The organism is Nakamurella sp. GG22 (assembly GCF_052976845.2).
In genome coordinates, this window is sequence record NZ_JBRIIO020000003.1 from 288358 (window position 1) to 346028 (window position 57671).

At 67.4% G+C, this 57671-nt stretch carries 54 protein-coding genes and 1 tRNA gene (2 of these 55 only partly in view); 31 read left to right on the plus strand and 24 right to left on the minus strand.

Annotated elements, in window-relative coordinates; translation table 11 throughout:
• Both ACVBEQ_RS05540 and ACVBEQ_RS05545 read right to left on the minus strand, forming a co-directional pair.
• Positions 1-2871: the 5' portion of an NACHT domain-containing protein gene (locus ACVBEQ_RS05540; protein ID WP_447152412.1), read on the minus strand. The gene continues 267 nt to the left of window position 1, outside the view; only the first 2871 of its 3138 coding nucleotides appear in the window; the start codon lies at positions 2869-2871; the stop codon falls past the left edge of the window.
• Complete coding sequence (locus tag ACVBEQ_RS05545; protein ID WP_447152413.1) at positions 2868-3176, minus strand: CU044_2847 family protein; 309 nt, start codon at positions 3174-3176, stop codon at positions 2868-2870. Before ACVBEQ_RS05545 ends, ACVBEQ_RS05540 begins: the two co-directional genes overlap by 4 nt.
• 553 nt (positions 3177-3729) lie before the next feature.
• On the opposite strand from ACVBEQ_RS05545, the gene ACVBEQ_RS05550 reads away from it, so the two are divergent.
• The 3 genes from ACVBEQ_RS05550 (at position 3730) to ACVBEQ_RS05560 (ending at position 5648) form a co-directional block, all read left to right on the plus strand.
• Positions 3730-4341, plus strand: a complete 612-nt coding sequence (locus ACVBEQ_RS05550; RefSeq protein ID WP_447152414.1) for a DUF4352 domain-containing protein — start codon at positions 3730-3732, stop codon at positions 4339-4341.
• 288 nt (positions 4342-4629) lie between these two features.
• On the plus strand, positions 4630-4989 hold the full coding sequence (locus ACVBEQ_RS05555) for a hypothetical protein (protein WP_447152415.1): 360 nt from the start codon (positions 4630-4632) through the stop codon (positions 4987-4989).
• Between the two features lie 152 nt (positions 4990-5141).
• The gene (locus tag ACVBEQ_RS05560) at positions 5142-5648 is read left to right on the plus strand and encodes an HD domain-containing protein (RefSeq protein WP_447152495.1); all 507 of its coding nucleotides are present in this window, start codon (positions 5142-5144) and stop codon (positions 5646-5648) included.
• Here the strand turns inward: ACVBEQ_RS05560 and ACVBEQ_RS05565 are convergent.
• Positions 5612-6094 (minus strand): NUDIX hydrolase, encoded by a 483-nt coding sequence (locus tag ACVBEQ_RS05565; RefSeq protein ID WP_447152416.1) that lies wholly within the window; start codon positions 6092-6094, stop codon positions 5612-5614. The two genes, ACVBEQ_RS05560 and ACVBEQ_RS05565, sit on opposite strands and share 37 nt — an antisense overlap.
• Before the next feature lie 9 nt (positions 6095-6103).
• Entirely contained in the window at positions 6104-6844 is a 741-nt protein-coding gene (locus tag ACVBEQ_RS05570; RefSeq protein WP_447152417.1) for a helix-turn-helix domain-containing protein, read from the minus strand.
• 161 nt (positions 6845-7005) lie between these two features.
• Here ACVBEQ_RS05570 and ACVBEQ_RS05575 point away from each other — a divergent pair, with 161 nt between their 5' ends.
• The 12 genes from ACVBEQ_RS05575 to ACVBEQ_RS05630 all read left to right on the plus strand — a co-directional run bounded on the left by ACVBEQ_RS05575 (position 7006) and on the right by ACVBEQ_RS05630 (position 20278).
• On the plus strand, positions 7006-7344 hold the full coding sequence (locus ACVBEQ_RS05575) for a hypothetical protein (protein WP_447152418.1): 339 nt from the start codon (positions 7006-7008) through the stop codon (positions 7342-7344).
• 2 nt (positions 7345-7346) lie between these two features.
• Positions 7347-8720 (plus strand): hypothetical protein, encoded by a 1374-nt coding sequence (locus ACVBEQ_RS05580; RefSeq protein ID WP_447152419.1) that lies wholly within the window; start codon positions 7347-7349, stop codon positions 8718-8720.
• Positions 8720-10306, plus strand: coding sequence for a replication initiator (locus tag ACVBEQ_RS05585; protein WP_447152420.1), 1587 nt, complete (start codon positions 8720-8722; stop codon positions 10304-10306). The genes ACVBEQ_RS05580 and ACVBEQ_RS05585 overlap by 1 nt, the downstream gene beginning before the upstream one ends.
• Positions 10303-10656 (plus strand): hypothetical protein, encoded by a 354-nt coding sequence (locus ACVBEQ_RS05590; protein WP_447152421.1) that lies wholly within the window; start codon positions 10303-10305, stop codon positions 10654-10656. Before ACVBEQ_RS05585 ends, ACVBEQ_RS05590 begins: the two co-directional genes overlap by 4 nt.
• Positions 10657-11087: 431 nt before the next feature.
• Entirely contained in the window at positions 11088-11396 is a 309-nt protein-coding gene (locus ACVBEQ_RS05595) for a hypothetical protein (protein ID WP_447152422.1), read from the plus strand.
• Between the two features lie 6 nt (positions 11397-11402).
• The gene (locus tag ACVBEQ_RS05600; RefSeq protein ID WP_447152423.1) at positions 11403-11891 is read left to right on the plus strand and encodes a hypothetical protein; all 489 of its coding nucleotides are present in this window, start codon (positions 11403-11405) and stop codon (positions 11889-11891) included.
• Positions 11881-14634 carry an ATP-binding protein gene (locus ACVBEQ_RS05605; protein ID WP_447152424.1) on the plus strand — a complete coding sequence of 918 codons (2754 nt, stop codon included), beginning with the start codon at positions 11881-11883 and terminating at the stop codon, positions 14632-14634. Before ACVBEQ_RS05600 ends, ACVBEQ_RS05605 begins: the two co-directional genes overlap by 11 nt.
• Entirely contained in the window at positions 14631-16913 is a 2283-nt protein-coding gene (locus ACVBEQ_RS05610) for a hypothetical protein (RefSeq protein WP_447152425.1), read from the plus strand. The genes ACVBEQ_RS05605 and ACVBEQ_RS05610 overlap by 4 nt, the downstream gene beginning before the upstream one ends.
• Positions 16900-17604 (plus strand): hypothetical protein, encoded by a 705-nt coding sequence (locus tag ACVBEQ_RS05615; RefSeq protein ID WP_447152426.1) that lies wholly within the window; start codon positions 16900-16902, stop codon positions 17602-17604. The genes ACVBEQ_RS05610 and ACVBEQ_RS05615 overlap by 14 nt, the downstream gene beginning before the upstream one ends.
• Complete coding sequence (locus tag ACVBEQ_RS05620) at positions 17601-18773, plus strand: M15 family metallopeptidase (RefSeq protein ID WP_447152427.1); 1173 nt, start codon at positions 17601-17603, stop codon at positions 18771-18773. Before ACVBEQ_RS05615 ends, ACVBEQ_RS05620 begins: the two co-directional genes overlap by 4 nt.
• Before the next feature lie 56 nt (positions 18774-18829).
• The gene (locus tag ACVBEQ_RS05625) at positions 18830-19087 is read left to right on the plus strand and encodes a helix-turn-helix transcriptional regulator (protein ID WP_447152428.1); all 258 of its coding nucleotides are present in this window, start codon (positions 18830-18832) and stop codon (positions 19085-19087) included.
• Positions 19088-19210: 123 nt separating this feature from the next.
• Positions 19211-20278 (plus strand): site-specific integrase, encoded by a 1068-nt coding sequence (locus ACVBEQ_RS05630; protein ID WP_447152429.1) that lies wholly within the window; start codon positions 19211-19213, stop codon positions 20276-20278.
• A 410-nt stretch (positions 20279-20688) separates the two neighbouring features.
• Here ACVBEQ_RS05630 and ACVBEQ_RS05635 read toward each other — a convergent pair whose 3' ends face one another.
• Complete coding sequence (locus tag ACVBEQ_RS05635; protein ID WP_447152430.1) at positions 20689-21705, minus strand: helix-turn-helix transcriptional regulator; 1017 nt, start codon at positions 21703-21705, stop codon at positions 20689-20691.
• Positions 21706-21900: 195 nt separating this feature from the next.
• Between ACVBEQ_RS05635 and ACVBEQ_RS05640 the strand changes: the two genes are divergently transcribed.
• Positions 21901-22821 carry a LysR family transcriptional regulator gene (locus ACVBEQ_RS05640; protein ID WP_447152431.1) on the plus strand — a complete coding sequence of 307 codons (921 nt, stop codon included), beginning with the start codon at positions 21901-21903 and terminating at the stop codon, positions 22819-22821.
• 19 nt (positions 22822-22840) lie between these two features.
• On the opposite strand, the gene ACVBEQ_RS05645 is transcribed toward ACVBEQ_RS05640, so the two are convergent.
• From ACVBEQ_RS05645 to ACVBEQ_RS05655, 3 genes are all read right to left on the minus strand, one after another.
• Entirely contained in the window at positions 22841-24016 is a 1176-nt protein-coding gene (locus ACVBEQ_RS05645) for a zinc-dependent alcohol dehydrogenase (RefSeq protein ID WP_447152432.1), read from the minus strand.
• Positions 24013-24552, minus strand: a complete 540-nt coding sequence (locus ACVBEQ_RS05650) for an SRPBCC family protein (protein ID WP_447152433.1) — start codon at positions 24550-24552, stop codon at positions 24013-24015. The genes ACVBEQ_RS05645 and ACVBEQ_RS05650 overlap by 4 nt, the downstream gene beginning before the upstream one ends.
• Positions 24553-24719: 167 nt before the next feature.
• Entirely contained in the window at positions 24720-25745 is a 1026-nt protein-coding gene (locus tag ACVBEQ_RS05655) for a hypothetical protein (RefSeq protein WP_447152434.1), read from the minus strand.
• 258 nt (positions 25746-26003) lie between these two features.
• Between ACVBEQ_RS05655 and ACVBEQ_RS05660 the strand changes: the two genes are divergently transcribed.
• Genes ACVBEQ_RS05660 through ACVBEQ_RS05680 form a run of 5 tightly spaced genes read left to right on the plus strand, consistent with a single transcriptional unit; the run spans position 26004 to position 30128 of the window.
• Positions 26004-27164, plus strand: coding sequence for a glutathione-independent formaldehyde dehydrogenase (locus ACVBEQ_RS05660; RefSeq protein ID WP_447152435.1), 1161 nt, complete (start codon positions 26004-26006; stop codon positions 27162-27164).
• A gap of 1 nt (position 27165) precedes the next feature.
• Positions 27166-27741 carry a type 1 glutamine amidotransferase domain-containing protein gene (locus tag ACVBEQ_RS05665; RefSeq protein WP_447152436.1) on the plus strand — a complete coding sequence of 192 codons (576 nt, stop codon included), beginning with the start codon at positions 27166-27168 and terminating at the stop codon, positions 27739-27741.
• Entirely contained in the window at positions 27738-28226 is a 489-nt protein-coding gene (locus ACVBEQ_RS05670) for a hypothetical protein (RefSeq protein ID WP_447152437.1), read from the plus strand. Before ACVBEQ_RS05665 ends, ACVBEQ_RS05670 begins: the two co-directional genes overlap by 4 nt.
• On the plus strand, positions 28223-29398 hold the full coding sequence (locus ACVBEQ_RS05675) for a zinc-dependent alcohol dehydrogenase (RefSeq protein ID WP_447152438.1): 1176 nt from the start codon (positions 28223-28225) through the stop codon (positions 29396-29398). Before ACVBEQ_RS05670 ends, ACVBEQ_RS05675 begins: the two co-directional genes overlap by 4 nt.
• 55 nt (positions 29399-29453) lie before the next feature.
• Positions 29454-30128 carry a DUF1345 domain-containing protein gene (locus tag ACVBEQ_RS05680; protein WP_447152439.1) on the plus strand — a complete coding sequence of 225 codons (675 nt, stop codon included), beginning with the start codon at positions 29454-29456 and terminating at the stop codon, positions 30126-30128.
• An 89-nt stretch (positions 30129-30217) separates the two neighbouring features.
• On the opposite strand, the gene ACVBEQ_RS05685 is transcribed toward ACVBEQ_RS05680, so the two are convergent.
• From ACVBEQ_RS05685 to ACVBEQ_RS05705, 5 genes are all read right to left on the minus strand, one after another.
• Positions 30218-31216, minus strand: a complete 999-nt coding sequence (locus ACVBEQ_RS05685) for a hypothetical protein (protein WP_447152440.1) — start codon at positions 31214-31216, stop codon at positions 30218-30220.
• Between the two features lie 302 nt (positions 31217-31518).
• Positions 31519-31592, minus strand: a tRNA-Pro gene (locus ACVBEQ_RS05690).
• Positions 31593-31672: 80 nt separating this feature from the next.
• Positions 31673-32428: a class I SAM-dependent methyltransferase gene (locus tag ACVBEQ_RS05695; RefSeq protein WP_447152441.1), complete on the minus strand. Its 756-nt coding sequence runs from the start codon at positions 32426-32428 to the stop codon at positions 31673-31675.
• An 85-nt stretch (positions 32429-32513) separates the two neighbouring features.
• A complete protein-coding gene (locus ACVBEQ_RS05700; protein WP_447152442.1) occupies positions 32514-34049 on the minus strand; it encodes a putative bifunctional diguanylate cyclase/phosphodiesterase in 1536 nt (511 codons plus the stop codon).
• Positions 34042-34419: a DUF7793 family protein gene (locus ACVBEQ_RS05705; RefSeq protein ID WP_447152443.1), complete on the minus strand. Its 378-nt coding sequence runs from the start codon at positions 34417-34419 to the stop codon at positions 34042-34044. Before ACVBEQ_RS05705 ends, ACVBEQ_RS05700 begins: the two co-directional genes overlap by 8 nt.
• Before the next feature lie 285 nt (positions 34420-34704).
• Here ACVBEQ_RS05705 and ACVBEQ_RS05710 point away from each other — a divergent pair, with 285 nt between their 5' ends.
• The 7 genes from ACVBEQ_RS05710 (at position 34705) to ACVBEQ_RS05740 (ending at position 43112) form a co-directional block, all read left to right on the plus strand.
• Positions 34705-34986, plus strand: a complete 282-nt coding sequence (locus ACVBEQ_RS05710) for a hypothetical protein (protein WP_447152444.1) — start codon at positions 34705-34707, stop codon at positions 34984-34986.
• Positions 34987-35048: 62 nt separating this feature from the next.
• Positions 35049-36620 carry a gamma-glutamyltransferase family protein gene (locus tag ACVBEQ_RS05715; RefSeq protein WP_447152445.1) on the plus strand — a complete coding sequence of 524 codons (1572 nt, stop codon included), beginning with the start codon at positions 35049-35051 and terminating at the stop codon, positions 36618-36620.
• A gap of 55 nt (positions 36621-36675) precedes the next feature.
• Positions 36676-37107, plus strand: a complete 432-nt coding sequence (locus tag ACVBEQ_RS05720) for a VOC family protein (RefSeq protein WP_447152446.1) — start codon at positions 36676-36678, stop codon at positions 37105-37107.
• Between the two features lie 132 nt (positions 37108-37239).
• Positions 37240-38676 (plus strand): ethanolamine permease, encoded by a 1437-nt coding sequence (gene eat / locus ACVBEQ_RS05725; protein WP_447152447.1) that lies wholly within the window; start codon positions 37240-37242, stop codon positions 38674-38676.
• Positions 38673-40139 carry an ethanolamine ammonia-lyase subunit EutB gene (locus ACVBEQ_RS05730; protein ID WP_447152448.1) on the plus strand — a complete coding sequence of 489 codons (1467 nt, stop codon included), beginning with the start codon at positions 38673-38675 and terminating at the stop codon, positions 40137-40139. The genes eat and ACVBEQ_RS05730 overlap by 4 nt, the downstream gene beginning before the upstream one ends.
• Positions 40136-40972 (plus strand): ethanolamine ammonia-lyase subunit EutC, encoded by an 837-nt coding sequence (gene eutC, locus ACVBEQ_RS05735; RefSeq protein ID WP_447152449.1) that lies wholly within the window; start codon positions 40136-40138, stop codon positions 40970-40972. Before ACVBEQ_RS05730 ends, eutC begins: the two co-directional genes overlap by 4 nt.
• A 442-nt stretch (positions 40973-41414) precedes the next feature.
• Positions 41415-43112, plus strand: coding sequence for a PHA/PHB synthase family protein (locus ACVBEQ_RS05740; RefSeq protein ID WP_447152450.1), 1698 nt, complete (start codon positions 41415-41417; stop codon positions 43110-43112).
• 28 nt (positions 43113-43140) lie between these two features.
• Here the strand turns inward: ACVBEQ_RS05740 and der are convergent, their stop codons facing one another.
• From der to ACVBEQ_RS05785, 9 genes are all read right to left on the minus strand, one after another.
• The gene (der, locus tag ACVBEQ_RS05745) at positions 43141-44589 is read right to left on the minus strand and encodes a ribosome biogenesis GTPase Der (protein WP_447152496.1); all 1449 of its coding nucleotides are present in this window, start codon (positions 44587-44589) and stop codon (positions 43141-43143) included.
• 26 nt (positions 44590-44615) lie between these two features.
• Complete coding sequence (locus tag ACVBEQ_RS05750) at positions 44616-45311, minus strand: lysophospholipid acyltransferase family protein (protein WP_447152451.1); 696 nt, start codon at positions 45309-45311, stop codon at positions 44616-44618.
• On the minus strand, positions 45308-46012 hold the full coding sequence (gene cmk / locus ACVBEQ_RS05755) for a (d)CMP kinase (protein WP_447152497.1): 705 nt from the start codon (positions 46010-46012) through the stop codon (positions 45308-45310). The genes ACVBEQ_RS05750 and cmk overlap by 4 nt, the downstream gene beginning before the upstream one ends.
• Before the next feature lie 59 nt (positions 46013-46071).
• Positions 46072-46947 carry a pseudouridine synthase gene (locus ACVBEQ_RS05760; protein ID WP_447152452.1) on the minus strand — a complete coding sequence of 292 codons (876 nt, stop codon included), beginning with the start codon at positions 46945-46947 and terminating at the stop codon, positions 46072-46074.
• Entirely contained in the window at positions 46940-47677 is a 738-nt protein-coding gene (gene scpB / locus ACVBEQ_RS05765) for an SMC-Scp complex subunit ScpB (RefSeq protein ID WP_447152453.1), read from the minus strand. The genes ACVBEQ_RS05760 and scpB overlap by 8 nt, the downstream gene beginning before the upstream one ends.
• The gene (locus ACVBEQ_RS05770; protein ID WP_447152454.1) at positions 47674-48636 is read right to left on the minus strand and encodes a segregation and condensation protein A; all 963 of its coding nucleotides are present in this window, start codon (positions 48634-48636) and stop codon (positions 47674-47676) included. Before ACVBEQ_RS05770 ends, scpB begins: the two co-directional genes overlap by 4 nt.
• Positions 48633-49439 carry a ParA family protein gene (locus ACVBEQ_RS05775; RefSeq protein WP_447152498.1) on the minus strand — a complete coding sequence of 269 codons (807 nt, stop codon included), beginning with the start codon at positions 49437-49439 and terminating at the stop codon, positions 48633-48635. Before ACVBEQ_RS05775 ends, ACVBEQ_RS05770 begins: the two co-directional genes overlap by 4 nt.
• Positions 49440-49896: 457 nt before the next feature.
• The gene (locus tag ACVBEQ_RS05780) at positions 49897-50577 is read right to left on the minus strand and encodes a response regulator (RefSeq protein WP_447152455.1); all 681 of its coding nucleotides are present in this window, start codon (positions 50575-50577) and stop codon (positions 49897-49899) included.
• 31 nt (positions 50578-50608) lie between these two features.
• A complete protein-coding gene (locus ACVBEQ_RS05785; protein ID WP_447152456.1) occupies positions 50609-51985 on the minus strand; it encodes a sensor histidine kinase in 1377 nt (458 codons plus the stop codon).
• Between the two features lie 188 nt (positions 51986-52173).
• On the opposite strand from ACVBEQ_RS05785, the gene ACVBEQ_RS05790 reads away from it, so the two are divergent.
• Together ACVBEQ_RS05790 and ACVBEQ_RS05795 are read left to right on the plus strand one after the other, a co-directional pair.
• Complete coding sequence (locus ACVBEQ_RS05790) at positions 52174-52614, plus strand: hypothetical protein (RefSeq protein ID WP_447152457.1); 441 nt, start codon at positions 52174-52176, stop codon at positions 52612-52614.
• On the plus strand, positions 52611-54218 hold the full coding sequence (locus tag ACVBEQ_RS05795; protein ID WP_447152458.1) for a multicopper oxidase family protein: 1608 nt from the start codon (positions 52611-52613) through the stop codon (positions 54216-54218). The genes ACVBEQ_RS05790 and ACVBEQ_RS05795 overlap by 4 nt, the downstream gene beginning before the upstream one ends.
• Here ACVBEQ_RS05795 and ACVBEQ_RS05800 read toward each other — a convergent pair.
• Positions 54215-55480: a hypothetical protein gene (locus ACVBEQ_RS05800; RefSeq protein ID WP_447152459.1), complete on the minus strand. Its 1266-nt coding sequence runs from the start codon at positions 55478-55480 to the stop codon at positions 54215-54217. The genes ACVBEQ_RS05795 and ACVBEQ_RS05800 overlap by 4 nt on opposite strands.
• A gap of 403 nt (positions 55481-55883) precedes the next feature.
• Here ACVBEQ_RS05800 and ACVBEQ_RS05805 point away from each other — a divergent pair, with 403 nt between their 5' ends.
• Positions 55884-57152 carry an AI-2E family transporter gene (locus ACVBEQ_RS05805; protein WP_447152460.1) on the plus strand — a complete coding sequence of 423 codons (1269 nt, stop codon included), beginning with the start codon at positions 55884-55886 and terminating at the stop codon, positions 57150-57152.
• Positions 57153-57216: 64 nt separating this feature from the next.
• Here ACVBEQ_RS05805 and ACVBEQ_RS05810 read toward each other — a convergent pair whose 3' ends face one another.
• Positions 57217-57671, minus strand: the 3' portion of a protein-coding gene (locus ACVBEQ_RS05810; RefSeq protein WP_447152461.1) for a hemerythrin domain-containing protein. It continues 289 nt past the right edge of the window; 455 of the gene's 744 nt are visible here — the last part of the coding sequence; its start codon lies beyond the right edge, outside the window — the gene reads right to left on this strand; its stop codon occupies positions 57217-57219.

Sequence of the window (57671 nt, forward strand, 5' to 3'; positions counted from 1 at the left end):
AATTATCCAATACCTCTTTCCAAAATATCCGGAGCGCGAGATCGCCCATCGGTCCTGCTTAACCAATTCCAACCCCAATTCGCGACACCGTTCACCAGCTATGCGTCCGAGTTCCTCAACACGGACAGGAGAAACATAACGATTATACGAAATGAGGTCACTCGACCCTAGCGCAAGGCTTATCAGCTCGTCGCGCGCTGCGGTCCGTATCCTCAGGGATCGTCCGATCGCGACCCGAAGCTTGCAATGCTCGGCAAGTATGTCGACACAAGCCGGATCACCTAATAGAAGAAGGGCTCGCCCCAACGAAAGCCGCCGACCGCCTCGCCTCCTCGACCGGCTAAGGCGCTCATGAATCGCACTACGAAGCATCTTCCGCATCCCCGGCAAGCGTGGACCGGTTGCAAATCTTGTTACCTCATCCGTTACGGCGGTGATCAAGCGCACCCTGGGTGCGCCATTGGAAAGAAGCTCACCCACCAGATCGCGGAAATCCTTTTTTCGGAATTTCGCCGGCGCGTCTACCTCCGTGAGACGGAGAAGAGATGATAACGCAAATGTTCGCGTACCCACTAGGTACCGTCGCATAACCACATATCGTCTTAGCAGCTCCAAATAACGCTTGGCGTCGTATCTGTCGGCGGAGGCTTCGGCCAGGACCGTCACCACGGCCACATGGGCTTGGGGACGCAGCCACCACCTTCCGAGTGCGGCCTTAAGTTCGGTCAAACCAGCTTCGCGGCGGGCGAAGGGGGACAACGGTGGGCTGCTGAACCGCCACCGTGTCTGCTTCTTAATCGCTATACGAGTCAACTTCTGGACATCATGATCAGAAATCAATTTACCGTAACTAAGTAGCGCAGGAAAGACCAAGTCATTAACCCTATCGGAAGCCTTCAGAAGCGATCCAAGAATTTCAACCGCGCTCTTCCTTTTCTTGAGGTCCATGGCCAGCGCCATTCGGGCGATATTTGCGGTAGAGTCGTTCTGGGCCAGCCATGCCCACTCTGTAACCGGGAGTGTTTTGACAAGCGCGCGTGCAACCAGGTATTCGGCAAAGCTCAAATGGATCCATTGCAACTCATGCCCTTGTTCTATCAGTATGCCAGTCTCCGCCAAGTACTGCCGCAAGAACATCGGCCACTGTGGAACATCGTAGATCTCTGCAGGATAGTTGACGCGCAGCCAACTGTCGGCGATATCGTCTATTGGGCGCGAAGAATCGAAATACCATATGTGGGCGATATGGTCCAAAAGCTCCTCGACTACCTCGAAGAGAACGGCAACCATCTTACGATCTTCTCCGGCAACGACCATTAACCTATCCCGCAGAACGGCGTGGCTGTCCAAGCGATAGCGCCGTTCACTTAGCAACAATCGCATGAAGCGATCGTAGAGACCCAAGGTGTCCGTCGGTAATGCACGCTCGGGAGAGGCCTCAAAGACAATAGCTGCTATCGTCGCAAAAAGTGGCACTTGCACCACTTCAGCGATCTCTCCGACCGAGGCCTGCGCCAGGAAGCGATCGGTCATTTCCTGAGCCGTACTTGGCGACCTCACGTCGAACCAATTTCGCGCAAATTCTGCGAGCCCGTCTGGGTCGAACTGAAGCAAGTAACACGATTGCGCGCCGGCCGCTAAAATTTCTTTTAGTTCGACACTCTGCATTGGCCGGGTCGTTATAAGATAGCGCCAGCTGGAATTCTCCGAGCTGATGTGCTGAGCAAGCATTCGTGTGACGCCGCGACGTTCTTCTGGCAGTAGAATCTCATCGAGGCCGTCCACAAGAATTAGCCAGTCTATTCCGGGCGCGGGGCGGCGACTGAAATAGGAAGGTTCGACGGGGATCGTAAGGTGTGCGCCCAATTGATGATTGATGCTGTCAGAAACTGCCTCGGGTAACGCTCTCCCGGCCGCCAACGCTGCTGCGGCGACGCGGACGGCGAGAAACATCCCGTAAGGTGCAGGGCCCCGTCCGTTCTGCCACCAAGTCGCCGTCTCGGCGCAGATGTGCTGGACTGTGGCCGATTTTCCAGCTCCGGGAGCGCCGACCAATATTATGTCCCGTGATTGAGCCAAAATGTCCTGCATCACGTCCCGGCCACTGCTCCACGACGCATTCTGCCTGACATAGACTTGGCTAAGCGGGGGTACTGGGCCCTCCAACAGCCTGTAAGGGAGTGACTGTAAACCTAATTGTTGAGCACGAAGCAGCGATTTGAATTTGAGGAGCAGGGCTTGCAGCCACTCATCGTTGATGCGCCTGGGGGCCAGGATTTGGGTCAAAATTTCCTGTGGTAACTCCTGGAGTAATATTGGTGCTGGGATGATCCAGCCCCCCACTGCAAGGGCTTGTCCTTTGCTCGCTTTAACGATGCCAGCTACTAGGCCGGTGCGTTGGTTGACCACGTGGCATCCCGAGAGGCCAGCCACGACTTGGTCGTCTTTTATCCGAAGATACTGGCCTCCGGAACCGGCAGCCTCGACGCGGAGGCTATCAACGTGAGCCCCTGGCGAGGGCGTTTTTGTGCTGAATCCGTACGCGTCTAGGACGTCACCAGCGGTAGCTGGGTCCGTGTCGAACCAACAGACCGGATGACTTGGGGGCTCACTTAGGGCAATTACTGCAATGTCTGGATATGCCCAATACTCGCCGTCACCCCGGATGTCGGGCAGCCTAACCACGACGGTTCCTGCGATCGTGTGTCCCTGCCAGGTGATCGTAACCGAACTGGCTTGTCCCACGACGTGGGCACAGGTCATTACAAACTCGGGTGCAACGAAGAAACCGCTCCCCAGAAAGCGCTTGTCCCGGTGGATCTGCACGGCACAATTTCGCGCAACCACCTGAACGGCGGCCCCTCGACTCATTGGGCCTTATGGTTCCATTCCACCCGGACGATAATCGAGGCTTCTCCTGAAGCTTCCGCTAGGACGCTGACCAATTCACCAGTTTGTACTGCGAACTTCATTCCGAATTCGATTTCGACACGATCGGGCGGCTCGGGCAAATCTTGCAGCAGCTTTTCTTTTGTCCAGCGTGCGATTCGTCCGATGGCTGACTTAACAGCACTCAAGGTGAAGCGGTCCCACGCGCCGACATCGCCGCCTGCGACGGCCACCTCGGCCAATAAGCTGGTGCCGTCTCCCAAGTCGATCTCAACGATTTCGTTCACGCGACCCCACCCCAGATCTTGTGTCTCCCGACGCCAGTTGGCTGCTTGAGCCTAGTGTTGGCCGCCTACTGGCGCCACCGGTACTTGAATGAGTAGAGAAAGTCCTCACGGATCGACGCCCGTGGAACCTCGGGTGAGACAGGGGGTGGAAGCGCCGGCCAAGCGGTTCGCACCCGGGCAACACTGACCGCCTGCCTGCATCGGCGCGGCGCTAGCCTTAGCGATGCTGAACAGAAGGTTGACGCCGAGTGACCGAAGTTTGGCTACATCACTCATCGAACCGGACGAACTAGACGAACCCGTTCCCTTGGGAGCCGCGCGCTGCGCCGGGGGCGAAGAGCTGTTACTGGCCGTGCTCAACTGGTTCACTCGATCGGGTGCCATCGAGCCTGGTGCCCGGATAGGGAGGATGATGACGTTGTGGAGAGGTATGTCGGGATGCTGGCCCGCCCGCTGACGGGGCATTAGAGGAACACGTCTAGCGCAGCAGCCGGACTCAGCCGAGGACGTCCCACGTACAGCCTCCACCAACGTTCTGGGAAGAAGTCAACTGATGTCCAACGTCGCGCCTCCACAGCCCCCATTCGCACCGCCGGTGCCGCCGATGCCGGTCGGCAAGGTCAAGAAGCCGATCTACAAGCGCAAGTTCATTTGGTTCCTCGGCATCGTTGCTCTAATCCTCATCATCGTCGCTGTTAACAGCTCGAAGAGTTCCACAACGACGCCGGCAACTACCGATCCCAGTTCGTCAGATCCCGGAGCCGCTGCGAGCGAGCCTGGTATTGGCACATCTGTTCGCGACGGCAAGTTCGAGTTCGTCGTTAAGAGCGTGGAGAAGGGAACTCCTGAAATCGGGACAGCTCCACTGTCGACGAAGGCTCAAGGGCAGTTCGTGATCGTTAACGTGAGCGTCGCCAACATCGGCGACGAGCCGCAGTCGTTCTCCGGCAGCAACGCCAAGGCATTCGACAGCCAAGGTCGCGAGTTCACTGCTGATTCGTCCGCCGCCATCTACATGAAGGACAGCAACTCGCTCTACGTGCCGATCAATCCTGGCAACAAGGTAGACGGCAAGATCGTCTTCGACATTCCTGCTGGTGCAAAGCTGACATCTATCGAGCTGAAGGACAGCCCGTTTAGCGATGGTGTAACAGTCAAGCTCTGACCGATCCACATGGCCCAAGAGACCGCCCCGGGTTAGTTCAGACCGGGGCGGTCTCTTCTTTATCGCTCACGTGGAGCCGGGTCAATCGTCCGGTCTGCGAGGCAAGCCATCGCACTGGGGTACGCGCATGGAGTTATCAGTCACTGTCTGCCATCGAGCAATCTCTAACAGGTGTCTTGGTGGACTTGGATGCTAAACGCCAGGAATGATCGAGTGAACCATGCGGGCCTTACGGGTCCACGTGCCTCATCAGGAGGCAACATTGATCATCGTCTCAGGTGTTTTCCGGTGACGCCACTACCGAAATACCGCATGTCGCCGAAATGCAGACGCGCATGGTTCCTCGGTGGTCTTGGGTTATTTCTCGGGATCGTCGGTTTGTACGTGATCGTCCCGATCATGGAGCCTGGGTCCCTACCCCGAGACTTCGCCGCGTTCGACATGGCAGTCGCCGCTGGCCTCTGGTGGCTCATATACCTCGGCGTCTACGGCTGCGTGACGTTGGTCCTGGCGGCGAGGTTCAAACGACAATGGCCAAACGAGTCGGTCCAGCACTCACCGCAGCCCCAGCCCGAGGATTCACCGTGGCCTGCGCTCGACCCGCACCCCTACGTGATTCCCCTGCCGCCAAAGACCCCGCAGCAGTGATACCAGCCACACATAGCGTCACCTGCGCGGGCGTCAACAACTTGTGTCAGTCCCGCAATTTTTCCTTGGACAGTCGACGGTAGAATCGGATCGTGGCAGCCGACTCGTCCCAGGCGTTTGGGGAGTTGCTGTCGAGCCTGGAGCCAGACCGTATGCATCACTCCATCGCCGTGGGACGGAAGGTTAGTTCGATCGCGCACCTCGCGCCCGCCCGCCTGCGACCAGACCTAATTGTGGCAGGAACATTGCACGACATCGGCTACGGACACCCGACGTCAGGATTCCATCCAATCGACGGTGCTCGGTACCTTGCTGGATTAGGGTTCTCCAGCCTCGTTTGCCATCTGGTTGCTCATCACTCCGCCAGCTCGGATGAGGCGGAAGAGCGAGGCATTAGCGCTGCAGTGTTTGAGCAGTTTGCGGTCGATGATCCTAGACTCGGCGGCATGGAAAGCGTGGGTCGCGCTCACGCTGCGCTATGGTGGGCGGACTTGACGACAGGCCCCCAAGGCCAAGACATGGTAGTTGAAGATCGACTAGACGAGATTTGCGGTCGGTATGGCCCCGATGACACGGTCACCCGCTTCATTAATCGTGTCCGGCAAAAATTGATCAATGCAGGTCAATCGCCGATCGGATCGATCCAAGTTCCCGGTTGATCTATCGCCCACCGAATCCGGATTCTTTGGCTGCGGTCCATTGTCAGGCCGTCGATTTCCGCTAATGGAACCCATTGAACAATGCTAGTTTCTGAACTAGTGGTCGGCTCACCAGAGACATACTCTGCTCTATACACAATTGTGAATTCTTGACGTACCTCATCATTGCTCGTGTAGTGAATGACGTGTCGAGGGTCGGTATATATCCCAGCAACTCCAGTTAGTCTGACGTTGATTCCGGTTTCTTCGATTGTTTCTCGAACGGCCGTCATCGAGAGTGATTCACCCGGGTCGTGGGCTCCGCCGGGCATGGACCAGTTGCCGTTGTCGGATCGGCACGTGAGCAGCACTGCCCCGTCGCGGAGAACGAAGGCTGTTGCACTGGGTTTGACGCTGTTGGCCGGCGGCGCCGAGGGGTCATCGAAGTAGTCGATCCGCTTGCCCATCGGGTCAGGCTACCGGCTGATGACCGCCTCGCCAGTGGCCCAGACTCGTTCGTAGGCGCGGTCGTAGTAGTCGAAGAGCTGGCCGCCTGGTACGCGTCGGAGGTGCAGGACGGGTGAGCGGGCAGCGTAGGCGCCGTAGGTGTGGCTGTTGACCATCATGGAGTCGTCGAACCGGAACAGGCTCGCGTAGAGCACGGTGCGGTGGGTGCGGATCTGCACACCTGGAAGGTTGGCGACTTCGCTGAGGTATTCCAAGGTTGAACGGCAGCGCTCGGGGAGGGTCGGCAGGCCTTCTTCCTTGCCGCGTTGTCGGACGGCTTCGCATCGACTGTCACCGAGCAGTATGCGGAAGGAGGCGCCGGCCGCTGCTTTGGACCGGATGACCTCGATCAGGTCGTATGCCTCGACCAGGAACCCGCCCGAGTAGACCAAGACGTCGATATCGGAGCTGGCCTGGGTGAACAGTGCTTGCCATACGTCACCAGGGACGGAACTTCGGGTCGGCCACATGTGGACGAGTTCGGCCTCGGTTGTGTTCCTCGCCTGGTCCGTGCCGAGAAGCTTTGGCCAAAAGTAGGTCTCGTCCTGTCCCAGCACAGCGACGATTCGGGCTCGGGTGTTGGGATGTGGAACTCGGTCCTTGGTTATCCAGCGCTCGACCGTCTTTTCATCGACGTCCACGTGCTCGGCCAAGGCGGAGTACGTCAACCCGACAGCGAGCAGACCGTTTCGGAGCCGCTGGTTCGCCACGGACACTATGGTACATCAAAATGTCCCTAAAGATCCGCAGATTGCGGTTGAAGCGTCCTTAGGTGTCCATGATTCTTGGGATCCAAGCGCTTGTACAAGGTGAGCGCAATCCAGGGACCGCCGGTCGGCCCTCAAGCCGATCGCCGCACATGGGAGGAAACATGCAGTTCCGGGTGGACACGGACGGGATGACTTTCATTGTGGGTGGTATTCGGGGGGTGATGGATTTTGAGACGAAAGTTCCGGTGTTGGACAAGGCTTCGGGTGTGCCGCTGTTCGACGTGGATGTGATGGCGGTAGTGGCCGGCGAGCGGCCTGAGCAGTTGACAGTGCGGGTGATCGGTCAGCCGTCGGGGATTGAGATCGGCAGCCGGGTGCAGTTCCGGGACTTGTCGGCCCGGACGTGGGAGATGGGTGATCGGCACGGGGTGGCGTTCAAGGCGAGCCGGGTGGAACAGTTCGCGGCGGGCCGGTCGTCGGGTGAGGGCAAGGCGGCGTAGTCATGTCGTCCGAGCCGACCCTCGTTGACGAGCTATGGGAATCCATCGTTGCGGCAGTGATTGCGGCGGCGGTTGGCCTGTGGTGGCTACTGCGCCGGCCCTGGCCCCTGGGTGGCGCGCTGATTGCGATCGGCGTATTCGCTGCCCGTGCCTGGCTGGCCGGCGCCGTGGTCTTTACCGCGGTTCTCCTCGCACTGGCCGGCCTGCGGGTGCTACGGCCAACCCTGTTCGCCCGCTTGGTGTCTGGACCGTTGCGAAGTGCTCAGAACGGGTCACGGTATCGACGGGACTGGGGCCGGGTGATGGACCTGTGCGGCTTGACGAAGGATTTCGACGGGTCGATCCTGCGGCCGGCGCTGCAGCGCGTAGAGGTCGGATCGGTGTCGGACCGGCTGCAGGTGCGGATGGTGACCGGGCAGTCGATCGCCGACTACGAACGGGCCTGCCCCGAGCTCGCGGCCTCCTTGGGCGGGCATCTGGCGCGCGTGTGGGCCGACGAACCGGGCCGGCTCTGGTTGGAAGTGATCCGCGACGACGCGCTCGCTGATGTTGTCCCTGCTTCACTGGTCGCAGACACCGAGGACGTGGAACAGGTCACAGTGGGGGTGCGGGAAGACGGTCAACCGTGGCGGCTGCGCCTGCTCGGCACGCACGTGTTCGTCGCCGGCGTGCAGAGCGCCGGCAAGGGGTCAGTGATCTGGTCTGTGCTTCGTGGGTTGGCTCGCCCGATACGCACCGGGATGGTCCAGGTGTGGGCGGTGGATCCCAAGGGCGGCATGGAATTGGCCTTCGGGCGGCCGCTGTTCACCCGGTTCGCCTGCGAGTCGACCGCGGCAATGGTGGAGCTGCTGGAGGACGCGGTGACGGTCATGGATGCCCGCTGCTCACGGTTGGCCGGCCACACCCGCATGCACCAACCAACCTCGGTTGAACCCCTGGTCGTGGTGATCGTCGACGAGCTGTCCACGCTGACCGCGTACGAACCTGACACGAAGCTACGGAACCGGGCCACCGCTGCGATCTCGGCGCTGCTGGCCCGCGGCCGGGCAGCCGCCGTGGTCGTGCTGGCCGCAGCGCAGGACCCCCGCAAGGAGGTCGTGTCCTTCCGCTCCCTGTTCCCCACCAAGATCGCGCTCCGGTTGGACACGCCAAGCCAGGTGGACATGGTCCTCGGAGACGGGATGCACTCGATGGGCGCACACGCCGACCGCATCCCGGCCGGCCGGCCAGGGGTCGGTTACGTGACCGTGGAAGGGATCCGGGAACCGGTCCGGGTTCGGGCCAGCTATGTCACCGACGACGAGATCCACGCCCAAACCCTGGACTTCCCCGCCCCGACCGCATCGGCTTTGGCTGTTGATGGTGGTGATCGGTGATGACCGGCCTTGTCGGGACGACGTCCGCGGTGGTGGTGTCGACGGCGCGGGTGATGGTGCAGGACGGGCAGGTGGACGAGCCGACCGCGCGGGAGGTGATGCGCCGGTTGGTGTCTGCGAAGTATCGGCGGTGGCGACGTCAGGTCCGCGGCGCGGGGTTCTGTCACCGTCCGGTGCGGGTCACCGGGCAGCGCTATCGGGAGTCTGCGGGTGGCCGAGACGTGCTGTTCTCCACGGCCAGCGAACCGGACCATGCGTTGCTGATCCGCTGCGGGAACCGACGAGGCTCGGTGTGCCCGCCGTGCAGCCGCGAATACAAGGGCGACGTGTGGCACCTCCTACATGCCGGAACCGCCGGCGGCACCAAAGGAGTCCCGGCACACGTTGCCACCCATCCGATGTGGTTCATCACGCTCACCGGTCCTGGGTTCGGTGCGGTGCATGGTGCCGGGTGCGGGCGCGGGAGGGCAGGCCGAAGCGCCAGCGGAGGCCGGACCGGACGCGCTGGTGACCTGTGTGACCACGGCCGGGAACGGACCTGCGACCGGACCCACTCCAACGAAGACCCGGAACTAGGTGAACCGGTGTGCCCGGACTGCTACGACTATCCCGCGGCGGTGGCGTTCAACTGGCGCGCCCCGGAACTGTGGCGGCGCTTCACGATCGCCCTGCGCCGCCGGCTCGCCGCCGGGCTGGGAATGAGCGAGGCCGCGCTGGGTCGAACGCTGCGGGTCAGCTACGCCAAGGTCGCGGAATTCCAGCGCCGCGGCGTCGTGCACTTCCACGGAATCGTCCGCATCGACGGGGCCGGCGAGGATTACCCACCAACAACAGTTCCGGTTCCCGACGACGTGTTTGCGGCGGCGGTCCGGACAGCGGCCGGCGACGCGACGGTCGGGGCCAGCCTGAGCAAAACCCGCGTGACGTGGTTGGGCTTCGGCGAGCAGATCGACATCCGCCCCCTCCGCCAGCCCGCGGGGCTGCCCGACGACCCGGCGGCCGATCTCGACGAGTCGGATGGTCCGGTGACGTCGGGGATGGTCGCTGCGTACATCGCGAAGTACGCCACGAAGGCGGCGGAGGACTTCGGCCTGGACTCCACGGTCCGCACGGCGGCGATCGCGGAGCGGGCAGGTTTGCGGCCGCATGTGGCGGCGATGATCATGGCTGCCGAACGCCTGGCGGAGCTGCCGGAGTATGTGGGTCTGCTGCGGTGGGTGCACATGCTGGGTTTTCGCGGTCACTTCACGACGAAGTCGCATCGGTTCTCGGTGACCCTAGGTTCACTGCGTCAGGCACGTAGGGACTTTCGCGCCGCACACAGTGACAAGCATGAGCCAGAAGCGACTGACGCGGCAGCGATCCCCACCGATTGGCCGCATCCGGGGCCGGATCCGCAACCGGGCCTGTGGGACGACGAGACAGTCGGTCCATCGTTCGACGAGCACGAAGTGGTTCCGGTGGTGGGTGAGTGGCGGTTCCTCGGTCTGGGCTACACGACGCCGGGCGATGCGCTGCTGGCCGCCTACGAGCACGCAGACCACGTTGCCGCCCTTGAGTTCCTACGACAGGAGGCACGGACATGACCAGGGCGAAGACAACCCCGGACCAGAAAGGGGTCGGGTCAGCGGCGGTGCAGGCGGTGAACGAGGCGATCACGGCGGCCATGCAGGAGTTCGGCGACCGACACGGATGCCGGCCGATGCACTGGCACTTATCAGAGGTCAATAGCTTCTACCGGGGCGACGTGATCGGGTTCCCGGGTTTGAGCGAGGGTGACCCGCAGGACGGGGTGCGGATAGCCCAGCAGTGGGCGTCCCTGCTGGGCCTGGATGAATGGGTCAACGAGATGCCCGGCTACCGCTCATGGCTCGGTCTCGTGGGCACCAGCCGGGTCGAGATCTGGTGCAAAGCAACCACAGCCGGTGCGTCATGAGCAGCCGGCCCGAGCAGCAACTCGCCCTGTTCGGCTTGGCCAGGCCGACCACCGGCAAACGGCCGGCTCCCAAGTCCATCACCGAGGATCAATCGAACGAACCAGCTGAACAGGCTGCATCGACGCTGAGTTCCTCGACATCTGCTGCTGCCCCGACTGCGGCGCCGAATCGGTCGGGGCGTAGCGGGTCAAGGGTGCCCGCCAGGGCATCGCGGAGCGACGCGGCAGCGCCCTTGACGCGCGTAGCACCGACTGAACAATTCGCGCCCTCCGGGGCAGCACCGATCACAGGACGACAACCGAAGCGCTCCAACAGGAGATAGTCGCCCGCCATTTCGGCGAACCACATTCGAATCAATCAAGACCTGCGGGTTCGCGGGTGTATTCGGCGACGGCTCAACCGGGTCGCTGTCGAGGAAGGAGACACGGAGATGCACGTGTGGGACGGGGATCTGCGGATGCAGATCGTTCAGGTGGCGGCCCCGGTCGCGGTTGACACGTCGGGAGTCGGGAATTGGTTGCGGGACAATGCCGTCAAGATTCTGCTGATTGTCATCGGCCTGGTGGTCCTGATGGCGTCCCGGCGGGGCGATCATTCCCGGGTCGTGTCCACGGTCGGGTTGTCGCTGATCGGGCTGATGGTGCTAGGGATCGCGTTCTCGGGGTCCGCTTTGGATGTCGGGTACTGGCTCGCGAGGTTGCTGATCCCGAACCTGCAAGCACCGGCCTCGGGCGGGTGACCGGCAATGCAGATCCGAACGGATGACGAGCTGCGCCGGGTGGACGCGAGGTGGTTGGGGCCGCCCCGGGTGTCGTTCCCGTGGCCGGCGACGCGGTATGTCGCCTACGGCGTGGGGTTCGTGGTGTTCGTGCTGGTCGGGTGGTTGTTCGCCCGGTTCGTCGAGGTGACGTTCTGGACGATGCTGAACACGCTGCTGATCACCATCGGTGTCACCGGCTGGATCTGCCGGCGGATTGATGACGAACGGCCGCTGTCCACGCTGCCGGCCGTGCTGTGGGCCGAACTCGGCACCCCCCGCCGCTCCCCCAACGAACAGCCAGTCACTACGACGGTGTCGTGGGTCGGGTTGACGTTCGTGCTGACCGCGGCGACAGGACCGCAGGACCGGCGGCACCCACCCGGGCTGCTTAGCATCCCGCCGGCCTTACCGCGACCGACGGTCGGCCGCGAGCTGCGACTGACAACTGCGGAGGTGGTCGGCGATGCGGCGTAACCGAAAGACGAGGGAGGACAGCACCTCTGGCAGTGCAGCTTGGGCCGGTTGGGCGCGGACGGCGGCGCCCGGTGAGGCGCGGTTGCCGATGCGGACCCGGCAGGTCGTCGGGCACGTCACCCTGACCGGGAACACCGGGACGGCCTGGTACCGGTTGGATCCGGTGCCATGGTCGTTCCGCCCGGACCGGGACCGGGAGCAACACATCCTGAACCAGGCGTCGGTGTTGGCGGGCTTGTCGGGGCAGTTGGTGCGGCTACGGGGCACGCAGGTGCCGTTCCCGGTGCGGGAATGGGCGCAGGCGCACCACCGCCTCGTGACCGAACGGCAGGCCGCGTTCGGCGCCGTCCCGTTGCCGTGCTGGCCGGATCTACTGGCCGGCGAGCAACGCCAATTCCTCGGCGAACACCTCGCCGAGAAACAGGTCTACCTCGGCGTCGACTACCTGCACCGCTCCCCCCTCGCGCAACTGGCCGCCGGGGTGCTTCCCCGGTCGTGGCAGCCACTGGCCCGGGAACTGAACACCCAACACGGCAAGCTGACCGCGCTGGACACGTTGATGGCCCGGCCCGGGATGCGCGGGAAGCCGGTGACGGCGGCGCAAATGGCGTGGCTGCTGCACCGCTCCACCCACCTCGGGTTCCCCGCACCCCGACTCCGCTCGGAGCTGGATGTCGACGAGTGGGGACCCGGCGATCTCGCCGGCCTCCTCGGTCAGGTGTCCTGGGCCGCGGAACCCTTCGCCACCACCCTGAAGATCACCGGCATGGGGGACGGGCGCACCGTGTCCCGGCATGTCGCGATCCTGACCGTCGGGCGCATGCAACCGATGAGCATCCCGCAGGCAGATCTGCCGTGGATGGCGATCCCGGACCAGCTCGGCATCCCCTTGGAGTGGTCCGCCCACGTGTACGTCCGACGCGACCACGAGGTGCGAGAACACTTGCGGCGGGTGATGTCCCGGATCACCTCACAGACCAAGCACTACCAGGTCGAGCACGACCAGGACCCACCCACGGCGCTGCGGGATCAGCACGACCTGGCCCTGCAGGTGGAAGCGGAACTGGCCGACGCCCAGGATCTTTCGGCCACCCGGGCACGGGGGTGGTGGCGCCTCGCGGTCTCTGGCACCACCGAGACCGAGTGCCTGCAGAACGTGGAACAGGTGATCACCGCCTACGCCCGGCGGGTCCAGGTCGAACACACCTACGGCCAGCACGACCTCGCGCGCGAGTTCCTGCCCGGGGAGCCGGTCCGGATCCGCGCCCACCGGCGGGATCTCCCGGTCCGCACCGTCGCCGCGGGCGGGGCAGCGATCACCAGTACCGCCGGGGACCGGCGGGGATGGAACATCGCCCGCGCCGTGCTGGATGGGCGAACCCCGGTGATGTACAACCTGTGGGCCAACATGGAACGCTTCGACGTCGCCGGCTACTACCCGATCGTCGCCGGCCTCGGCGGCGGCAAGTCCACCCTCATCGGGGTGATCATCGGGAAGACCGGTGCCGCGGGGATCCCGTGGACCTGCGTCGACCCCGCCGGCCGCCTCGGCCGGCTGGCGCGCACCGCGCCACTGCGGGCGCATGCGCGGGCGTTGGACTTGGTGAACGGGCACCCCGGGTCGCTGAACACCTACCGGCTGGTCGCCGACCCCCACCCGGACGACTTCACCATCCACGACCTGGCCGACCTCGAGGACACCGACCTCGCCGCGCTCGGGGTCACCGCCGGGGACCTCGGCACCATCACCCTCGACGATCTCGATACGGACCGAATCGACCAGCTCCGCGGACGCTGGCTGCAACGGGCCACCGTGCGGGCACGGGCCGCCCGCCGCCGGTTGACGGTGGACTCGCTCACCCAGGTACTTCCTGCGTCGCTGGTCGTTCGCGGTGATCAAGCGCCGCACGTCACCACCGAGCTGCTGCTCGCGGCGACCCTGGTCGACGCCCCGGACGGGCCGTTCGCCGGCCGGCCGAAACACCCCGGCCTGGTCATCGAAGCGCTGCGGCAGTCCACGACCGAGCACCGGCAGGTCGCGTTGACGACGGCGGAGCTGCTGGACTCGATCCGGCACGAACCCTTGCCCTCCTTGCTGTTCCCGGAGCGGGACGAGCATGACGCGGTCGCGTTCGACCGGCAGCTGATGTTCTTCTCCACCAAGGGCATCGCCCTGCCCGACCAACACGTCGGGCAGGAGTATTGGGGCGACGAAGCCCGCCAGGGTGTGGCGATCCTGAACCTGGCGTCCTGGCTCTGTATGCGCTGGGTGTACGGCCTGCCCGCCGGGCAACGCAAGGGTGTCGCCCTCGACGAAGTTCACTTCCTCGAGCAACTGCCCTCCGGTCGGCTAATGCTCACCGAGTTCGCCCGCAACACACGCAAACAGAACCTCGCCGTCCTCGCCGCGAAACAGGAAGAGGCAGTCGGGTCGGACAACGACACCCTGCGGAACTTCGTCGGCGGCGCGTTCCTTGGCCGGATGGACGACGAACAGGCCGCGGCAAGGGCTCTCGGACTGGTGCAGATCCCCACCGGCGTCGGCTACGAACAGGCGCTGCTCGACCTGCCCCGCCCCACCGACGACCAGGAAGACGTACCCCGGCAGTTCCTGTTCTACTCCCGCGGCGGCACCGGGTTCAAAGAACTTATCGAGATCGCCCGCGCCGGTGACCACCTCGACTGGTTGTGGGCCGCACTGGAATCCGCCCCCGGCCGGGCCTTCCACCGGGCCGCATCATGACCGGCCCCGGTCGGCTATGGTCGGTCGCCTTAGTTGTCGGGCTGTTGCTCGTCATCGCGACGCCGCCAGCGGGTGCCGCCGCTCCGGTGGATCCGGTGGGCGGCGGGGTGCCGGATGCCACCGACTACTGCCGCCTCGCACCGCCCGCGGAGACACCGGGTGCGGGGGTGGCCGGGTTCCTGGACCCGCAGCAGGACTTGCCATTCGACGGCACCGCCCACGGCGACCACGGGTATGCCGGGTTCTTCTGGTGGTCCTATGACCCCGGGTGCCTGAACTCGGTCACCCAGCTGGTCGGGATCCAGTCCCCGTGGGATGCGTCCGGTGCCTCCCAGTCGACGCAGCTCGGGAACTGGCTCCTCGGCGGGGCCGTCCTGCTGGATGCGTGGGCCACCGGCATGCGGGCCCGCGCCCTAGACCCGGACACCTTCAGCAGCCTGGACACCTTCATGTCCACCGTGACCTCCGCGGGGTACGCGGTGCTGATCCAGCCGTGGGTGTGGCTGCCCTTGGCCATGCTCGGCCTGATCGTCCTGGCGTTGGCGATCCGCGGGAACCTGCCCGAGGTGCTCCGCCGGCTGGCCGCGGCGCTCGCCGGGCTGACCATCCTGACCATCGCCGCGGCATCGCCGATGGACCTCGTCCGATCCGCCGACCAGGCCCTGGTCGACGCCCAGCAACGCATCGACACCGAAGTGCTCAGCCGGCTCCCGGCAGATGTGCTGCCGCCGATCCAGCACTGCCAATTCGACCAAACAGCCCTGTTCGCGCCCTATTTCGACGACGACGGATTCCTCAAAGTCGCCGGCACCGCCTGTACCACGAAATACACTCCCGACCCGAAAGACCCGGTCAACGCCGAGTACGTGCGGCGGTGGCTGTACCCGGAAGTGTTGGTGCGCAACACCATCCAACGCTACTGGCAACAGGGCATGATCGGGTCGCAGAACCTGACAGGCCCGGACGCCGACCTGGGTGACCGGTTCCTCAACGGGCAGGCCGTCAACCTCAAACTGCCGGACCTGACGAAGATCGAGCAGAACGCGCCGGCCGGTGCCGTGTGGTGCACCTACCAGGACAACAAACAGGTCTGCGGCCGCAGCGAGAAACCCGGCCCACCCGGCAACGTCGTCGACGCCACCGAAGCCGCATACCGCTCCGCCATCGAGGACGCCGGCGACGAGATCTACCCCTACATCCAAGGCCGCGCCGGTAACCGCACCGCCGCCGGGTTCAGCGCGCTCGCCGCATCGGCCGCGGCTGCGCCGTTCCCGGCCGCCGCCTACACCGCCGTCCTCGCCGCCCGGCTGATCCTCCGCCTCGGCCTGGTCGCCGGCCTGTTCGTCGGCGTCGGCATGATGGTCCGCCCGCACCTGGCCCGGCGAGTGCTGAATGTGATGGCCGGCAGCCTGCTAGTCGTTTTGATGTTCAGCGCGGCAGGCGCCCTCATGACCTACCTGTCCATGGTCATGCTCAGCCCCACCAGCCTTGCCGGCTACCAGCTCGACCCGACCGCCGGGGTGATCATCCTCGCCCTCGCGTCCCTGCTGGCGTGGCTGCTGACCCGACCGATCAAACGCATCACCGGCATGTTGTCCTACGCCGCTACCGGCAACCCGCACCAGCTGTCCGAGCAGCGGCGCCGGGCGATGGTCGGCCTGGGGCGGCTCACTCCACTGCCCCGCTGGCGCCGCGGCCGCAGTCACCGGGTCAGCGACCCGCAGGAGAACCCGACCGGTCCGGTCACGCCGACCGAACCGGCCCGGCCGAGCCGCCCCGAACAGGTCACCGTCGTCCGACGCCGCAACAGCACGCTGCCGGCAGGCCCGCCCGGACGAGCGAAATCGGCACCCGCACCGGCACCCGTTGGGCCGGCGACCACGCCCATCCCCCGGATCAAACCAGCTTTCGCCAGCGACTCGACACGGACGGTCGGCCGACCGTCAGCATCCGAACCGACACGCGGCATCCCGGTGATCGCTACCGCGAACGGGCACCGAAACCCGGTCGCGGCCAAGCCCGGACCCGACGACCAGCCAGCCGTGGGCGACATCCACCGGCAGGTCTGGAACGGCCGCGGCTGGGTGCTCGCCGACGACGACCGCATCTTCCGACCCGCAGACCCCGAAAACCGGCCGGCCGGGCCCGCTCCGGACCAGCCAGCGGTGTTCCGCCCACCGGACCCGCCGCCATGGGCCGACCACGGCCGCCCCGAAACCCGCACCACCCGCTGGCCCAGCACCGTCGACGACCGAGGGGGACCCCATGAACACACGTAACGCCTGGCGCTGGCCCCTCCGGTCCCGAGGCCGACTCATCGCCCTGATCCTTGCCGGCCTCGCCCTGGCCTTGATCACCAAAACCATCCTCGACACCGGCGCCAGCACCGCCGCACCCGTAACCGGCTCAACCGGCGCACCCGCCGCGGAAGCCAGCACGACGGCGAAGGCGACACCGACCGCGATGCCGACTAAGGCGGAACAGTGCGCGGCGCAATGGGCGAAAGGACCCGACCGGGACGCCTGCCTCTATCGGGTCTACGGGTACACCCCCGCGCCCCAGCCGACCCGGAACCGGATCGACGGATCAACGACTACGCCGACCGTCGTTGGCGTTCCGATCCCTACGACCGTCGACGGCGCCGGGTCGGGGTACCTGCCGGAAGCAGACCAGGCCGCCGCCCTGGAAGTCACTTCGCGGTTCGTCGATGCCTGGTACGCCGGTGGATCCGACCAGGCCTGGCGTGACCAAGTCAGCCGCTGGGCCGACCCCACCCTCGCCCGCGAGCTGCCGGGCACCGACCGCAAGGCGCTGCCTGGCAGCCGGCGCATCACCGAGCCCGTGATGCGTGCGTTCCAACCTGGCCTGGTCAGAACCGGCGTCGGCACCGACGCCGGTTCCCTGGCACTGACCGTGATCTACACCGACGCAGGCTGGCGCGTCGTCACCGCGACCGCGGAACCACGATGAACAGCCACCGGTCCACCCGGTGCGGGCTGCTCCTCGGCCTGGCCGGGGTTCTGCTCACTGGCTGCACCATGACCGGCGCCCGCGGCGCCACCATCAGCACCATCGCCCGAGACAGCAACAACGGCGACTGCCCACCTGCTGCCGTCACCGGCATGGCACCGGGGCTCGACCGGGCGCAGGAGGCCAACGCCAAGACGGTGGTCGGGGTCGCACTTGGTCGTGGTCTCGGGCCGACGGGGGCGGCCATCGCGGTCGCTGCCGCCCTAGCCGAATCCAGCCTGTACAACTACGCCAACGACGGAACCAGCACCCTCGTCGGTTCTGCGGAAGGACGGCAACTCAACGACGCAGAACGCGCCGTTGCACGCCAGTCGCTGACATACCCGCACGACAAGGTCGGCAACAACCTCGACAGCATCGGACTATTCCAGCAACGCCCGATGACCGGCTGGGGCACCCCGGTCGAGCTGATCAACCCCGCCACCGCGGCCGGCAAATTCCTCGACCAGATGGTGCAAGTAGCTACTTGGCAAACACTCTCACCGTGGACCGTTGCCCAGAAGGTGCAGGGATCACCGTCCAGCGACGGCGGGATCTACCGCGACTCCTACCAGCGGGCCAGCGATATCGTCGCGTCGCTGGACACGGCGCCGACAGCGGCCAGCAGTCGAGCGGTCGCCGTGGTCCAGGCCGTGACCAGCGCGAACTGCGGCCAACCGGTCCAGGCGGCGTCCGCTGGTGGCGGATCAGCGGCCTGGGGTGGACACCAGAACGGGCGAATCCCGGGCAGCGCGCTCTGCCCCGTCGCATCGGCGCCAACCCTGCAGCTCGAATGCGGCGCCGCGAAGGCGTTTGGCCAGCTCAACACCGCCTTCAAAGCAGCCATCGGACAGAGCATCGGCATCACCGACGGCTATCGCTCCTACGACGAACAGGTCCAATGCCGCCTGGAGAAGGGCAGCCTGTGCGCCAACCCCGGCACGTCGAACCACGGCTGGGGCAAAGCCGTCGACATCGGCGGCTGCTGCGGCGTCAACACTGGCGTCGGCGCCGCCTTCGACTGGCTCACCACCAACGCCGGCCGCTATGGCTGGCACCACCCCGCCTGGGCTCAAGCCGGCGGCTCCAAACCCGAACCCTGGCACTGGGAGTACGGGAGCATTTCATGATCGGGCCAGCGGCCGCGGAACGGTCCGGGGCCGCCACACAGAATGGAAGGACTGTCATGACCACCACGGAAACCGTTGCGACGTCCGGAGAACGCTCATCGACGGCCGACCAGTCACCGCGTTTGCTGACTGTCGCCGAAGTCGCCGGGCGTCTTCGGGTCCACCGATCGACGCTGGTGCGTTGGGCCGATGCCGGCGTCGGTCCGACACCGATCCGGCTCGGCCGCCCGGGCCTCAAGTCCACAACGGTCAGGTTCGACGCCGATGACGTCGAACGGTGGCTCGGTACGCGCGGGCTGCCCTCCCATCGGTGATTGATCATGCGCACACCCCCGCCGGGCGTTGCCTTGACGGCGGATGTCATGCGCCGCAATTCGGGATACGTAGCGCGCGTCCGATGGTTCGAGCCTGGGACACGGATCCGGCGGTCGCGGTCGTTGACCTGCCAGACCGAGGACCAGGCCGCCGCGTTCTTCGAGCGAATGCAGGCGGCCGTCGCCACCGGCATGGACCCAGGGATCACCCTCGGCGACTTTGTCGCCTCGCTCGGCGAGCGGTGGATGCGCGGCATCGATGGGACGAGCACAGCCGACCCGTACCGGGCCGGCCTGAGCAAGAGGATCGTGCCGGCTCTGGGTCACCTACCGGTGCGGCTGATTACCGCCGGCCTGATAGACCGCACCATCGACAGCTGGGAGTTGGAGTGCGGCTCGTCGACACTCAAGAACACAGTCGCCGCCTTGGTGAGAGTGCTCGACGAGGCCGTCCGCGACGGGTTGATCCCGACCAATCCTGCCCGCAGTCGATCGCGTCGAGCGTGGAACAAGGTCAACGACCGAACGGCGAGTCCTCGGTCGCAGGCGCTCGCCGACTTGCCCACGCTCATGAGGTTGGTTGCGGCGGTGAGCGAGGTCGAGCCGGTCTACGGGACATGGGTCATGCTGTGCGCTCTGCTGTCCGCGCGCGGCTCCGAGGTCAACGGGCTGTTGGTCGGTGATGTCGACCTGATCGCCGGGCTCGTTCACATCCGCCGGCAGGTCTATCCGGGTTCGGGGGGCCTGGTCACCAAGCAGACCAAGGGCCGGGCGGCCCGCACTGTCCCGGTCCTGGAGCCGCTTCGGCCGGTTCTCCACTTTTGCGTGGACGGTCGGCCGGCCAACGCGGCACTGGTCCGTGGGCCGAAGGGCGGCGTGATCACCACCGCTTCCCTTCGCCGCGCGACGAACTGGAATGTGCTGGTCACCGGGCTCGGGCTGGCCGGACTTCGCCGCCACGACCTGCGGCACACCGGCGCGACCTGGATGGCTGACGCCGGGGTCCCGCTGCACGTGCTGCGGGAGATCCTCGGGCACCGCTCGTTGGAGACTACGAGGGGCTATCTGCACGCGGACACCCGGCATTTGACCGACGCCGCAACAGCCGTCAACGCGTTCCTGAGCGCGTCCGGGTCACTAACTGGTCACACGGACGGTCCGGCGCTTCGGTTCATCGACGGTCGGCGCTAGATCGAAAAAGGCTCCCCACCTGCGGTATGAGGTGAGGGAGCCCATGCGTCGGGATGGCAGGATTTGAACCTGCGACCCCTTGGCCCCCGGGTGATGGGTAGATGCAGATGCACTGGGTTGCAACATAATTGGCAAGTGCGAGGCGGTGTCAGGTGTGCGTCGTGAGCTTCAGACGGATTGTGTTTGGTCACTGCCGTGGTCACTCATTGACCAGGTGCCGAGTGGGTCTGGGGGCCACGCGTTGCCGCGGTGCCCGGCGGATTCCAGCTCCCCTGTCACAATTCTGGTCGCACGCGCTCCGGGGCCAGGCCTGATGGCGAAGACGCTTTCGAGGTCTGGGTGCAGGTGTCCAGTGGGGGTCGGCGCCTCCATAAGTCACCGGGAACCGCCCGTCCGATGACCTGCGGGTCCTATCCGCGCCGCTGCAACGGCGCGGGCACGTACAGACCGTCCCGTTCTGCGCGGACGGCTGCGAGTGTCCTGGTCGGTGCGTCGAGTTTGCCCAGGATGTGCTCCAGGTGGGCGGCCACGGTCCGCGGCGCCACGACGAGGGTGCGAGCGATTTCTTGGTTGGAATACCCCTCGACAAGCAGGCCGAGTACTTCCATCTCCCGCGGGGTGAGCCCGTGCAAGTCGCTCGCCGGTGACAGCAGGATCAGGCCAGTGAGGCCGGGCGGCGCATCCTCCGGCGTCCGGAGGACGGTGACGCGAACGTGCCCCTCCAAGGCATGAGGATCGCCTCTGGGCCACAAATAGGACGAATAGACGTGTCCGTCAGCGATGCTCTCGGCGGCCACGGCAAGGAGTGGGGACCCGGGGCAGAGAAGCGCATCACCACGCATACCCGGCAGCAACCCGCAGCTGCCGTCCGCCTGTAATACCGCGCCCGCCATGGCATCTCGGACCAGGCGGGCAGCCGTGACCAGCGAACGCATCGGGTCGATACCGTGCGCGAGGACCGGCGCCAGCCGCCCGAGTCGGTGGCGCGCGGTCGGCGACGGAGGCTGTCGACCCCCGGACAGCAGCGCAAGGAAACCGACGTGCCGCCCGGAGGGTACGAACAGCCCGACGGCCAGGGCCTCGTAGATTCCCGTTGGGTGAAGGCAGTCGGCCCAAGTCGGCAGTTCCTCGGCCGGATAGGGCAGATCGGATGGGCTCAACGGCGGACGCTCGCGATCCGTCCCGGTGACCTCGATGTCGTGAGCCATCAACGGGCCGGACAAGAAGTCGACGGTTGGGTCATCCAGATCGACGCTCGCCAGGCTGTGGTATCCGTCGCCCAGCGGGTCGGCCAGCGCCAGCCATGCGCCATCGAACGGGACGAGCCGGCGGAGGACCGCCAGCAGCGCCTGCGCACGCTGGGCGGAAGTGCCGGCCGAGTCGGCGCTCTCGGTCAACAACAATTCCCCAGCCTGATCCGAGCGCATGAACGACCTCCGGCGAACTCCACCTGTGCGCCCGGCCATGACCGAGGCTGGTGGACTGAGCGGAACGGACACCGACCAGGTACTGGTACCCAGGAATCACTGGCCCACCGCGCGCGCCGTGACGTAGAACCAACGGCCCCTGAGGCCTGGCCTACGACCGGACGGCCCCCCTTGCCCAGGGCGATAACGTGACGTGTGGACCTGCGCCAGCTCAGGTACTTCCTCGCCGTCGCAGAGGAGCGGCGCTTTTCTGCTGCCGCCCGCCGGCTGCACATCGCCGCTCCGTCCCTGTCTCAGCAGATCCGTGTGCTGGAGCGCGATCTGCGGGTGACACTCTTTGACCGCACTCCACGCGGAGTGGAGCTCACACCCGGTGGGCGAGTTCTGGCGGAGCGGGCGCGGGTGATTCTCGCGGAGGTCGAACGCGCCCGCGAGGACGTGCGATCGGCCGGCCCGTCGGGGCGAACGCAGGTGACCTTACGTGTGTGCACCATGGCCGAGCGGGTCCTCGACGGCCCGCTACGAGCGGTGGGTGCCGCGATTGCCAATGTCGACGTCTTCGTGACGTCCAGCCCGGGCGACGACGCCGTGGAGGCGGTCCGGCAGGCCCGAGCCGATGCGGCGGTGGTGTGGAGCAGGCCTCGGGAGCATCGGGATCTCGACGGCATCGTCCTCGGCTCGGTGCTCTTCGGCGTCGTCCTACCGCGGGGTCACCGGCTCGCCGAGCAGACGGAGATCCCCGTTGCGGAGCTGGCCCAGGAAGCCCTGGTGATGTTCCCGTGGTCTCCGTTCGCCGGTATCTGGCAGCCCATCGTGGATCACCTGCTACCGGCGGGTGCACAGCCGGGGCAGGTGGTCGTCGAGCCGGACCTCATCAACAGCCCGGAGGCGATGCTCCGGGCCGTGGCGGCGGGGGCCGTCATTGCCCCGGGCATTCTCGGGGTGGCAGAACACATGGACGTCAGCGGAGTTGTCGTGCGCCCCCTTGATCCTGCGTTGTTCCTAAACTTGGAGGCAGTGTGGCGGCGGCCCGCCCGCCCCGCCGTCCGCCGCCTCGTCGAGGCACTCGCAGAGGCGGCGGACAGCCCGGACGCCCTCGTCTCGGCCCGCCGTTGACCCTCGGACGGGCCGGTGGTCAGGGCTTCAGGACGATCTTCTCGCAGTTGTCCTTCTTGTTTTTGAAGATGTCGTAACCGCGGGGTGCGTCGGCCAGTGGCAGGCGGTGGGTGATGACCCGGGTCGGGTCGAGTTCGCCCCGCTCGATTCGCTCCAGAAGTGGGCGCATGTACCTCTGCACGTGACACTGTCCCGTGCGCAGGGTGATCGAGCGGTTCATCCATGCCCCGGCCGGGAATTTGTCGATGAACCCGCCGTACACACCGATGACGGAGACGATTCCGCCGCTGCGGCAGGACAGGATCGCCTGGCGCAGGGCGTGCGGCCGGTCGGTTTCAGAACGGACCGCCTGTTTGACCCGGTCATAGAACTGCACATGCGCGGCGCCGTGCGTGGCTTCCATGCCGACCGCGTCGATGCACTTGTCCGGGCCGCGGCCGCCGGTCAGCTCCAACAGCGCGGACCGCACGTCGGTGTCGGAGTAGTCGATGGTCTGGTAGCCCTGAGAGGCCGCCATGGCCAGTCGGTACGGGACGTCGTCGATGGCGATCACCCGGGCGGCCCCGAGAACGCGCGCACTGTCCATCGCGAACTGGCCCACGGGTCCCGCGCCCCAGACCGCCACGACGTCGCCGTCCTGGATGTCGCACAGCTCGGCACCCATGTAGCCGGTGGGCAGGATGTCGGACAGGAAGAGCACCTGCTCGTCGGCCAGGTCGCCGTCGATCTTGAGCGGATTGACATCGGCGAACGGCACCCGCGCGTACTCCGCCTGGCCGCCGGCGAATCCGCCGGTCAGATGGGAGTACCCGTAGATGCCGGCGACCGGGTGACCGAACATCTTCTCCGCCATCCCTGCGTTCGGGTTGGTGTTCTCGCAGCAGGAGTACAGCTCGGCTTGGCAGGCCAGGCAGGCGCCGCAGGCGATCGGGAACGGGACGACGACACGGTCGCCGACCCGTAGCTTCGAACCGTCGACACCAGGCCCGACCTCCACGACCTCGCCCATGAACTCGTGACCCATCACGTCGCCCTCCTGCATCGTCGGCACGTAGCCGTCGAGCAGATGCAGGTCCGAGCCGCAGATGGCGGTAGAAGTGATCCGCACGATCGCGTCGCGGCGGTTGAGAATCTTCGGATCAGGCACATCCTGCACCTCGACCTTGTTCGGTCCGATCCAGCAATTGGCTTTCACGTCAAGACCTCCTTGCGCTCCTCATCGGTCAACGGCCGGGCGGGGTGCTGCGGGAATTCACGGCGGGCCCGCTTTCCCCAAGGGGCGCCGTCGGAGCGGACGACCTCGCCGGTTTCCAGAACCTGCTTGAACCAGCGCAGATCGTCGTCGAGCTGCTGGGACGGGTCCTCGCCGAAGTAGCGGGCGACTGCGCGCCCGAGACCGCCTCCGGGCGGGTCGAAGGTGAGCATGACGTGCACCTCAGTGCCGCGCGCACCTGGGGCGGGAAGGAATCGGACGACGCCGGAGTTCGGCACGTCGGCGCCATCGATCGAGCGCCAGGCGATGCTCTGCCCCGGTATGTCCTCGGTGGTTTCGGCGTCCCACTGGACGTCGTCACCGAACGGTGCGCTGGCCTTCCAATGAGTCGTCCGGTCACCCGTGATGCGCACATCCTCGACGTGCGCCATGAACGAGGGAAGCCGATCGAACCGGCGCCAGAAGTCGTACACCTCCTCTGCGGGCCTTGTCACGGTGGTGGTCGAGTGCAGTTCCATGCCTCTGGCGTCCCTTCTCTTGAACAGGGTGACTGGTGCGTCACAGCACATCGCTGCAGTGCCGTCCGCGCCATCGGCAGAACGACCGATTGCTTGTCGGGCAGTCGGCACGGCCGGACTCGACGGATCAGGGCGCAAACAGCGTGCGCCGCAGCTCATCGGACGGCTCAGCCCGCCGAGACACCCGGCGGGATGCGGAGCCCGCTGCGCAGCCCACGCAACGTCGCGCTGGTGAGGTCGTCGCTACCGAGAGCAGCCATGCTCCGGTCCAGAGAATCACTCACCGCCCGCCCGGCCACGTGCAGCGCCTGTCCCATGGTCGGGATGTCGGTGATCCCGTCGACCAGCAGACCCAGGACTCGGAGGTCCAGAACTCTGAGGCCGTGCAGGTCGCCCGCCGGGCACAGAAGCACCGCGGCAGTGAGGTTGTCGAGTTCCGGGCGAGTGAAGTCCAACGCAGTGACCCGTATCAACTGCACTTCGTCGTTGGATGGCGCAGGGACGAGGAATGAGGCGTGCGGGCCGCCTCTGGCCAGCTCGTCCGCGGCGACCAGGAGGATCGGTGAGCCCGGAGCGAGCATGCCATCGTCGGGAAGACCCGGCAGCGGAAGGACGTCACCACCCCTGGTCAGCACGACACCGGCGACGGCACTTTGGATGGCGCGGGCCGTCTCGGCGATTTCCCTGGTGCGGTCGAGGCCGTCGGCGATCACGGTCGTGCACACGGCCACGACGTTTCGCTCAGCGTGGCTGGGGTGCGCTCGATCAGCGGAGAGCAGACCCAGGAAGCCGATGTGCCGGCCGCCGGATGTGAAGAGCCCCACCGCGAGGCCTTGGCGGAGGCCTGCGGGGAGCAGGTGTTCTCCCCATGCGCGGACCTCCGACAGCGGGCCTGGGATCTCGCTGGCGAGAATCGGCGGTCGAAGTCGGTTGAGCCCCAGAGCTTCCACCTCAGCGTCCGCCTCGGGCCGCCCGAAGTAATCCCGGAGCGGCGCGGCATCGCCCGTGGTGGCCAGCGGCACGTGCCTGCGCAGTTCGGGATCGCGCACGGCCAGCCAGCCGACGTCGAAGGCGACGATCCGCCCCAGCTGCGCGAGGATCTCGCCGGCCCGTTCATGGATGGTTGCGGAGGAGGCGGCGACCTCCGCAAGCTCGCGCCGCAAGCGCTCGGAGGTCTGCCGTGTGCTGCTCATCGTCCCTCCAGGATGCCCTCGACCTCGAGATGACGGCGCCGGTGCCCATGACTTACGCCGATCGGCGTCCATGGTGCGAGTGCTGTTCCGCGTCCGGAATCGGCAGAGCGACCGATTCGTGCTCCGCAACGATCTGGAAATAGGCAGGTCTGCCGATAGCCCGGCGTGGCGTCCTGCCGTCGGATGGAGGGGCGCTCGGGCGTCGCCGCCGTCGACGCCCGGGCAGCTCCCCATGACCGTCAGGAACGAGGAGGCAGCATGAAGGCAGTCGTCTACGAAGGACCGCGTCAGGTGAGCGTCAAGGAGGTTCCGGACGCCCGCATCGAGCGACCAACGGACGTGCTGGTGCAGATCACGTCCGCCAACATCTGCGGTTCCGACCTGCACATGTACGAGGGCCGCACCGATTTCGAACCGGGCCGATGGTTCGGGCACGAGAACATGGGCCGGGTCATCGAGGTCGGCGACGGGGTCGACAAGATCCGGGTGGGCGACTGGGTCGTCCTGCCCTTCAACATCGCCTGCGGGCACTGCAAGAACTGCGAGCGCCAGCTCACCAATTATTGTTTGACGGCGCAGCCGGAGCCGAAGATGGCCGGTGCTGCATATGGTTTCGCCGATATGGGCCCGTACGGCGGCGGGCAGGCGGAGCTGCTGCGGGTGCCGTGGGGTGATTTCAACTGCCTGCGGCTCGGGGAAGACGCCGAGCAGCGGCAAACCGACTACGTGATGCTCGCCGATATCTTCCCGACCGGCTACCACGCCACCGAATTGGCCGGCGTGCAGCCCGGCGACCAGACGGTCATCTACGGGGCCGGCCCGGTCGGGCTGATGGCCGCGCTCTCGGCCACCATCCGCGGGGCGAGCAAGGTGATGGTCGTCGACCGGCATCAGGACCGGCTGCGGCTGGCCGAGTCGATCGGCGCAATCACCATCGACGATTCCAAGGTCGATCCGGTGCAGGCCGTTCTCGATGAGACGCTGGGATTGGGCGCGGACAACGGCTGCGAGTGCGTCGGCTACCAGGCCCACGAACCCGACGGCGAGGAGCGGGCCAATCTGACGATGAACCGGTTGGTCGCCTCGGTGCGCTTCACCGGGAAGATCGGCAACGTCGGCGTCTTCGTCCCGCAGGACCCCGGAGCCAGCGACGAACTGGCCAAGCAGGGCAAACTCGCCTTCGACTACGGCCTGTTCTGGTTCAAGGGCCAGCACATCGGCAGCGGCCAGGCGCCGGTCAAGAAGTACAACCGGCAGCTCCGCGACCTGATCGCCGCAGGCAAGGCAGAGCCGTCGTTCATCGTGAGCCACGAGCTGCCCCTGGACCGCGCGCCGGAGGCCTACGAGCACTTCGACAAGCGCGACGACGGCTGGACGAAGGTCGTCCTGCACCCGGCCATGGCATCGGCGGGTGCCTGACATGGCCGGGACACTGAACGGACGCCGCATCGCCATCCTCGCCGCCGATGGAGTGGAACGGGTAGAGCTGGAACGGCCCCGGCAAGCGTTGCAGGACGCCGACGCCCGGACCGAGGTCGTCTCCATCAAGAGCGGCGACATCCAAGCCCGTGAACAGGATCTCGCGGACGCCGGCACCTTCACCGTCGACCGGCTGGTCACCGAGGTGACCGTCGACGACTACGACGCGCTGCTGCTGCCGGGTGGGACGGTGAACCCGGACAAGCTGCGGATGGAACCTGCCGCGGTGCAGTTCGTCCGCAGCTTCGTCCAATCGGGAAAGCCCGTCGCCTCGATCTGCCACGGCCCCTGGAACTTCGTCGAGGCCGACGTCGCGAGGGGACGCACGCTGACGTCGTGGCCGAGTGTGCGCACCGACCTGCGCAACGCCGGGGCTGACGTGGTCGACGAGCCGGTCGTCACCGACGGCAACATCACCACGAGCCGGTCGCCCGACGACCTCCCCGTGTTTTGCGCGCGCATCGTGCAGGAGTTCGCCAGAACCCCACAGTCCGCCGGCGTAGGAGGTCGCTTGTGACCTCCGCGATGGGTCACGCTGCCGCCGCCGTCGGCCACGCAGGCGGAACACTCGTGCACAAGCTGCGGTCGCTCTTCGGCTCCGCCTCGGGCCGTCCCGCCGGCGAAGCCGAACCGGCGTCCGGGTGGCTGGTGGTGACGGTGGTGTGCGAGCCCCCCGAGATCAACACGGCCGATTTGCCCGCACCCTTGGCGGAGTTCGGTGACCGGATCGAGGTGCGGGTCCGCCCTGCGGCGGACAGTAAGGGCACCGAGCTGGCAGCGCATTTACGTGACCGGGTGTCATCCGGTACCGAGGTCAGCCGGCTGAGCGGCGCCGACCCGCAGGCCGACCTGCGGTCCGCGCTGCGCAAGGCCAAGCAGCTCATCGAGGTGAACGAGGTGTTGGTGGTGGACCCGGCACCGCACGGCAAGCGGCCGGACACCCCGGGCGGCGTGCTCCTGGAGTCCTTCACGAAAGCGGCCCCGAAGGCAGGTGGGCGATGAAAGCAGTGACCTGGCGAGGGGTCAACGAGATCGGCGTCGAGGACGTCCCCGAACCCACCATCCTCAATGACCACGACATCATCCTGAAAGTGGGACTGAGCGCCACCTGCGGGTCCGACCTGCATCTGATGGGTGGCTACATGCCTGCCATGCGGGCCGGTGACGTCCTCGGGCACGAGTTCATGGGCACCGTCGCCGATGTCGGACCCGCGGTGACGAAACACCGGGTGGGCGACCGGGTGGTCGTGGTGTCCTTCACCAGCTGCGGGAAGTGCTGGTACTGCCGGCAGGGGCTGTGGTCGCTGTGCGACAACGGCAATCCCAACCCGGGCATCACCGAGGCGCTATGGGGCCAATCCATCGGGGGCTGCTACGGCTACTCACACGCGTTGGGTGGCTGGGCGGGCAGCCACGCCCCTTACATCCGGGTGCCTTACGCCGACCAAGGGGCGTTCACCATTCCCGGCGACGTCTCCGACGAGCGGGCACTGTTCGCCTCCGACGCGGCGCCCACCGGGTGGACCGGGGCACATCAGGCCGGGGTGCAGCCGGGTGACGTGGTAGCGGTGTGGGGCGCCGGAGGGGTGGGCCAGATGGCCGCCCGCGCCGCCATGCTGATGGGCGCCGAGCGGGTCGTCGTCATCGACCGGTTCGACAACCGGCTCGAGCAGGTCCGCACGCACATCGGCGCGGACACCCTCGACTACGAGCAGGTCAACATCCCCGCCGAGCTCCGTGAGATGACCGGTGGCCGGGGACCGGACGTCTGCATCGAGGCGGTCGGTATGGAGGCGCATTCCCCTGGCCCGCAGCACCTTTACGACCAGGTCAAGCAGCAATTGCGGTTGCAGACCGACCGGCCCACGGCAGTGCGGCAGGCGATCTACGCGTGCCGGAAGGGCGGGACGGTCTTCACGCTCGGGGTCTTCGCCGGCGTCGTGGACAAGTTCCCGCTGGGCGCGGTGATGAACAAGGCGCTCACCCTGCGCGGCGCCCAGCAACACGGGCACCGCTACATCCCGGACATCCTCGACCTGATGAGCCGGGGCGAGGTCAAGACCGAGCACCTCGCCACCCACGTCATGTCGCTGGACGACGGACCGAAGGCCTACCAAATGTTCAAGGACAAGGAGGACGGGTGCGTCCGTGCCGTGTTCCGGCCGGGCGGATGACGCACCGACGAACGGACGACCGCGGGCCCTGGCCGGCTCCACGAGGAGCTGACCGATGAGCTTTGTACGCGGCCGGCCGGTGGGTGTGGCAGATCAGCAGGCGACGATTCTGTCCTGGCGCCGCCTGCTGATCTGCCTGGGTGTCGGCCTCCTTGCAGCCGTAATGGCGACAATTGCCGGAGTCCCTGAGATCGCCGTGCTCGTCGGCTGGGCCGTGTCCGCGGGGGTGCTGTTGTTCTGGGTCTGGCGAATCAGCTGGCCTCGGGACCCGGACGGGACCAAACAGCTGGCCGAGGAAGAGGGACGTACTCGCGTCACTGACACTGTCGTCCTGTGTGCTGCGGTGGTCAGCCTCGCCGCCGTTGCTGAGGCGTTGATGCGATCCAACTCCAACGACCCGGTCGGGGTGCTCACCGTGGTGCTCTGCGTTGCGGTGGTGATCGTCTCCTGGGCGCTGGTGAACACCGTTTTCGCGTTCAAGTACGCCCGGCTGTTCTATTCTGGCGGCGATGGCGGCATCGACTTCCATCAAGAGACACCGCCCTGCTACAGCGATTTCGCCTACGTTGCCTTCACGGTCGGCATGTCCTTCGCAATGCCGGACGTCTCTCTGGCGGACACGCAGATTCGAAAGGTGGGCCTCGGGCATGCCCTGATGTCCTACCTGTTCGGCACCGTGGTGATCGCCGTCGCGGTCAATTTGGTGACCAACCTGGGGCAGTCGTCGTGACGGTGCTGCGCCGACACCACCAGTTCGATCAACAGCGGCACCGGCGTGCCGATCAGTGATCGACGACCCCGCGATCACACAGGACAGCATCACGCCCGTTCGTCGGCGAGTCTGTTGCGCCGCTCTTCCTCGCGCTTTGAGTACGCGGCCGCGCGGATGGCTTCGTCCGACTCGAGGCCGGAGCCGAGGCCCCCGCCAACGGTCGCGGCCGAGGCGACGAACCAGGCGAGCACGAAGATGTCGCCGACGCCGAGGGGGGTTTGTAGAGAGCCACTCATGACAGCGGGGTCGAGAATGAACAGCGCCCAGCCCAAGTTCACCACGTACAGCGCCATGTAGCAGATGAGCACTCCGAGGGTCAGAGTGATCAGCGTCGACGTGTTGTAGAGCCGAGACCTTTCCCGAGCCTCGGCGGAGTCCTCGTCCGGGCGGTCCCATAGTTCGCCATCGATCACGAGCCAGCCGACCACGAGAGCGATGGAGGCGATCGTCGCGATGGTGAGGCGCCACCACGACAAGGAGGTCGCAAGTTGCCACACCGTGGAGTTGATGGTGGCGACGGCTCCGGTCGCCAGTGCCGCGACAAGAGCTGACTTGAGACCAGGAACGAGAAGCCACGGACGGTTGGCGAGCACCATGCCCGAGAGCAACCGCCCGCGGCCAGTCACGCGGGGACGGGGCAACCGGTGCTGGTCCTGCGCGGCGGGGTCAGCCATGCCACTGACGAGCGCGCGCACGGTGTCACGGCTACGCGAGTGCATCCCGAGCCCTCCGAATGCCGGCAGGGACAACATTGCTGTCCGTCGCTGCGGGTCGGTGCAGAACACCAGGTACTGGCCGTTGTCGTCGCGCAGCGGGAGTTCGGTCAGACCGACGACGAGGTCCCATTCGTGTTGACGAGCGTGGTCCACGAGTCGCGCCATCGCCGTGTCGACGTTCTCGGATCCGGTCGTGAACGGCTCGCTCACGACCTCGATGTCCCAGCGGTCGCGATCATCGCCACCAGGCGACTCCAGGTCGCTCATCCGCGACGCGATCTCGGTGGGCGACGCCGGGTCGGCCACAAGACCGACGTGCACCGTTCTCATCACAGTGAACTACCCACGGAGCCCGAGAGGAAACGGCGAGACAAGGACGGCGACTGACGCAGGGGTCCCACTGCACGTGCGGCGGGAGATCCCTGGGCACCGCTCGTTGGAGACTACGAGGGGGCTATCTGCACGCGGACACCCGGCATGTGACCGACGCCGCAACGGCCGTCAACAAGTTCCTGAGCGCGTCCGGGTCACAAACTGGTCACCCGGGCAGTCCAACGCTTTGGGTCATCGACGGACGACGCCAGATCTAAAAAGGGCTCCCACCTGCGGTATGAGGTGAGGGAGCCCATGCGTCGGGATGACAGGATTTGAACCTGCGACCCCTTGACCCCCAGTCAAGTGCGCTACCAAGCTGCGCCACATCCCGGCCACCCGGGTAACCCGGGCGATGAGAAGACTACCGCAGCGTCGCGCCCTCCACGTCCAGTCGCCGGCGGAACCGGCCGGTCAGTCCGACCGCGGGGCCAGCACGGCCGCGTACCCGGGGATCTCGCTCGGACCCGTACCGTCCCGCAACGGGATGGTCTGGATGACGGTGGGGCCGTCCGCCAGCAGGGTCCAGGAGTTGTCCGGGAACGATGCCCGCCGCTCGCCCGGGCCGAAGTGCCCGGGTCGCGGAAGATCCCTGATCGCCCGCTCGAGTGGTTCAGGAATGTCACGCACCGTCGCGCCCAGCGAGGCGAGATAGCCCAGCGAGCTGCCGCGGTAGTTGGTCTCGGCCAACAGCACCCGGCCCTGCGCCCCAACCAGGGGCAGCAGATTGCGAGCGAACTCGAGCCGGTCGGCTGCGTTTAGGATGTGCAGGACGCCTCGAACGAAGACGTTGGACGGCCCGATCTCGGCCGCGATGGCCGTGGTGGCACCTGGCACCGTGGCGTCCAGTTGGTGGTATTGCAGGTTCGAACGCCCGGCCGATTGACGCCGGGCCAGTTCGATGGCACGCAGCGAGAGGTCGATACCGACGGTGCGTGGGAAAAGGTCGGCCAGGTGCCTGGTGAAGCTGCCGTTCCCGCAACCGACATCCACCATCGGGAGTTCGGTGTTGAAATGTTCCATCATCATGGGCAGGTAGCCGGCGACTTCCTGCAGATCAGCCGAATCCCATAACACGTCACCGCCGACGCCGGTCGATCGGATGCTCGACCAATAGTGATTCCAGCCGAACTGCAGATCCTTCGGAGTGCTCCTCGCGAGCCAGGCCACCCGCGGAATCAAAAGCAGATTCCCGATGGAACTCAACCAATTCCCGTTTCGTTGCCGGGAAACCGGGTCGTCTCGCGTCGCCACGTCAGCCCTTCACATCAAGTCGTTGCGCCGCCAATAAACGCGTCATCATCTCGGCGGATACCGCGCGACTGTAGTAATGACCCTGGCCGTAATCGCAGCCGAGTTCGCGCAGCCGCTCGACCTGCTCCACCGTTTCGATCCCTTCGACGATCGCACGGAGTTGCACCGAGGCGATGAGGCCCAGGATGGCCGTCACGAACGCGAGTTGCTGGCGGTCGAAACCGATGTCGGCGATCAGCGATTGATCGAGTTTGACCGTGTCGATCGGCAACCGCCGCAGGTAGCTGATCGACGAGTAGCCGGTGCCGAAGTCGTCGATGCCGATCCCGACCGACAGCTTCTTCAATGTCAGCAAGTTCTCCAGGATCGCGACGTCGCCGGTCATCATCGCGGTTTCGGAGATCTCCAGCGCCAAGCGGGCCGGCTCGACGCCGTGGCGTTCCAGCGTCGTGCGGATGAATTCCGCCGCCCCCGCCCAGCGAATCTCCACCGGGGCAAGGTTCACGTGAAGCTGGAATTGCGACGTGGGAAACTTCTCTGTCCACCGCCGCAACTGCCGCACGGCTTCTTCGAGCACCCAGTGGCCCAGTTCGATCAGATGGCCGCTGTCTTCTGCGACCGGGATGAAGTCCTGCGGCATCAATCGGCCGCGGGTGGGATGTAGCCACCGGACCAGGGCCTCCGCGCCCACGATGGACCCGGTGTGCAGGTCGAGGATCGGCTGGTACTCCAGCCGCAGCTGGCTCTGGTCGATGGCGACGACAAGCTCTGAGGCAATTTGCAGCCTCTCGCGCGCGGCGAGGTGCATCTCGGGGCGAAAGACCTGGATATTGCCGCGGCCGAGGTTCTTGGCCGCGTACATGGCGGTGTCGGCGTCTCGCAGCAGGTTCTCGGCACTCTGCCCACGGATCCCGAAGCACAGGCCGATGCTGGCGCCTGCCCACACCGCCCGGTCACCGACCCAGACCGGATTCTGCAGCTCCTTGAGTGCCCGCTCGCCGACGCGGAGCGCGTCATCCTCGGAGGCATCGGGCATCAGGATCGCGAACTCGTCACCACCGAGCCGGGCGACCGTGTCGGTTTCCCGCACGACACTCCTCAGACGCCGTGCCACCTCGATCAGGATCTGGTCGCCGACGCTGTGACCGAGGCTGTCGTTGATCGTCTTGAACTCGTCGAGGTCGAGCAACAGCACGCACGGCGGGAGCGAACCGCGCTCGGCGCGCGCGCTGGCCTGGCCGATTCGGTCGCCCAGCAGCGTTCTGTTTGCCAAACCGGTCAGGGAGTCATTGAGCGCCAGCCGCTCGAGTTCGATGCGCGCCTCGTCCAGTGCCGCCGTGCGCTCCGCGACGCGCTGTTCGAGCGTCTGGTAGATCGTGTCCAGCTCGTCGGCCAGCAGGTTGATACCGGTGATCACCGCGTCGACGGAATCCCGCGCCGGCGACGGGCTCAAACGCGCTTTCAGATCGCCCGAGGCGAGTTGGACGATCAGGTCCACCAGCTCGTCGAGCCGCGGATCGTCGATCGGTTCACTCATCCATGCCCTCACGCAGGAAGGCGATCGCCTGGTCTCGCTTGGTGAAGAATTTCGTCGGGCACGGAACGGCACTGACCCCGAGGGTGAAGTTCGCGATCACCCGGTCGACGGGAGAATGGCCGAGGAGCGCGATCTTCGATGCGGCACAAGGCTTGCCGAACACGGTCCGCGCCTCCCGGGCGACGGACTTCGTCGTCGCCATGTCGACCAGCATCGGCAGTCGCCGGGCGCCACAGATGCGGTTCACCTCGTCGAAGGCGCGACGCGCCGACGGACCGGTGATGGTGCAGCCCCCCGGCCAGCGCAGAATGACCAGGCCGTCCTCGATGTCGAGCGACTCGAACTCGCTGTTGGCCGCTTCAAGGCTCACCGTGTACCTCAACCTCTGATTAGTGCCGCGACTGCTGATTCTAGTCGCCCCGGTCACCAACCGACGCGGAATAGGACTTAGAGTAACCAATCGGACGGCTTCACACTGACGACGTGGAGGGGCGCCGTCGCCCGCGTGGTCTGCTACTCGGACTATTCACCCATCAGGGACGATGCGCCATCACGCGCGGCATTCGAGGCTCGGGGTGACGGCCGGAGCATCTGAAGAGGTCCGGTCGCCGACGGCGGGTCCGTCAGGCCCGCCTTCCTCGGGAAGGACTGTGGCATGTGCATCTTCGTCGTCCTGTTGTTCTTCGGGCCCCGCTCTGCCATAGCGCTCTGGTGGATCTTCGACTCCGTCCGGTTCAACGCCACCTTCGACTCCTTCTGGGTGCCGTTCCTCGGGTTCCTGCTCGCTCCGTGGACCACCTTGATGTACGTCTTCGTCGCTCCTGGCGGCGTGAACGGTTTCGATTGGTTCCTGTTGGGTGTGGCCATCGTCATCGACATCGCCAGCCTGGGCGCGGGCGGTCGCTATCAGCAACGTCGCGGTGTAACCACCAATTGACCGCACCTTGAGGCGGACGACCGCCCGGTTTCGGGAACCCGTTGCGCGGTTACCGTTCGTCGGTGAACTCAACCGATGACGGTCTGACGCTGACCGCACCCAACGGCATGGTGTGCTCGGTGGACCACCTGGCGTCATCCGCCGGGGTCGGCATCCTGCAGGCCGGTGGTAGCGCCGCCGACGCGGCCATCGCCACCAGTGCAGTCCTGGCGGTCACCACCCAGCACATGTGCGGGATGGGTGGTGATCTTTTCGCGCTGGTGCACGACGGTGGCGGGGAACCGGCGGCGCTGACCTCGATCGGCCACGCGGGAGCGGGAGCTGACGCCGCGGCGATGCGCGCGGAGGGCCTCACCGCCATCCCGATGCGCGGCGACGTCCGCGCAGCAACGGTCCCCGGTTGCGTCGACGGATGGCTCGCCCTGCACAAGCGCTTCGGCCGGCTCACCCTGCACGAGGTCCTGGCACCCGCACGCCGCTACGCCGCCGACGGGTTCCCGGCGTCCCCGCTGCTGGCCAGGGCGGCCGCCACCATCACCGGTGTCGCGGGCGCGGACGACTATCTCCGGCCGGGTGGCCTCAGGGCCGGCGACCGGGTCCGGCGGCCACTGGTGGCCGCGGTCCTCGATGACGTCGTCGACAGTGGGCGGGACGGGTTCTACGGCGGTTCCTTCGGCGAGGGTCTGCTGTCACTCGGCGACGGCCTCTTCTCCCCCGACGACCTCGCCAGGCCGCTGGCGCAGTGGGACCCACCCCTACGGGCGACCGCCTGGGGCCATCAGATCTGGACCGTGCCCCCGCCGTCGCAGGGTTATCTCGGGCTCGCCGGGGCTCGCATCGCCGACGGTCTCGACCTGCCCGATGACCCGGCCGACCCGGCCTGGGCGCACCTGCTCTCCGAGGCCGCACGGTGGGCCGGACACGACCGGGACACCGTTCTGTACGACGGCGCGGACGGCGACGCCCTCCTCGCCGACAGCTTCCTTGACTGGCGACGACAGTCGATCGATCCCGGGCGGCGCACCGCCCCGCCCGTGCCCGCAGCATCGGGCGGCACGATTCACCTCTGCACCGCTGACGCCACCGGAATGGGCGTCTCGCTGATCCAGTCGAACGCCGCCGGCTGGGGGTGCCACCTCGTCGTTCCGGGCTCCGGCATCTTCCTGCAGAACAGAGGGATCGGCTTCACCCTCGAGCCGGGCCATCCCAACGAACTCGTCCCGGGCCGACGGCCGCTGCACACGTTGTCCCCGGCGCTGGTCACCGACGGCAGCAGGTTGACGGCCGTGCTCGGCACGATGGGCGGCGACATCCAGCCCCAGGTCGTCCTGCAACTGCTGGCGCGGATGCTCCGCAACGGCGCATCCCCGGGACAGGCGATCCATGCGCCGCGATGGACCCTGGGCGAGGGCGGTTTCGACACCTGGTCCGGTGCCGGGCCGCAGGTGACCACCCTCGAATCGACCGCGCCAGGTTCCTGGGAGAGCGGCCTGACCGGGCTCGGCCACCGGGTGGTGCGGTCCGAACCCGGGTTCAACGCCGGGCACGCACACGTCATCGCCGTCCGCGACAACGGCATGCTGGCAGGTGCTTCGGACCCGAGAGCCATCACCGGCGCGGCCGTCGGCTGGTGAAACCCGTTGCGTGTAAACCTTTCCCCGGCCGGAGAACTTCGCTAGCGTCCAGTCGGTGGAACAGCGAATCAGTCTGATCACCCTCGGTGTGCGCGACCTCGGACGTGCCCGCGACTTCTACCAGCGGCTCGGCTGGACCGGCCAGGAGGTGCAGGAGACCGTCTTCCTGCAGGCCGGCGGCAGCGCGCTCGTGCTATGGAGCCGCGACAAGCTGGCCCAGGACAGCGGTGTCGCGAACGATGGGCAGCCCGGATTCGACGGAATCGTGCTCGCGCAGAACCTCCGGTCGAGCGCCGAGGTGGACGCTGTCCTGCAGGACGCGCGGCGGGCCGGCGGCACCATCACCAAACCGGCCGCGGAGACGTTCTACGGCGGGTACGCCGGCTGCTTCGCCGATCCCGACGGCCACCTCTGGGAGATCGGCTTCAACCCCGGGTTCCCGCTGGCGGCGGACGGCTCGATCACCATTCCGGATTTCGGCGCGTGATCACCCGCCACCACAGCACGACGCCGCGCGTCCGCAATTCCCCGGTCATCTGCGCATGACCTGACGACAACATCCGCTGCCTACAGTTCCCGGGGTTCGATCCGTTCTCACGACCCTTCGGGAAGAGGCACCGTGGCAGTCACCGAGCCCCAGAACTCCAGCACTCAAACGGATGCCGCGGATGGATCGGACAGTTACCTCGCGAAACGGACATTGAAGAAGGGCACGGCCGGCTGGATTCTGCTGGCCGGCCTCGGCGTCAGCTACGTCATTTCCGGGGACTATTCCGGCTGGAACTTCGGCTTGGAGCAGGGCGGCTTCGGCGGGCTGCTGATCGCCGCGGTGTTCATCGCCGGAATGTATCTGGCCATCGTGCTGGGAATGGCCGAGATGTCCTCGGCGCTGCCCGCGGCGGGCGGTGGTTACACCTTCGCCCGTCGAGCGCTCGGGCCATGGGGCGGGTTCGCCACCGGCACCGCCATTCTCATCGAGTACGCGATCGCACCCGCCGCGATCGCCACGTTCATCGGCGCCTACGTCGAGTCGCTCGGCCTGTTCGGCATCACCGACGGGTGGTGGGTGTACCTGGCGGCATACGCCGTCTTCATCGGCATCCACCTCAGCGGTGTCGGCGAGGCGCTGAAAGTGATGTTCGTGATCACCGGCATCGCCCTGGTCGGGCTCGTCGTCTTCGCGGTCGCGGCGCTCGGCGAATTCGAGATCGGAAACCTCACCAACATCGAACCCGGTGACGCCGTCGGCGCCTCGGCGTTCCTGCCGATGGGTTACATCGGGATCTGGGCCGCAGTGCCGTACGCAATCTGGTTCTTCCTGGCCATCGAAGGTGTTCCGCTCGCCGCCGAGGAGGCGAAGAACCCCGAGCGGAACGTCCCGCGCGGCATCATCGCGGCGATGGGCATCCTGCTCGTCACGGCCATCGCGGTGCTGTTCCTGACCACCGGCGCCGGCGGCGCGCAGGAGATGCAGTCCTCCGGCAATCCGCTCGTCGAGGCCCTCGGTGACAGCGCCGCGGCGAAGGTGGTCAACTACATCGGCCTGGCCGGGCTGATCGCCAGCTTCTTCTCGATCATCTACGCCTACTCACGGCAGCTGTTCGCGCTCTCCCGGGCCGGTTACCTGCCCAAAAGCCTGTCCGTGACGAACCGCCGAAAGGCACCGGTGCTCGCCCTGATCGTCCCGGGGATCATCGGTTTCGCGCTGTCGCTGACCGGTCAGGGTGCGGTGCTGCTGAACATGGCCGTGTTCGGGGCCGCGCTGAGCTACGTGCTGATGATGGTCAGCCACATCGTGCTGCGCCGCCGCGAGCCCGACATGCCGCGGCCGTACCGCACGCCGGGCGGGATCGTCACGACCGGTTTCGCGCTCGTCATCGCGGTCCTCGCGGTGATCGCCACCTTCCTGGTGGACAGCACGGCCGCGCTGTGGTGCCTCGGCGTGTTCGCGGCCTTTCTGGTGTACTTCGGCCTGTACAGCCGTCATCACCTCGTCGCGAGTTCTCCCGACGAGGAGTTCGCCGCCCTGGCCGCAGCGGAAGAAGAACTCGAATGACCTCGTTCACCCAGTCCCTGCACGGCACCTCCTACCAGTTCGACGGGCTCGTCGACCTGATGGCCAAGGCGACGCCCCGCCGGTCCGGCGACGAACTCGCCGGCTGCGCGGCCGGGTCGGATGCGGAACGTGCTGCGGCGCAATGGGCGCTGGCGGACGTCCCGCTGTCGACGTTCCTGCAGGACCTGGTGATGCCGTACGAGACCGACGAGGTCACCAGGCTGATCATCGACAGCCACGACCGGTCGGCGTTCGGTGCCGTCTCGCACCTGACGGTGGGCGGATTCCGGGACTGGCTGCTGGACGTGGTGGCGCTGCCCGACCCGGCAGCGACCCTGTCGCCGCTCTCGCCGGGACTGACGCCGGAGATGGTCGCCGCGGTCAGCAAGATCATGCGGAACCAGGACCTGATCGCCGTCGCCCGCGGCACCAGCGTCACGTCCGCGTTCCGTACCACCATCGGCCTGCCCGGGCGGCTCGCGACAAGGTTGCAGCCCAACCACCCGACGGACAGCCCGAAGGGCATCGCCGCCGCCACCCTGGACGGGTTGCTGCTGGGCTGCGGGGACGCCGTCATCGGGGTGAATCCCGCGTCGGACTCCCCCGCCGCCACCGCTGACCTGCTGTACCTGCTGGACGAGATACGGCAGCGCTTCGACATTCCGACCCAGTCCTGCGTGCTGGCGCACGTGACGACGACGCTGGAACTGATCGAGGCCGGGGTTCCGGTGGATCTGGTGTTCCAGTCGATCGCCGGCACCGAGGGCGCGAATTCGGCGTTCGGGGTCGACATCTCGTTGCTGCGGGAGGCGAACAGCGCCGGTCGCGAACTGCAGCGGGGCACCGTCGGCAACAACGTGATGTACCTGGAGACCGGCCAGGGATCGGCACTGAGCGCGGGTGAGCACATCGGCACCGGCGGTCGCCCGGTGGACCAGCAGACCCTCGAGACCCGCGCCTACGCGGTGGCCCGCGACCTCGAGCCGTTGCTGATCAACACCGTCGTCGGGTTCATCGGGCCCGAGTACCTCTACGACGGCAAGCAGATCGTCCGGGCCGGTCTGGAGGACCACTTCTGCGGCAAGCTGCTCGGCCTGCCGATGGGCGTCGACGTCTGCTACACCAACCACGCAGAGGCCGACCAGGACGACATGGATTCGCTGCTCACGCTTCTCGGCGCGGCCGGCGCGGCGTTCGTGATCGCCGTCCCTGGCGCGGACGACATCATGCTGGGCTACCAAAGTCTGTCGTTCCACGACGTGCTCTACGTCAGACAGGTTCTCGGGCTGCGACCGGCGCCGGAGTTCGAGCGCTGGATGCAGAACCTGGGCATGGCCGACAGCACCGGCCGGGTGCTGCCGATGGACGCCGGGGCGTCACCCCTGCGGCAATTGACGAACGGGCAGTTGACGAACGGGCAGCCGACGCAGGGTTACGGGGACCAGCTGGCGGGTGCGCGTTGACCGCCCGGGACGCCGCGCCGGCCGACACCGCGCCTGCAGGCACCGCGCGGGCCGACACCGCGCCTGCAGGCACCGCCAGTGGCGACTTCTGGGACGTGCTGCGGCTGACCACCCAATCCCGGATCGGGCTCGGACGGTCCGGGGACTCGCTGCCCACCCGCAGGGTGCTCGAGTTCAGCGCCGCGCACGCCTCGGCCCGCGACGCCGTGCACGAACCACTGGACACCGATGCCTTCGCACAGCGGGTGGCGTCGGTGGGCATCGGCGACCCGGTCGTCGTCACCAGCCGGGCGTCATCGCGTGACGAGTACCTGCGCCGGCCCGACCTCGGCCGCGCACCGGAGGACCTGTCCGCGGTTGCCTCGGGCGAGGCGGATCTGGGAATCGTGCTGGCGGACGGCCTCTCGCCGAGGGCGCTGGCAGATCACGGGGTCGGGCTGCTGACGGCGTTGATCGGGCAACTCGACGGCCGCTACTCGATCGCCCCGCCGGTGATCGCCACCCAGGCGCGGGTCGCGCTCGGCGACCACATCGCGCAGGCGATGGGCGTGCGCACCGTACTGGTGGTGATCGGCGAGCGGCCCGGATTGTCGGTGGCGGACAGCCTGGGGATCTACCTGACCCACGAACCACGACCGGGCCGGACCGACGCGGATCGCAACTGCATCTCCAACATCCACCCGCCCGACGGGCTGAGCTACGAACAGGCCGCGGTGGTGGCAGCGGGCTTGATCGAGGGCGCCCGCGCGCTGGGCAAATCGGGGGTCGCCCTCAAGGACACCTCCCGCGCCGCGGCTTTGGGTGACGCCGCGGCCCGGGACGCGCTGGATTGACGATTTCGCTCGCTCGGATCTCAGCCTCAACTCGCTCGGATCTCAGCACCCTGAACGACCGCCGCGGCCTGCCCACCGACCCGGCGATCCGCGCGCTGGCCAAGCGCAGCAGCTGAAGGCGCCGCTTCTCGTTCGAGTTGAGCGGAGTTTTAGCGCGTTGTCGGCGCAATAAGGCATGACAAACGCCACCCAACTCGGACGGAACCGGTCACGCCGGTCAGGGGGAAGCTTTCTGCTCAGGGAAGCGATGTCCTGCCGTGAAGAAGACCCGGCAGTCCGGGCCTAAAGCCCCGATACATCGCGGCGGCCGGTGCCTATCGTCAGACCCAGGTCATGTCAGTGACCCACTTTCCGGACGCTTGAACGCTTCGGTGTGACGGGCATCCGGTCTGGCAGCCTTATCCCGCCGCCGTTGACGGGTCCTGTCGATGAGGTGACGTTGATGACGACCGGTGCCACCGCCCGTTCGCTCCCCCCAGTGCCCGCCGTGGGCGACCCAGCGCTCGCCGCGGACGACAGAGTGCGTGCCCGGACCACCGCCCCCGGGCGGTCTGTGATCGGCTCGGCGACAGGAACTCTCGGCCGTATCGCACTGCTCGCCAGGACGGCGGCGGGGCTGTCCACCGAGCTGGCTAGGGTCGCCGCCGGCGTTTCCGACATCGCGCCGAATCCCCGGGACCGGCGGTTCAGCGACCCCACCTGGACCGGGAACCCCGCGTACCACCGGTTGATGCAGAGCTACCTCGCGACGTCCGACGCGCTGACCCGGCTGGCAGAGGAGGTCGACCTCACCGACTGGCACCAGCGGGAACGAGCCCGGTTCCTCGCGCTGACGGTGACTTCGGCTCTGGCGCCGACCAACACGCTGCTGGGCAACCCGGCCGCGCTCAAACGCACCTTCGAGACCGGCGGCGCAAACCTCGCCGCCGGCACCAGGAATTACCTGTCCGACCTCGCGCACAACGGCGGTCTGCCTTCTCAGGTCGACAGGTCGGAGTTCGTCGTCGGCAAGGACGTCGCGGTCACCAAGGGTGCCGTGATCTACCGCAATGAGGTTCTCGAGCTCCTGCAATACAGCGCGCAGACTCCGACCGTGCAGCGGACTCCGGTCGTCATCGTGCCGCCGCAGATCAACAAGTACTACTTCATGGACCTCGCGCCGGGCCGCTCTTTGATCGAGTTCGCCACCCAGCAGGGCCTACAGGTGTTCGCGATCTCCTGGCGCAACCCCGGCAAGGAACACGGGGACTGGGACCTGGATACCTACGGCCGGGCCATCATCGCCGCGCTTGACGCGGTGCAGGACGTCACCGGCTCGCCCCAGGTGCATGTCTTCGGCCTGTGTGCGGGCGGTATCACGGCGGCCACCGTGCTCAACCACCTTGCGGCTATCGGCGATACCCGCGTGCGCAGCGCGAGTTTCGGCGTGACGTTGCTCGACTGGTCGACGCACGGCCAGATCGGGATGCTCAATTCGAAGCCGCTGTTGCGCTTCGCCGCCTGGCGCTCTCGCACCATGGGGGTGATGGACGGTCAGTCGATGGCGTCTGTCTTCACCTGGATGCGTCCCAACGACCTGGTCTGGAACTACTGGGTCAACAACTACCTGATGGGCAACAAGCCGGCCCCCTTCGACATCCTGGCCTGGAACGCCGACAAGACGAACCTGCCCGGTGCGGTGCACGGTCAGTTCCTGGACCTGTTCGGTACGAACGCCTTCGCGAAGCCTGGTGCCATGACCGTGCTCGGCAGCCCGGTCGACCTGTCCAGGATCACGGCCGACACCTACATCACCGGCGGCACCACGGACCACCTCACCCCCTGGCGCGGCTGTTTCCGGTCCGCGGGACTGGTCGGCGGTAACGCCACATTCGTGCTCGCCAACACCGGCCACATCCAGACCCTGGTCTGCCCACCGAACAACCCGAAGTCGCGGTACTGGGTTGGTCCGGAACCGGGCGCGGACCCGGACGCCTGGAAAGCAGCCGCCGAGGAACGCAAGGGGAGCTGGTGGGAACACTGGGCGAAGTGGATCATCGCGCGGTCCGACGGCACCACACGCGCGCCGACCCGGCTCGGCAGCAACTCGTATCCCGCGCTGGCGGACGCACCCGGCAGTTACGTGCTCGAGCGGGCCTGAACGGACCGAAGTCTGGCCGACGGGCGGGTCAGTTCTTCCGTCCGCGCTTTTCCCGGACCCGCACGTTGACCCGGACCGGGGAGCCGGTGAAGTCGAAGTCCTCACGCAGCCGGCGCTCGATGAACCGCCGGTAACCGGCCTCCAGGAACCCGCTGGTGAACAGCACGAAGGTCGGCGGCCGGTTGGCGGCCTGGGTCGCGAAGAGCACCTTCGGCTGTTTGCCGCTGCGCACCGGCGGTGGTGTCGCCTGGATCAGCTCGCCCAGCCAGGAGTTCAGCCGCCCGGTGGGGATCCGCCGGTCCCAGCTGTTCAGCGCCCGCTCCATCGCAGGCGCCAGCCGGTGCACTCCACGGCCGGTCTGCGCGGAGATGTTGATCCGCTCCGCCCAGGTGATCCGGACCAGGTCGTGCGAGAGTTCGCGCTCGATCTCCTCGCGCCGGTCGGCGTCGACCAGGTCGGCCTTGTTCATCGCGATCACCAGGGCCCGGCCGGACTCGATGACCATCGTGATCACCCGCTGGTCCTGCTCGGTCAGCGGTACCGACGAGTCGATCAGCACGATGGCGACTTCGGCTGCCTCCAAAGCGGTCTGGGTGCGCAGCGACGCGTAGAACTCCATGCCCTTGGCCTGGTGCACCCGCCGGCGGAGCCCGGCGGTGTCGACGAACCGCCACACCTGGCCGTCCAGTTCGACCAGCGAGTCGACCGGGTCGATGGTGGTGCCGGCGACCGAGTCGACCACCGAACGAGACTCGCCGCTGAGCTTGTTCAGCAGGGACGACTTGCCGACGTTCGGCTTCCCGAGCAGCGCCACCCGGCGCGGGCCGGTTCCGGTCGCGGCGAACTCCGACGGTGTTGCCGGGAGGGCATCGAGGACGGCGTCGAGCAGGTCGCCCGAACCGCGACCGTGCAGGGCCGAGACGCTGAACGGCTCGCCCAGCCCGAGTGACCAGAGGGACGCCGCGTCGGCCTCGGTGCGCTCGTCGTCAACCTTGTTCACGGCCAGGATGACCGGCCGCCGGGAACGGCGGAGCACCTTGGCCATGGCCTCCTCGGTCGCCGTCGCGCCCACCGAACCGTCGACGACCACCAGTACCGCGTCCGTCGTCAGCATCGCCCGTTCCGCCTGCGCGGCGACCGCGCCCTGCAGCCCGTCGGCATCCGGTTCCCAGCCGCCGGTGTCGACGACGGTGAACTTCCGGCCACGCCACAGCGCGTCGTAGGAGACCCGGTCACGGGTCACCCCGGGGATGTCCTGGACGACCGCCTCGCGGCGGCCGATGATCCGGTTGACCAGCGTCGACTTGCCGACGTTCGGCCGGCCGACGACGGCCAGCGTCGGCGTCGGAACCGTCGGGCCGCTCAGTTCGCCGTCGGAGTCGGTGTCCTCCCAGCCGGCGAACTCGCTCTCGTCGCTCCAGGTGCCGACGACACCGGTATCCCCCGAGCTCGCGCCCGGGTCACCACCCGCGTCGATACTGCTTGCGGGATCAAAGGTCTCACTCACGTCGTTGTCCTCTGTAGGGACGCGGGACCGGTTACGATCTCCGCGTCTAGGGTGGCCACCAGGGCGGCCAGGTGCGTCCGGATGTCTTCCGTCGCGGCGGCGACGGCCTTGCGGCCACCACCCTGCTGAACCGCGAACGCCTCGCCGACCAGCACATGTACCTCCGGCCGGAACCGCCGGCGTTTGCGGCCGGCGGGGCGGTCGGTCCCGCGGATCGCGACGGGCACCACAGTCGCTCCGGAGCGTGCGGCGAGCCACCCCGCGCCGGGGAACACCGACTCGACGTTACCCGCCCCGCGGGTGCCCTCGGGGAAGATCCCGATCGCACCGCCCGCCTGCAGCTGGGCCAGTGCGCGGAGCAACGGCTCCCGATCGGGGACGCCGCGGACGACGGCGTGCTGGCCGACGTTCACCAGCAGCCAGCCGAGCGGGCCCTTCACCGCCTCCGCCTTGACCAGGAAGGACACCCGCCGGGGCAACGCGCCGAACAGCAGGGCGCCGTCCATGAAGTTCTGGTGGTTCGCCACGAAGACCACCGGGCCGGTGGCCGGGACCCGGCTCATCCCGGCGACCCGCATCCGGTACATCAGCACGCCCAGCGTGATGCCGATACGCCGCCCGCGGTCCATCCCCTTCGGGCCGCTCGCCTCCGGTGTCGGATCGTCGGCACCGCCGAGGTGGAACCACCTCACCTGATGCCCCGTTCGGCGGCCAGGCCGAGGACCTGCGCGACGGTCTCCTCGACCGCCATCTGCGACGAGTCGATCACCACGGCGTCCGGCGCCGCCTGCAGCGGCGCGTGCGCCCGGGTGCTGTCCTTGGTGTCGCGGCGGTCCAGGTCCAACGCCACGGCAGCGAGATCCGTTTCATGCTGGTCGGTCTCACTCGCGGTGCCGGAAACGCCGGCCCTGGCCCTGGCGCCTGCGTTCTGGTGGTAGCGGCGGCGGGCACGTTCCTGCGCGTCGGCGGTCAGATAGATCTTCAGGCCGGCGTCCGGAACGACGACGGTGCCGATGTCCCTGCCCTCGACGACCATCCGCCCGGAATTCGCCAGTTCTCGCTGGCGGTCCAGCAGGTAGGACCGGACAGCCGGGTTGGCAGAGACGGGGGTGACGGCGACTGTGACCGACTGGCCACGGATCTCGCTGGACACGTCCCGCCCGCCGAACCAGTGCTGTTGCCGGCCGGGGGTGATCGGGGAGTCGAACGTCAACTGCGGCAACAACTCTGCCACGGCCGGATCGTCTGTCGGGTCGATCCGGGCGTCCAGAACGGCCAGCGTGACGATCCGATACATCGCGCCCGTGTCGAGATAGCCCGCGTTCAGGGCCCGCGCGACCCGCTGGGCGACAGTCGATTTGCCGGTGCCCGCCGGGCCGTCGATAGCGATCACGAACCGGTTGGCTGCCGGTCCGGTCCTGCCGGGGCGCTCACCGCCGGCACCGGGTCTGCTCACAACCCGACCGCCTTGTAGAGCTGCGCGATCTCGACCGGGTTGAGCTTGCGCAGCGTGCCCGGCCGCTGATGACCGAGCTGCACCTCGCCGATCTTGGTGCGGACCAGCCGGGACACCGGGTGATCGACGGCGTCCAGCAAACGCCGGACGATGTGCTTGCGACCCTCGTGCAGGACGATCTCGACGACGGCTCGGCCGTTGTGCACGTCCACCACGTCGAAGTAGTCGACCTTCGCGGGCCCGTCGTCCAGTTCCACGCCGGCCCGCAGCTTGCGACCCAGATCGCGCGGCACCGGGCCGGGGATCTCCGCCATGTAGGTCTTCGCGACGCCGTAGGACGGATGGGTCAACCGGTGCGCGAGGTCCCCGTCGTTGGTCAACAGCAGCAGACCCTCGGAGTCCATGTCGAGCCGGCCGACGTGGAACAGCCGCTCCGGACGGTCCTCGAGCAACTGCCCGATGTTCGGCCGGCCGAGCTCGTCGGACATGGTGGAGAGCATGCCCGGCATCTTGTTCAGGGCCAGGTAGACCTGATCCGCGCGGAGCACCACCCGGTTGCCGTCGACGTGCACGACGGCCTCGTCCGGGTCGATCCGGGTGCCCATTTCCTTGACGACGATCCCGTCGACCTTGACCCTGCCGGCTTTGATCAGCTCCTCGGCCTTCCGCCGTGAGGCGACGCCCGCCGAGGCGAGCACCTTCTGCAGGCGGACGCCGTCGGGGCCGTCCAGCTCATCGGCCGGGTCGATCGATGCAGCGTCGACGTCTGCCGACTTGGGAGGTCGAGGCCGGACCGTTTCGGATCGTCCGGTGGCGGCCGGTCGGCCCGCGTTCCGGGTGCTCCTGCTCGCGGGCTTCTTCGGGTCAGACATCATCGATCCCGTCGATGTCCGGCAGCAGCGGGCCGAGCGATGGCAATTCCGACAGGTCTGACAAACCAAGCCTTTCCAGGAAGAGATCAGTGGTGCGGTACAGCATCCCGCCGGTGTCGGCATCGGCGCCGACGTCTTCGATGAGCCCGCGGGACATCAGCGTGCGGACCACGCCGTCGACGTTGACGCCGCGAACTCCGGCGACCCGAGCCCGGGTGACCGGCTGGCGGTAGGCGATGACCGCGAGGGTCTCCAACGCCGCCCTCGACAGCCTGCTCTGGGCGCCGTCCAGGACGAAGCGTTCGACGACAGGGGCGAACCTGTCGCGGGTGTAGAAACGCCAGCCGCCGCCGAGCTCGCGGAGTTCGATGCCGGAGTTGGCGGCGGTGTAGCGCGCGGCGAGGTCGAGCAGCACGGCCCGGACGGTGGCCGGGGGATGCCCGACGGCCGTTCCCAGGGCGGTCTCGGTGACGGGGGCCTCGACGACGAGAAGCACTGCCTCGAGTGCTCCGGCCAGGTCGTGGTCGGGAACCGTCTCGACGGTCGGCTCCACGGTCGTTTCCGCTGCCGATTCCATCACCGATTGCGCAGTCGATTCCGCAGTCGACTCGTCGGCCGGCACCAGGCTCGGCTCCGCTGCCGCTCCGACGGTCGGCTCCGCAAGCGAATCCGATACAGCGTCGGCGGGCCGGTCCAGGTCCTCGCCCAGCAACCGTGGGTCGGCGTTCACTCGTACTCCTCGTCGGCGCCCGGACCGGTCGCGGCGAGGTCGGCAACGGCCGCCTCGGCGGGCGCCAGCGTCCAGCGGACCGTCAGCGTGCCCAGCGGCTCGGGCTGGTCGAAGGCCACGGCCGACTCCCGGTAGAGATTGAGCAGGCCGAGGAAGCGGGCGACCACCTCGAGGGTTGCCTCGCAGCCGGCGACGAGCTCGCTGAAGGTGGCCGTCCCCCGGTCCAGCAGGATCTGCCGCAACACCGCCGTGTGTTCGGCGACGGACACCCGCGGGGCGTGGATGTGGTCGAGGTTCACCGTGGGCGGCGGCTTCGGCCGGAACACAGACGCGGCCAGCGCGGCGAACTGCTCGGGAGTGAGCCCGATGCGGATCTCCGGCAGCAGCCCGAGATACCGGGCCTCGAGCGACACCGCCCGCGGATAACGCCGCAGCGCACCGGCTTCCAGTTCGGCGAACAGCGCCGACACCTGTTGGTAGGCGCGGTATGCCAGCAATCGGGCGAAGAGCAGATCGCGTGCTCCCAGCGCGTCGTCGTCCAGCCCGGTGTCCTCCGTCGCGTCGGGCAGCAACCGGGCGGCCTTCAGGTCGAGCAGGGTGGCCGCGATGACCAGGAATTCGGTGACCTGGTCGAGATCCCAGTTCGTGCCCATCGCCCGGATGTGCCCGATGAAGTCGTCGGTGACCTGGTGCAGTGCGACCTCGGTGACGTCCATCCGCCGCTGGTTGATCAGCTGCAGGAGGAGGTCGAACGGGCCGTCGAAATTCGACAGCCGCACGTGGAACGGGCGCCGGCCGGTCACCGGGTCGGGCAGCTGATCGGGCAGCTGATCGGGCACCTGGTCGGCCGCCTTGTCGGACACCGGCAGGGCGCCCGGTACGGTGTCCGGCTCTGCCGGTGCGGCGGCGGCCGACGACGGAAGCGACCCCGCGCCGGTCTGCGGCGGGGCCACGGTCATCGCGCGATCACTTCCCGCGCGAGCGCCCGATATGCCTGCGCCGCAGGCGATGTCGGCGCGTAGGAGGTGATCGGCTCACCCGCGACGGTGGTCTCGGGGAACTTCACCGTGCGGCCGATGACGGTGTCGAAGACGGTGTCGCCGAAGCGTTGATGCAGCATCCCGACGACCTCCCGGGCGTGCACGGTGCGGCCGTCGTACATGGTGATGAGAACGCCCTCGACGGACAGGTCCGGGTTGATCCGGTCCTGCACCTTTGAGATGGTGTCCACCAGCAGCGCCACCCCGCGCAGCGAGAACCATTCGGCGGCAAGCGGGATGATCACACCGTCGGCGCAGGCCAGCGCGTTCACGGTGAGCAGGCCGAGCGAGGGCTGGCAGTCGATCAGCACGTAGTCGTACGCGTGCAGCACCGGTCGAAGTGCCCGCGCCAGGGTGTGTTCGCGGCCGACCTCGTTGATCAGTTGCACCTCGCCGGCGGACAGGTCGATGTTGGCCGGGATGAGGTCGACGCCCTCGATACCGGTCGGCATCAGCACGTCGGTGATCGCCGTCCCGGACGAGAGCATCAGGTTGTAGATGGTGTGCTCGAGTTCGTGCGCGGCGATGCCGAGCCCGGCGGACAGGGCACCCTGCGGGTCCAGATCGACCAGCAGCACGCGCCGGCCATACTCCGCGAGGGCCGCTCCGAGGTTGATGGTGGACGTGGTCTTCCCGACCCCGCCCTTCTGGTTGCACATCGCCAGCACGGTGGCCGGGCCGTGGGTCGCCAGCGGCGCAGGCTCGGGATCCCGGCCGCGCATCGCACGCAAGGCGGGCGAGGACGAACCTGCGACACCGGCACCGGCCGACGCCACTACGCCGGCCGGCTCGCCGCCGTTTCCGGCTGCACCGCCCGGGGTCTCCGCACCGTTGGGGGACTGCTCGGGAACCACCCAGAGCCCGCCCTGTCCATCGGGCTGTCCGTCGGGCGCGGGAATGCCGTCAGCCGGAGGAACGGGGGTTTCGTGCTCCTGGGAAGGGCCGTCGCCCACCTCGTGCACCGGAGATTCGACCGTCCCGGTGGTCACGCCGTACTGCTCGGCGGAGCCCTCCTCGGGTCGGGGTGCACCGGCCGCTGCGATCCACGCTGCGTCATCCGGTTCGCTCATCGACCACGAACTCCCGCCTACTGGAAAACGTCGTCATCCCGACGACCCGGCCCACCTTATGCGGAGAAAGGCCGCCCGGACAACGCGACCCGCCCGCCGGAGACCCGGATCACCCATCGGTCCCACCGGGCGTCAGCAGCCCGGAACGATAGGCGATCACCACCAGTTGGGCGCGGTCCCGTGCTCCCAGCTTCGTCATCACCCGGCTGACGTGGGTGCGGGCGGTGGCAGCGCTCATGTGCAGCCGGCCCGCTATCTCGTCGTTCGACCGGCCCGCACCGACTTCGGCCAGCACCTCGCGTTCCCGTTGGGTGAGCGGCCCGAGCAGGTCGGTGCGGCCGGGTGCCGGGGATCCGACCGCTGCCGCCCGCATGACGCGCTCGGTCACCGTCGGCGAGAGCAGCGAGCCGCCGCCGGCGACGATCCGCACCGCCCGGCGCAGGTCCTCGGCGTCGGTGTCCTTGAGCAGGAACCCGCGGGCGCCGGCCCGGATCGCGGCGAAGACGTCCTCGTCGGCGTCGAAGGTGGTCAGCACCACCACGGCCACATCGGTCAGCCGGGGGTCCGCGACGATCCGTTCGGTCGCGGCGACGCCGTTCATCCCCGGCATCCGCAGGTCCATCAACACCACGTCGGGCCGGCACCGGACGACCTCCCGGATACCCGACCCGCCGTCGTCCGCCTCGCCGACCACCTCGATGTCGTCGGCGCGCCCGAGCAGGGCGCTGATGCCCGCACGGACCAGGCTCTGATCGTCGACGACCACCACGCGAAGCGGTGCGCCCGTCATGAGGACCCATTCCCCATGGCAGCGCAACCGATCACGACGGCACATCCCGCAGGACGGTGCCGCGGCGCCCGGCGGGTCGAGGCGGCGCGCTCTGCGCGCTGGGGAACGGCAGCACCGCCCGGACCTCGAACCCACCGTCGACGTGCCCGGCGGCCAGGGAACCGCCGAGCAACTCCGCGCGCTCGCGCATCCCGGCCAGACCGAAGCCCGGTCCCGCATCGTGCCCTGCGGCGGGGCGAACGGTTCCCGGGGTGGACCTGTCTTCGGTGTTACGCACGCGCAGCTCGAGTCGATCGGCGTGCACGTCGATCTGCACGACCACGCCGGTCGACCCGGGCGAGTGCCTCCGGACATTCGTCAACGATTCCTGGACGATCCGGTAGGCAGCGGCGTCCACCACCAACGGCACGGTCGCCGTGTTGCCGGTGCGATGGATCTCGGCCGTCATGCCGCCCTCCGCCGCGACACCCAGCAACCGATCGAGCTGGGCGAGACCGCCCACCGGCTCCCGCGCGGCGTCCGCCGGATCATCGGGGCTCACGCCATCCGTGCCGCGGGCGGGATCGCGGAGCACTCCGACCGCGCTGCGCAGATCCGTCAGCGCGGTGCTGCTGACCTCACGGATGGTTCGCAGAGCGGCGGAGGCGACGTCGGGTTCCCCGGGGAGCGCCTCGAGACCGACCTGGCTCTGGATCGAGATTGCCGACACCGCGTGCGCCAGGACGTCGTGAACCTCCCTGGCGATCCGCAACCGCTCCTCCTCGACCCGCCGCCGCGCCTCCAGTTCGTGTGCGCGGGCCGCGGCTTCCGCTTCCACGGCCGACCGTCGCCGCAGCTCCCGTCGCGACCGGACGCCGTCCCCGAGAGCGATCACCGCGACGAGCAGGATCAGGTTTTCGGCACCGTCGAAACCCAGCAGCCGGACGAGCGGTTCGTCCTCCAGTGCGCGATAGACCGTGGACAGCACCAGCACCAGTGAGGCGACCACCATGGCGATACGGAGCCTGCCCTGCTCCGCCGCCGAGTACACCGCCCCGGCCACCGGCACCCCGACACCGACCGCGGGATACCCGAGCAGGTAATAACCGAAGAGCAGCACGACGGTCGCGACGAGAACGCCGGCCGGCCACCTGCGCCGCACCAGCATCAGCGCGCCGAGCACCACCGCGAACCCGTAGGCGACCACGTCCGGGTCGCGGGCGTCCGGCTCCACCTGCGCCGTGACGGCGACAGCGATCGCGGTCGTCACGACAACGGCGAACGCGGCGTCCACGAGCATGGGTTCGATCCGACAGGTGCCGGCCCGCCGGGCGTCGCTGCGAAGGGCGTCGCTGTCAGAAACCGTCGGATGTGAGCCCGTCTGCCGCGCGGTCGGGTGCCGAGCGTCGACCCGCTGAGCATCGCTCACCGTTGCAGCATACGAACCGGCTCCGGCCCGCACATCCGTTGTGCAGCGCAGAACTTTCGTCATCCGCTACGCCCGATGACGTATCCGGTCGGGGACGCACGACGGACGACGAAGCGGCGTCGCCTTCCTAGCGTGTGAACCGTTCCGCCAGTCCCCTGACCGGCTCCAAGACCGCGCGAAGGCTCACCGTGACCCAGCACCCGCAGACCCTGTCAGCGCCCCCGCCCCCCACCCGGACAGCCCGGCCGTCACCGGGCTGGCGCTGGCCGCTGCGCATCGCAGCCGCGGTGACGACAGCGATGCTGTGGACGCAACCGCTGCTCGTCGGCCTCTTCCTGGCGGGCGAGTTCGACCGGCTGGCGGCGCACGCGACGGTCGGCGGGATCCTGGTGCTGACCGTCTTCATCCAGTTCCTGCTGTCGATCCCCGGCTGGCGCCCAGGTGGGATGCCGGGATGGGTGCCCGCCGTCTGCGCAGCGATGGTGACCGGTGCCGGGGTGCAGATCGCCGCGGGTTACCAGCGGAACCTTGGACTGCACGTGCCGCTGGGAGTGGCACTGGCCGCGACCGGAACAGCCGTCGCCATCGCGGCCTGGCTGCCGGCGCGCCTCGTCGGGCGGCAGCGATGAAATTCAGCAGACGCGACTTCTTCGGCATCGCCGGCGGCGTCGGCCTGGTCGCGGCCACCGCTTCACTCAGCGCGCTCAACCTGGGACCGACCTCGTCGACCGGTGAGTTCCTGCCCAGCGAGGTGCCGCTGCCGGAACGGTTCTCCCGGCCGCTGCAGGTACCTGGGGTCGCGGTGCCGGCCGCGGTGCCGGTCGCCGGGGCCGACATGTACCGGCTCGTCCAGCGGGCCGGCACCGCGGACATCATCCGCGGCCTGCCGACCCCGATCTGGGGCTACGACGGGACGTTCCCCGGCCCGACGATCCGCGCCCGTTCGGGCCGCCCGGTCACCGTGGCCGTCCGCAACGAGTTGGCGGTTCCGTCGGTCGTGCACCTGCACGGCGGACGCACTCCCGCGGACTCGGACGGGTACCCGACGGACCTCATCCTGCCGACCGACGAGGCCGAGAACTGGCGCTCCTCAAGGGCTGTGCGGCAGGAAGCGATCGGCGAGCGGACCTATCGCTACCCGCTGGAGCAACGCGCGGCCACCCTCTGGTACCACGACCACACGATGGATTTCACCGGTCCGAACGTCTACCGCGGCCTCGCCGGGTTCTTCCTGATCGGCGATGCAGAGGAGGACGGGCTGCCGTTGCCCGGTGGGGACCGCGACCTGCCGTTGATGATCTGCGACCGGGCGTTCGCCGCCGACGGTTCCTTCCGTTATCCGGCCCTGTCCGGCGACCAGCAGGTGCCCGGCGTGCAGGGCGCCTTCATGGGCGGGGTACTCGGTGACGTCGTCCTGGTCAACGGAACCGCATGGCCGACCTGCGAGGTCGACGCCGCCCGCTACCGGCTGCGGGTGCTGAACGCGTCGAACGCGCGCCGGTTCCAGCTGGCGTTGGATCCGCCGCCCCCGACCGGAAAGCCGTTCGTCCAGATCGGCACCGACGGCGGGCTGCTGACCGAGCCGGTTGCCCGTTCATCGGTGACGCTGGCGTCCGCCGAGCGGGCCGATCTGATCGTCGACTTCGGCGCGTATCCGGTGGGCACCGTCGTCACGATGCGGAACCTGCTCGGCACGGGTTCGACTGCGGACGTGCTGCAGTTCCGCGTCGTCCGCGCCGTGCGGGACGACTCGTCGGTGCCCGCGGTGCTGTCGGCTGTCGAGACGCTGGACCCGGCCGACGCTGTGACCACCCGAACGTTCGCGTTCCAGTTGCGCCGCGCGTCGATGCTCACCCATTCCGCCGGTGGGCATCAGGGTCACGACGGTTCGGGCCTCGAATCGCTGATGTGGACGATCAACGGTGCCGTCTTCGACCCCGAGGTGGATCTGGCCACCCCGCGGCTCGGCGACGTCGAGATCTGGCGGCTGATGACCGACCTGCACCACCCGGTGCACATCCACCTCGCCCCGTTCCAGGTGCTGCGCCGGGGCGGACGGAGTCCCGGTCCCAACGACCTCGGCTGGAAGGACACCATCGATCTGACGCCCGGCGAAACGGCCGAGATCATCATCCGGTTCGACGGCTATCCCGGCCGGTACGTCTTCCACTGCCACAACCTCGAACACGAGGACATGGCGATGATGGCGAACTTCACCGTCCGCGGACGCTAACCGCCGACCGGGGCACCGAGCTGGTCGGCGGGTTCCCTGCCAGCCGTCGCCGGCGGCCCTGACGGACCGCCCGGGCTGGCCGCCACCAGCGCGAACAGGCCGGCCAGCGCGGCGAGCACCAGGGCAGCCACCAGGCCGGGATCGTCGAGCGAGATCAGCACGAGCACCAGGACGACGGCGATGACGCCGGCGCCGATCCTGACCACCCACTGCCAGCGCGAATCCTGCACCCGACCGGCGAGCCCGCGTACCCCGGTCCGCACCGCGGCGGCGCTGCGTGAGCGGCCGAACATCCACGCCAGGATGGAGATGACGGCCGACAGCACGAGCACGAACCGGATGGTGCCCTGCAGGTTCACGGTGAGCTGCCGGGCGAACGCCTGCGTGACGTCAGGTTGCGAGGGTGCGTTGCTGACCAACCACTGCCGGGCCACCAACAACCCGACGGCCAGCACCACCATCGAGAATGCGAGCCACCCGGCGGCCTTCGACAGGCCACCCAACCGGCTCGGCGCGATCAGGATCGACAACAGCAACAACACCAGGGCCACCACCGGCAGCCACGTCCCCAGCGTCACCAGGGTGTCGTAGTAGCCGGCGATCTGCTGCACATCGGCGTTCCCGGCGAGATTGAAAACGATCGGGATATCGGGAATCTGGGACGCCCACTGCACCCCGGAGTTCTCGAGCTTCTGCTTGACGGCGGTCACTGCCGAGCTGATATCGACATTGATCGAATTCAGCCTGCCCAGATTATCCCCCTGCATGATCTGGACGAATGCGCTGTGCGCCTTGGCATTTGCCTGATTCCAGATCTCCGCCAATTTCGGGCTCTCGACCAGTTCGTCGACCATCTTGGTGATGGCATCGGTGATGTCGGTACGGAATGTGGCGAGGTAGCCCGTCGCCAGGGACGCGAGCCTCGGCGGCAGCCCGAGCGACTCGAGTTCGTCACTGATCTTGTCGGCCAACTGCAGGTTGGTGATGGCGGTGTCGATCCCCGCGACCAGTCTCGCCTCGGCCGCGTTGACGATGACCGGGTCGGTCACCAGCGGGGACACCGCCTCCAGGTACGCCTCCTGACTGGTCACCAGGTTCTTCGCCCACGCGGTCGTGACGCCGATCGGCGCGAGCACGCACCCGATCACCAGGAGCACGATCGACAGCACCCGCCACGGCTTGGCCTTGGGGCCGTCGTCGATGGTGCGCCAGATGCTCCGGTGCGGCGGCGGGGTCGGGGTGCTCGCGGTGTCCGCGGCCACCGGTCCCGTCTCGATCGGAGCCGTATCGCTCGATGCCGTATCGCTCGATGCCGTATCGCTCGATGCCGTATCGCTCGACGTCAGGGACGGGTCGAGGACAGCGACGGGTGTTGTCGGAACCGCCGGTTCCCCTGCAGGCCGATCCGCCATGTCTGGAACCTCCGGATGGTGACGATGGTGCGTTGTGCTCCATGTTTCCGGCGTGCCGCAGTTGTGCGCTTCACCCGTCAAGGATGATGTGACCGGACAAGGGCCGCTGGGATCGTCTGTCGAGCATCGCAGATGCGCCCGAAGGCTGCCTTCGTCGCGAACCTTCGCATGTGAAACGGCGGCGTCACAGCCCGGGCGCCGGTCCCGGGGGCAGCACTTTCGGTACGCGTCACCTGGAGAAACGGACAAGGTCATGACGGATCAACCGGCGTCAACCGGCCAGCAGGACGGCGAGTACATCACCGGCATACAGCAGCTGCCGCCGCACCCGGGGTCCGGCTACGGCCTCCCGCGCGGGCTGATCATCGTGCTGGGACTGGCCGCGGGCGTAGTCGTCGCGGCCGGTATCCACGCGGTCCCGGACATCATCGGGCCGATCTTCCTCGCCCTGGTCCTGGTGATCACCGTCGATCCCATTCGGGGGTGGATGATCCGCAAGGGCGCCCCGCGGTGGGCGGCGACCCTGGCTGTGGTGCTCGGTGTGTACGCCATCGTCATCGGGCTGTTCCTGGCCGCGATCGCCGGCATCGTGCAACTCGCGTCGTTGATGCCGCAGTACGCCGACCAGGTCCAGGAGCAGCTGTCCGGGGTCAAGTCCTGGCTGGCGGGCATGGGGGTCACCCAGGCCGACATCGACAACGCCCTCGGCAGCGTCGACAAGAGCTCCATCGTCGGCTATGCCAAGGCCCTGCTGTCCAGCCTCGCGAGCGTGTTCACCTCGCTCTTCTTCATCATCACGCTGCTGATCTTCATGGCGGTCGACGGGTCGGTCTTCCGCGATCGGATGGTCAGCCGCCGCCCCGGCCGTGAGCCGGTGCTGACCGCGCTCGGCACCTTCGCCGCGGGAACGCGCAAGTACTTCGCGGTCGCCACGATCTTCGGCGGCATCGTCGCCATCCTCGACGGCGCAGCGCTGCTCCTCCTCGGTATCCCCGCCGCCGGGCTGTGGGCGTTGCTGGCGTTCGTCACCAACTACGTGCCGAACATCGGCTTCATCATCGGCCTGGTACCTCCGGCGTTGCTTGCGCTGCTCACGGGTGGCCCGAGCCTGATGATCACCGTGATCGCCGTCTACTGCGTGCTCAACTTCATCATCCAGTCCGTGTTGCAGCCGAAGTTCGTCGGCGACGCTGTCGGTCTCACCACGACGGTGAGCTTCCTGTCGCTGATCGTCTGGGCCTACCTGCTCGGTCCGCTCGGGGCGATCCTGGCGATCCCGGCCAGCCTGCTGTTCAAGGCGCTGCTGGTCGACGTCGACCCCGAGGCCAAGTGGCTGCAGCTGTTCCTGGGTGACGAACCCGTGTTCAAGGTGAAGGACCCGAACCGGCCGAAACGGTTCAGCCGGAAGAAGGCCGTCGACGGGGCGGCTGGGTCCCCCGACCTTGCGTCGACGGTGCCTCCGACGGAACCACCGGTCGTACCGCCGCCGGCACCGCCGACAGCCGCCTCCGCGCAGGCCTGACGGCCGGCCGCTCCCTGCCGCTCGGGGCCTGGCTGCTCAGGTCCTGCCGCTCGAGTCCGGGCGCTCAGGGCCGGGTGCTCGACGGTGTGAGTGAACCGCGCAGCGCCTGCATCTCGCGGACGTACTGGTCCCGGCCAACCATCCGGTACAGCAGCCGCGCCGGGCCGGGCACCTTTGCCATCAGGTTCGTGCGCTCGTCCGGGGTGGCGTCCTCGAGCATGGCGCCGAGCAGCCAGGCCATCCGGTTGAGCGGGATCCAGCTGGCCGCTCGCAGGCCCATCCCCAGCCACTCTCCCGGGGTGACGTGCCGGTCCACCATCGGCAGCACATGTTGCTCGACCGCGTCGAGGTGATCGGTGACCGAGGTGGCCAATTCGTCGACGATGTCGGCCAGCACCGCGCGGATTTCGGCGTCGGCGTCCTGCTCCCAGAGCGGCATCAGCGAGTCCAGCTCGGACATCAGCTCGGTGTGCTGGCGATGCCAGTCCAGCATCCGGCGTTCCATGTCCGGATGCAGCG

Coding starts and splice junctions, on each gene's coding strand:
- ACVBEQ_RS05775 (WP_447152498.1), bottom strand. CDS start 49,439: ATGCGCGGCCGGGATCCCGAGCCTGCGCCGCTGGCGACCCACGGCCCG.
- ACVBEQ_RS05700 (WP_447152442.1), bottom strand. CDS start 34,049: ATGAGTGAACCGATCGACGATCCGCGGCTCGACGAGCTGGTGGACCTG.
- ACVBEQ_RS05805 (WP_447152460.1), top strand. CDS start 55,884: ATGACGGATCAACCGGCGTCAACCGGCCAGCAGGACGGCGAGTACATC.
- ACVBEQ_RS05575 (WP_447152418.1), top strand. CDS start 7,006: ATGCAGTTCCGGGTGGACACGGACGGGATGACTTTCATTGTGGGTGGT.
- ACVBEQ_RS05730 (WP_447152448.1), top strand. CDS start 38,673: ATGACCTCGTTCACCCAGTCCCTGCACGGCACCTCCTACCAGTTCGAC.
- ACVBEQ_RS05560 (WP_447152495.1), top strand. CDS start 5,142: ATGCATCACTCCATCGCCGTGGGACGGAAGGTTAGTTCGATCGCGCAC.
- ACVBEQ_RS05625 (WP_447152428.1), top strand. CDS start 18,830: ATGACCACCACGGAAACCGTTGCGACGTCCGGAGAACGCTCATCGACG.
- ACVBEQ_RS05580 (WP_447152419.1), top strand. CDS start 7,347: ATGTCGTCCGAGCCGACCCTCGTTGACGAGCTATGGGAATCCATCGTT.
- ACVBEQ_RS05770 (WP_447152454.1), bottom strand. CDS start 48,636: ATGACCGTGGCCCCGCCGCAGACCGGCGCGGGGTCGCTTCCGTCGTCG.
- ACVBEQ_RS05615 (WP_447152426.1), top strand. CDS start 16,900: ATGAACACACGTAACGCCTGGCGCTGGCCCCTCCGGTCCCGAGGCCGA.
- ACVBEQ_RS05760 (WP_447152452.1), bottom strand. CDS start 46,947: ATGTCTGACCCGAAGAAGCCCGCGAGCAGGAGCACCCGGAACGCGGGC.
- ACVBEQ_RS05655 (WP_447152434.1), bottom strand. CDS start 25,745: ATGAGCAGCACACGGCAGACCTCCGAGCGCTTGCGGCGCGAGCTTGCG.
- ACVBEQ_RS05600 (WP_447152423.1), top strand. CDS start 11,403: ATGCAGATCCGAACGGATGACGAGCTGCGCCGGGTGGACGCGAGGTGG.
- ACVBEQ_RS05590 (WP_447152421.1), top strand. CDS start 10,303: ATGACCAGGGCGAAGACAACCCCGGACCAGAAAGGGGTCGGGTCAGCG.
- ACVBEQ_RS05685 (WP_447152440.1), bottom strand. CDS start 31,216: ATGAGAACGGTGCACGTCGGTCTTGTGGCCGACCCGGCGTCGCCCACC.
- ACVBEQ_RS05635 (WP_447152430.1), bottom strand. CDS start 21,705: ATGCGCTCGGATCAGGCTGGGGAATTGTTGTTGACCGAGAGCGCCGAC.
- ACVBEQ_RS05550 (WP_447152414.1), top strand. CDS start 3,730: ATGTCCAACGTCGCGCCTCCACAGCCCCCATTCGCACCGCCGGTGCCG.
- ACVBEQ_RS05595 (WP_447152422.1), top strand. CDS start 11,088: ATGCACGTGTGGGACGGGGATCTGCGGATGCAGATCGTTCAGGTGGCG.
- ACVBEQ_RS05780 (WP_447152455.1), bottom strand. CDS start 50,577: ATGACGGGCGCACCGCTTCGCGTGGTGGTCGTCGACGATCAGAGCCTG.
- ACVBEQ_RS05740 (WP_447152450.1), top strand. CDS start 41,415: ATGACGACCGGTGCCACCGCCCGTTCGCTCCCCCCAGTGCCCGCCGTG.
- ACVBEQ_RS05680 (WP_447152439.1), top strand. CDS start 29,454: ATGAGCTTTGTACGCGGCCGGCCGGTGGGTGTGGCAGATCAGCAGGCG.
- ACVBEQ_RS05710 (WP_447152444.1), top strand. CDS start 34,705: ATGTGCATCTTCGTCGTCCTGTTGTTCTTCGGGCCCCGCTCTGCCATA.
- ACVBEQ_RS05660 (WP_447152435.1), top strand. CDS start 26,004: ATGAAGGCAGTCGTCTACGAAGGACCGCGTCAGGTGAGCGTCAAGGAG.
- ACVBEQ_RS05795 (WP_447152458.1), top strand. CDS start 52,611: ATGAAATTCAGCAGACGCGACTTCTTCGGCATCGCCGGCGGCGTCGGC.
- ACVBEQ_RS05650 (WP_447152433.1), bottom strand. CDS start 24,552: ATGGAACTGCACTCGACCACCACCGTGACAAGGCCCGCAGAGGAGGTG.
- ACVBEQ_RS05610 (WP_447152425.1), top strand. CDS start 14,631: ATGACCGGCCCCGGTCGGCTATGGTCGGTCGCCTTAGTTGTCGGGCTG.
- ACVBEQ_RS05565 (WP_447152416.1), bottom strand. CDS start 6,094: ATGGGCAAGCGGATCGACTACTTCGATGACCCCTCGGCGCCGCCGGCC.
- ACVBEQ_RS05605 (WP_447152424.1), top strand. CDS start 11,881: ATGCGGCGTAACCGAAAGACGAGGGAGGACAGCACCTCTGGCAGTGCA.
- ACVBEQ_RS05620 (WP_447152427.1), top strand. CDS start 17,601: ATGAACAGCCACCGGTCCACCCGGTGCGGGCTGCTCCTCGGCCTGGCC.
- ACVBEQ_RS05585 (WP_447152420.1), top strand. CDS start 8,720: ATGACCGGCCTTGTCGGGACGACGTCCGCGGTGGTGGTGTCGACGGCG.
- ACVBEQ_RS05665 (WP_447152436.1), top strand. CDS start 27,166: ATGGCCGGGACACTGAACGGACGCCGCATCGCCATCCTCGCCGCCGAT.
- ACVBEQ_RS05675 (WP_447152438.1), top strand. CDS start 28,223: ATGAAAGCAGTGACCTGGCGAGGGGTCAACGAGATCGGCGTCGAGGAC.